Origin of the sequence: Pseudomonas sp. MYb193 (assembly GCF_002966775.1) — a bacterium.
Taxonomy (GTDB): Bacteria; Pseudomonadota; Gammaproteobacteria; order Pseudomonadales; family Pseudomonadaceae; genus Aquipseudomonas; species Aquipseudomonas paracarnis.
Genome location: NZ_CP023269.1, coordinates 6042831 through 6100501, shown reverse-complemented (window position 1 = coordinate 6100501; position 57671 = coordinate 6042831). Strand labels below are relative to the sequence as shown.

The window sequence follows — 57671 nt, the reverse complement described above, 5'->3', positions numbered from 1 at the left end:
CGGCAGCTTGCAGGTCGTCCATGATTTGCCAGATCCAGGCGGCGACTCCCAGGGTGCGGCCCATGAACGGCAGCGCGGCACTGAATATTTGCCAACCTGCATGTCGAAAGGTCGCCCACCGTTTCTGTACGTTGGATACCGACTGGCGTGTTGCCAATTCGACCATGGCATTGGCATTGGCCTTGAACAGCGTCGCTAACGCGTCATTGCCTATTTCTTCGTTGGTCAGCGTCACGGGGCCGCTCATGTACAGCACGGTAAGCGGCTCGACCAGTGCGCGCACCACGGTCCAGGGCGAGGGAAGGGTGTCGGGGAACACATATTGTGCATAGTTGAAGCGTTGCGCGTCGGGCAGCCAGGCCAGCACTGACTCGCGTAAGGTACGGTCATGCTTGATGGCGTACAGCAGGTTTTGCCGCGATGCAAATTGCATCAGCGTCGGTTCGAGCAGGGGCCGATAAAGCACGCAGGGGCCGGCGTCGGAATGCCTCGGGCTGATCACGAACATATTGGCGACCACGTCTTGCTCATGGCCGGGGCGCAAGGTGGGCACAAAGGCCAGGCAGCGAATGACAATGGGCTGCCCATCTACTTTGCGCTCCTGTTCTTCGTTGTGCATCACCGCGGCGATGTAGCGGTAACCGCGTTCATCGATGCCGCCCTGGCCGCGGATTTTCATCTGCAAGGCCAGCAGTGGCAGTTGCACCTGAAGGTGGCGGGTGTAGATCTGCTGTCGATGGCGCGATTGCTGCGGATCATCGAGCAGTTTTTGTTTGACCAGGGCTGGGTAGTTCTGGCCTATATCAATGTCTTCTATGACGTCTTTCAGAAAGCGGTAAGTCAGCCAGGTGGGTACACCGTTGTCCTTGCCGTTGTAGTGCACGGTCGCGTTGCCGGTAGGCAAGCCGGTAAGGTTTTCCAGGGCCAGGTCGATCAGGTCACGACGAGTGATGTCGACGGCACCCGGAATGACAAATGTGCCCCACAGAACCGGGCTTTCAATCACAACCTCGACCTTGTCCAGATTCAGACTCACGCCCTTTTGCGGGACGCGGATATGGCTGTGCAACTGAGTCCGGGCATAGTCACGAATAGACGGAATGCCGTCCTGGAATGTTTCGCCGTGGTAATGGGTGTGCAGTTGGGCCAGGTCGATCATATAGCGGCTGTAGGCGGCGGTATCGGAGTCCGTCGCCGAGGTCAGCCAGTCCGGGAGTTGTTGGTGAATCTGGCGAATATTCGACAACTGGTGATCGCTCATCTCTTCGATGCTCGGCACGATGCGGGCGACAGTTGGGGCGCGCGGCTGATCTTGCAGGCCGGCCCCGCCGAGGCTGCCAATGACCTGGATTTGCAGCGAGATCAGTGTGCAGGCCAGCGCATCGAAGAAGTTGCCATCAGGCTCGTACAAGCGCCATTGCAAGGTAGCGTCCTGCTCTGGTGCATTCAGCCTTGCCGGCAGCGAAGCACCGAACTGGTCCAATGACTCGAACGTCTCATACCCGCTCACAAGCGAGTGCGTCAGCACTATCGGGCGGTTCTCGTGTTCGCCCACCAATACGGAAAGGTCCAGGAAGTAGAGGTGGGTAGATTGGCCATCTTCAAGAATATCCACGTCAACCAGGTAGGCATGGCTTTTATAGGGGTCTTTCAGCGAACGCCTGGCTCGGTCGGGCTCCTGAAAAACCGTGCGGGCCATGGCGCATTCGTGCTCATCCAGACCTTGCTCTTCGGTGATGTTCCACACGTTTCTCAACGCGCTGGAGAAGGCCTGCCAGCGTGGGCCGGCGGCACCGTTGGACGCGTTCCAGAAGTCCAGCTGCTGCTCCTGGAACGCGGCGAACAGCAGGTCGGATAACTCGTTGATCAGACGTGCAATGGCATCGATTTTCACCGCGAGGTGTACAGGAGCCGTAGCGTTGGGTTGTAGCGTGAGGAAGTGTTGACCGTCGAGGTAGGTCACCCTGTCGCTGGACAGTGCCTGATGAGCAAGCACTGAGGTGAGCGATTCCACAGCAGCCGGCGCGCGCTTGACGGCGTTACCGACCACCTCCCATTGAGGGCTGACTACCACGGCCAGATCGGGGTCGATATTCAGGTTGGGATACAACTCTTTGAGTGCAGAGCGCAGGGTGGTGGCGGCAACTTCCCGGGCGGTGGGGCCAGTGGTTAACTGGGTAAGCAGTTCATAGGTACTGGGCGGACGGTGGTTATTAGCGGTGTCATTGGGCATGTGCAGCTCCTCTGCATTCGATGGCCCGGACGGGCTTCGCAAATGAGCAAAGTAGCGAGCTGTGTTGCGTCGAGGGCGGTAGATACGTCGAGGCGCATCTACGCCCGCCAGCGTTTCACGTGCCGGATTTGATCTTGGTCCAGGCTCTGGTCCTGGCGCGCTCCGCATCACGCCCCAGAGGCTTTAACGTATACAGCGTCGCCATCGCCGCTTCGGTCGGGTAAAGGTTGGGGTTGTTGCGAATGGTCAGATCGACCCGTTCGGTCGCATCCTTGTTAGGGTTGGGATAGCCGACAAAATCGCTGATGGGCGCAATGACCTCGGGCTGTAGCAAGTAGTTGATAAACGTATAGGCGTCCTGTGGGTTTTGCGCGCCCTTGGGGATGGCGAGCATGTCGAACCAGATCGGCGCGCCCTCTTTGGGCAGGCGCATGTCCACGGTGATGCCGTTTTTTGCCTCTTTGGCACGGTTGGCGGCCTGGGAGAAACTGCCGGAATAACCCACCGCGACACAGATGTCGCCATTGGCGATGTCCGCCATGTATTTGGAAGAGTGAAAGTAGGTGATGTACGGGCGGATCTTCATCAACAGCGCTTCGGCCTTGTCGTAGTCCTTGGGGTTGCTGCTGTTGGGGTCCAGGCCCAGGTGCTGCAACGCCAGGGGCAGGATCTCCGAGGGCGAGTCCAGCAGTGCGACGCCGCATTGCTTGAGCTTGCTGATGTTCTCTTCCTTGAAGATCAGGTCCCAGCTGTCCACGGGGGCGTTGTCGCCCAGGGCCGCCTTGACCTTGGCTGGGTTGAAGCCGATCAGGATGGTGCCGTACATGTAGGGCACGGCGTATTGATTGCCGGGGTCGTTGGCTTCGATCAGCTTCATCAGTTTGGGGTCAAGATGGTTCCAGTTCGGCAACTGGCTGCGGTCCAGGGGCTGGAACACGCCGGCTTCGATCTGTTTGGCCAGGAACACGTTGGAAGGCACCACCACGTCATAGCCGGAGTTGCCGGTGAGCAGTTTGGCTTCCAGGGCTTCGTTGGTGTCGAAGATGTCGTAGACCAACTTGATCTTCGGATTCTGGGTCTTGAAGTCCTCAAGTGCTTTGGGGGTGATGTAGTCGAACCAGTTGTAGACCTTCAGGGTTTTTTCTTCGGCCTGGGCTGCGCCGCTGACAACCACGGCGCACAGGGCGAGCGACTTGAGCATGTTCATTGGACTGCTTCCTCAAAACCTTCAAGAACGTTTACGGCGTTGATGCCGATTTCTTCCACCGCGTAGCCGCCCTCCATCACGAACAGCGTGGGTTTGCCCAGGCGGGCAATGCGTGCGCCCATGGCCAGGTAGTCCGGGCTGTCGAGTTTGAACTGCGAGATAGGGTCATCCTTGAAGGTGTCGACGCCCAGAGACACTACGACGATGTCGGCAGCGTAGCGCTCGATCTCATCGCAGGCTTGTTCCAACGCTGCGCTCCAATGTTCCCAGCCGGAGCCCGCCGCCAGTGGATAGTTGTAATTGAAGCCTTCACCGGCGCCTTCGCCCCGTTCATCGGCATAGCCGAGGAAGAACGGAAACTCCGCCTCGGGATGCCCATGGATGGAGGTGAACAGCACATCGCTGCGCGCGTAGAAAATCGATTGCGTACCGTTGCCATGGTGATAGTCCACGTCAAGGATCGCGACTTTCTTCTGGCCCTGATCGAGAAATGCCTGCGCCGCGATGGCCGCGTTATTGAGGTAGCAATACCCGCCCATCAAGTCGCTGGCTGCGTGATGCCCAGGCGGGCGACACAGGGCAAAGGCACTGCGTGCGCCGCGCTGGATCGCTTGTTGCGCTGTGAGTGCCACTTGCGCTGCGCTGTAGGCGGCTTGCCAGGTGCCGGCGGTGATCGGCGCGCCACCGTCGAAGCTGTAATAGCCCAACTGACCGTGCAGGCTGGTAGGCAACACACGACGCAGGGTTCGCGCAGGCCAGGTATAAGGCAGCAAGTCGCCGTTCTGGCCGAATTCGGTCCAGCGCTCCCACGCACCTTTGAAGAAGGCCAGGTAGTCAGCGCTGTGGATGCGTTGCACCGGCGCAAGGCCAAAGTCCTCGGGCGCCTGCACCGGGCCCAGCTCGCGTTCCCTGACCCGTTGCAGCACATGATCGGCGCGCGAAGGCATCTCAAAACAGGGCATCAATTGCCCGTCCATCAGTTCACAACGGCCGTGATGCAGATGATGATCGTCCGAATAGATCGTCAGCATGTTGTTGTTCTCCGAGCGCAGGGTGGGAATGCCTTGCAGTGTTGCGGCAGTCATGGGTTTGGAGAACGGCAGAAACGGCCAAAAGGGGATCGATATGGCCAAAGTGTTTGTCCGTTATTCGCCCTTGCTCACGGCCTGAATTGGCTCGGCGCCACACCGCTCCAGCGCACGAAAGCATGTCGGAAGCTCGCGGTCTCGCTGAAACCCAGTTGCTCGGCAATGCGGTAGATCGGCAGTTCATCATTGCCCAGCAGCTGCTTGGCGCGTTCAAAGCGCAGTTCATCGAGCAACTCCTGGTAGCTGCAGCCCAGATCATGCAGATGTCGGCGCAGGGTGCGTGCCGAACAGTTCATCTGCTCGGCGAGCCCCTCCAGACCAGGGGCGGCAGTCAACTGCGCCGCGAGTAATTGCCGTACCCGGTCCAGCCAAACCTGACGGCCGGTGAATTCGGCGTTCTGTTTGCGGCAACGCTCGATCATGGCGCAGTGAGTGACCGCATCGGCCAGGGGCAGTGGTTGATCGAGCCAGCGTCGGTCGAAGGCAAAAGCGTGGCTGCCGGCGTCAAATTGCAGCGCGCAGTCGAAATACTCGACGTAGCGTGCGCGGTATTGCGGCGCGCTATAGGCCAGACGCGCACCGAGCAAGGGCAGGCGCCGGCCGAGCAGGTCGTTGCAAATGACGTTCAGCGAGACCAGGCAAAACTCGACATTGAATGCGGTCAGGGCCAGGTCCTCACGGTAATCGCTGGCCGTGAACCACACGCGTTCCCCGTCTTCTTCAAGGCTCAGCTCAAAAAGTGTTCCCAACAGCGCCGGGTAACGTAGGGCCAAGCGCAAAGCGTCACCGAAGGTGGCACTGGTGAGCAAGGCATAACCGAGCATCCCGTAGGACGACACATGCATGCGCCGGCCCAGCTCCAGCCCGATATCCTGGCGCAACGCCACCGCGTTGGCGCACACACGCAATTCCTGCTGCGTGGTAATACGCGTGTCGGCGCGGCTCAGGTCGGCACTGCCGATACCACTGCCGGCCAGCAGGGTTTCGCTGGGTATGCCGTCAGGCTTGAAGGTGTCGAGTATCAGCGAGACAGCGTTGAGGGTCGTCAGGTGTGAATGCAGCATGATCGATTCCAGCCTGGGGTTGCCAGGCTGGAGCAAGTTATGTGCCGTTGCGCGAGAAGGCGATCAATCGCGCCCTGTGGGGAAAAACACCTGCTGCGCCTGCGTCAGGCTGATGCTACTGCGATAGAAGGCTATTTGTTGTTCGGTGGTGTGCCCGCTTACATCGTCCGACACGCTGCCCTGCTCGCGTTCTTGTGGGGTTTTCAGGCGCGCTGAAATAAATCGCTCCAGCGAGGATTCTGGAGCCTGATAGTGGAAGTGGGCATACCAGAGCACCGCCTTGGTGGACTTGTCGGTGAGGGTGTACTCATCCAGGTAATCCTTGATACTGCTTTTGAGTCGGCGCCGTTTTACGGTTCTTTTGATTTTGATCAGGTCATGATTTTTGAGCCATTCAACACCTTCCATGGTTGGCGGCTGTCGCTTGATCATTTTCTGCAGATGCTGATTGGCCTGTTCATAAAGGGCTGTCGCGGCCTCCTCAAGTTTTTGTCGCAGGGCGACTGCAGGGTGCTCAGTGCTTTCAGTCTCATTGATTTTGGTCAAGGCCTCGTCAATGTCATCGACGGCCTGCTCCATTAATTGCGCATGCTGATGCAGTACATATTCGACGCCGATGGGGGTGCGCGAAGTATCGTCCGAGTGCTCGGTTACACGCGTTTTAAAGGCCGGCAAGGTGTCCAGCAGTGTCTGCGCCTGACGCAGACTGGTATCGATAGTGACTGCGGGTCGTGAGACCTGCGATCTATCCGGGCTTACGTGCTGGACCCAAATGCCCTTTGACTTCTCGTGGAACGTAGCAATGACTTTGCCTGTCAGCGGTGAGCGGATATCCACCAGGTCGGCTTCAAGCCCCACGCTAGTGAGGCGAGGTTCGCCGATCAGGACGCCGTTGAAGCGCGTGCGGATAAACTTCTTCACTGGTCTGGGCGGCATAGGCGGCCCCAGTGGTCGGCCCCGGAGTTTTTCCAGCGCCAAGTGCAGGGGAGCTAATTGCGCGCTGGCGCGTCGGGAGAAATCACGCAGCGATTGACGCAGTTGGGCCAGCGGCTGGGCAATGATCTGCTCGGGGAACTCCTGGGCCACGTCCTCCAGTCGCTCATCGATGAACTTGAATTGCTCAACGAGGCTGCTCATCGTTTGAACACGTTCGTCCAGGCGCGATTCGCCACGCTGCTCCAGCGTATCGCGCAGGGTCTGCACCGCGATGTCGGCGTAGTCGATCGTGTCGACGATCATCTTCCAAGCGCTCGGCTCGGTGGTGAGGGATTGCGGTTCCAGGCACAGGTTGCGCGCCAGCGTCACTTGCAACGCCTTGAGGTCGTCGCTGGTGTAACCCAGTGGCTTGTTCTTACTGTTGGTGCTGCGGATCAATTCGATGCCGGCTTTGCCCAGGCGCTTAGCCTCGGTAAAGCGTGACTGTTTGTAGTCAAGACGTTTAATCATCTGCCGATTCATGTCAGCCAGTTGCTTGAAGTCGTCGATATGGCTCGTCTGGGGCGAAGAGGCATGGGCTTCGAGTTGATCCAGGACTTTTTTGAGTGCTGGCGCGAAGGTGGTTTGTTCTTCGGTGATGCTTGCTTCGTTGAGCTCCAATTGGGCTTTCAAATAGCCGAGGGCTTTTTGCTGAAAGTCAGTGACCTGCGTGAAAACATTCAGGGTCAGCAGATGCTGGCGTGCCTCTTCATAACTTGAACTCTGGCCGCTGAGTTTCTCCAGGTACGCGTGGCGCTTGGCCTGAGCGGATGTGCTTGGCGCTTCGTTCATGTCTACCAGGGCTTGTTGCAGTTCGCGCTGCGCGTCTTTTTTGGTTTTTTCGAACGCTTCCAGTTTTTCACGCAGCTCGCTTGCGCTGGTCTTCGCTTTATCCCTGGCCTGTCGCTCCTCCCGTTCGATCCCGCCACTGTTCAGGCTTATCCGGGAGTCAACGAACCACTCGCCCTTGGCATTGTGAATCAGTGACAAACCCGTGGGATCGGTGTGCTTGGGGTCAATGATGACAACCGTGTTGTCATCCTGCAGCGTCACTTCAAACCAGCGTTCCCCAACCTGTGCGTAGTAATGCTCCTTGTGAAGATACAGGTGTTGGTAAGCACCGGATTCGGTGATGGGATTTTGCAGGCCTGTGGGCTTTTCGATTTTGTAACTGTCCAGCGTCGCGGCCAGGCTGACAGCGGTGCGCTTGATCGCGCCGGTGGTGTTCAATGGTTCCGCGTGGCTGGGAGGCGGCGCGTGTGACTCCAGATCCGGCAACTGTTGCACGGTAAACTGCAAGGTAGTCTCGGCGGGGCCCGGTGGTGGGGCGGGTGTCTGTGTCTCGAGCTTGCCCGCTTCGGCAGGAGCGTGTGCGCGATGGGCCGCGTGCAAGGCAAGCGCCATGCCCAAGTTGAGTAACACATCGGTCAGGGCCGACCATTTTGCCGGCTGGTCATCATGCGCTTGGGCATCGACGAAGGTTTGCAGGTCATCGACGATCTGCCAGATCCATGCCCCGGTGTTGGCTATACGGCCCATGAAGGGCAGAGCCGCATTGAAGATCAGCCAACCGGCCTTCTTGAAGGTGGCCCAACGGCTTTCCGCGTTCGACACGGATTGGCGGTCTGCCAGCTCTATCAGTGCGTTGGCATTGCTATCGAATAATGTGTTGAAGAGGTCGCCATTGAGCACGTCTTCGCCAAGGCTCATCGGGCCGCTGTAGGTCCAGAGTTTGTCAGGCTCCACCAGAGCATCGGCGATGGCCCACGGTGAGGGCAGAGCACCGGGGAATACATATTGGCTGTAGTCATCGCGTATCGAGTCCGGCAGCCAGGCGACCACCGAATCGCGCAGCGTGGCTGACTGGGTGATTGTATACAGCAGGTTAGCTGGCGATGGGAACTGCATCAGCACCGGCTCGAACAGCGGACGATACAACAGGCATGGGCCGGCCTCGACACGCTGCGGACCGATCACATACATATTGCTCACTACATCGTGGGCATTGGTGGTTCGGCGTTGCGGGTTGAAACTCAGGCGTCGTATGACAATGGCTTGCCCATCGACGTTACGGTCGCTGGTCTCTGCCTGCAGCACTGCAGCGACATAGCGGTAGCCGCGCTCATCAATACCGGCCTCGTGGCGAATCTTGTGTTGCAGGGCCAGCATCGGCAACTGCACACGCAGATGCTGGTTGTACAGAGCCTTGCGTTTGCTCGACTCCATTGAGTCATCGACCAGTTTGCTGCGAATCAAGGCCGGGTAGGTGGTGCCGATATTGATGCGCTTGATGAGGGTTTCAATGTAGTCCACGGTCAGCCATGTCGGAATGGATTGCCGTGTGTCGGCCAGCAGGGATTTGTTGCCGACAGGCAGCGCAATCAAGTTTTGCAGGGCAAGTTCGGCAAGGCTGAAGGTGGTGGTTTCGATTTGGCCAGGTACGGTGAACAATCCCCACACCACCTGGCTTTCGACCTGAATGCTCAATTTTTCCAGCGCCAGGTGCTGAAACTCTGGATGGTCGTTTTCAATCTCTGCTTTCAGGCGGTCCAGCGCGTATTGCTCGATGGCAGGTATGTCGTCCTGATAGGTCTTGCCGGCATTGAGGCTGTGCACGGCGGCCAGGTCCTTGAGGTGCCGCGAGTAGAGGGTTTGGTCGGTGACGGAGGCGCTGGTCAGCCAGTCCGGCAATGTCGTCTGGTACCAATCCAGTCCGGGGCCGTTGCGATCAGGCTGCGTCATAGTCTCGGGGAGTACGCTTACCGCTGTAGCAGGTGTGCGGGCCGTGGTTGTGTCACGGTTGCCTTGAAGCTGCAGGGCGATCAGTCGCAAAGCCAAGCGATCGAAATAATTGTCATCCGGTTCATAGAGACGCCATTGCAGGCGATCAAAAGCTTCGCTGCCCTTCAATTGAATCGACAAGGACGCCCCCAGCTGCTCCATGGACTCGAATTTCTCGTAGCCGCTGTCCATTGAATAGCTCAGGATTCGGGTCTGCCCTTGCGACTTCCCCACGAGCACGGCGTTGAATACCAGGTCTGTGTGCTCAGTTGTCGCGCCTCTGACCAGGTCGACATCAATCAGATAGGCGCGGCTCTGGAATCGGTCGTTGACCTGGCGAAGCGCTCGGTCCGGGGCATAGAACAAGCTGCGAGCCAGGGCGCAATCTTCGTCGGTCCAGCCGTCGATGTGCTGGACATTCCAGATATCGCGCAGTGTGCTGGAAAGCGTATGCCAACGAGGGCCGTTGCCGTTGCTTTGATTCCAGAACGCGACTAACTGCTCCTCGTAGGCGCGTGGGATGACCTTGGCCAGGATGTTGATTGTGTTGGCGATTTCTACAATACGCACCGGCAGGTGAACCGCAGGTTCTGCCACTGGCGCCTGGGTCAGAAAATGCTCGCCCTCTATGCACTGGGTTGGAACCCAGGTCACGGACTGCCTGGCGAGGAGGTTGCTGAGGGATTGGTAATGAGTCTGCCCGGCAACCACCTGATCATCGATAAGTTCCCAGGTCGGGGTTCCCATTAACGTGTTGTCGGGGTCCAGATGCAGATCGGGATACTGCTCTTGTAAGGAATGGCGCAGCAGCTCGCGGACAGTCTCGGTGAAAGATGGCGCGACGTTAAGCAGCAGAGCGATCAATTTATCTTGCTGAATGTCTTCCTGAGAAGTGGAGCCTGGAGTGGTCATGATGCAGCCCTGTCTTGTCCATGGATGGAAGTAACCCGCGCGTGTGCTCGGGGGTTCCATGCTAGAAAGGGGCAGGACAGGGCTGGCGGTGGTTATGTAGCGTGGCTGTGCGGGTTCAGCTTGGTTCGGTGCCTAAGTCCAGTTCCACCAGACGCCGTACTTCGTCATTGGCAAGACCTGCACCGAGCAAGGCGTGCAACTTGCCAAACGCCGCTTCGCGCGTCATGCCGCCGCCAGACAATACGCCGACGCTGCGCAAGCGGCTGCCGGCTTCATAGACGTCCAGTTCCACACCGCCCTCATGGCATTGAGTAATGGCGACTACGACCACACCCTGACCCTGCGCACGCTGCAAGCTTGCGAGGAATTGCGGGTTGTCGCTTGGCCCGGTGCCGCTGCCGAAACACTCCAGCACCAGGGCCTGGATGCCGCTGTCGATCATTGCGTCCAACTGCGCTGCGCCGATACCTGGGACCAGCGGCAGCACGCCGACGTTTGCCAAGGCTTTGGGCTGACGATAATCCAGCGCGGCGGGCAGGTACTCGGCACGGGCGAAGTCATTCTGGCGCTGCAAGGCCGCAAACGGATTGCGTCCAAAACTGCGGATCTTTGCGCAATGCGTCGGCGCCATCAATGCACCGTGGAAGTACAGATGCACACCTGGCGCCAAGCCATTATCGAGTGTGGACAACGCGCCGCTGACGTTTTCCCAGGCATCGCTGTCCGGCACGCCGGCCGGCAGCATGGAGCCGGTGAACACCACGGGTGCCGGCAAGCCCAGCAATTGAAAGGTCATCGCCGCCGCGCTGTAGGCCAGGGTGTCAGTGCCGTGCAGGATCAGCACCGCATCGCAGCCGTCGTCCACTGCTTCAACCACGGCGGTACGCAGGCGCTGCCAGTAGGCGGGGTTCATATTGGCACTGTCGATCAGTGGCGACATTTCCTTGAAGCGCCACGCGGGCACGGGCGCGTCGGCAAGCTGTGCGCGCATACGCGCTTCAAAACCTGAAGCGGGCGCCAGGCCATTGGCGCTGGCCTGCATGCCAATGGTGCCGCCGGTATAGAGCACCATCACGTTATTAGCTGGTTGCATCGAAAATCTCCTGAACGAAAAACGCCGCCGGGCCCAGAGCATGCCCAAGGCCGGGCGGCGTGTCATCTAGCCGTGATTAACGTTGCGCTTGAGCGCTCAGTTCCGCTGCCGGGGCCGCTTCGGTTTTCACCGGGTTGGCCGGCCAGGCCTTGCGGTCCAGGTCCAGGTCGGGGAACTGACTGGAATCGAACACCGGGGTCTTGATACCCGCCGCGCGCTGGTTGTCGTAGTCGTTGAGGATGCGCATGGCAATCTTGAACAGGAACGCCAGGGCGAACAGGTTGACGAACGCGAGCATGGTCATGGTGATGTCGGCGAAGGCGAACACCGTGCTCAGGTTCTCGATGGAGCCCCAGAAAATCAGCACCAGCACCAAAGCGCGATAACCCATCAGCACCTTGCGGTTGTTGCCGACCAGGAAGCGCAGGTTGCTCTCGCCCAGGTAGTAGTTGTACATGATCGACGTGAACACGAACAACGCCAGGGCCACCGAGATGAACATGCGGCCCCAGTCACCCACTACCGCCGCCAGGGAGTTCTGGGTCAGGGCAATGCCGTCGCCTTCAAAACCTGGGGTGTAGAAACCGGAAAGCAGGATCAGCAACGCAGTACAGGTGCAGATCACGAAGGTGTCGAGGAACACGCTGAACGCTTGCACCACGCCTTGGGCGATAGGGTGCTCTACCGACGCCACTGCCGCCACGTTAGGCGCACTGCCCAGGCCTGCTTCGTTGGCGAACACGCCGCGCTTTACACCCATGATGATCGCGCTGCCCACCAGGCCGCCGAAGGCTTGGTCGAGGCCGAACGCGCTCTTGACGATGGTCGCCAGCATGGCCGGTACGTGGTCGAATTGCAGCACGATCACGTACAGGGTCACGGCGATGTAGACCAGGGTCTTGACCGGCACCAGCAGGTCGGCGATCGAGGCAATACGCTTGATCCCGCCGATGAACACCAGGCCCAGCAACACCGCCAGCGCGAGGCCGGTGTAAGTGGTGTCGAGGCCGAAGGCGTTGTTCAGCGAGTGGGTGACAGCGTGGGCTTGCAGGCCGTTGAAGGCAAAGCCGAAGGTCACCAGCAGCAGGAACGCCATGACCATCCCCAGCCAGCGCTTGTGCAGGCCGTGCTGGATGTAATACGCCGGGCCGCCACGGTAGGTGCCTTCCGCGTCGGTGCGCTTGTACAACTGGCCGAGGGAGCACTCGATAAAGCTCGAAGACATGCCCACCAGCGCGGTGACCCACATCCAGAACACGGCACCCGGGCCACCCAACGTCACGGCAATGCCGACACCGGCGATATTACCGGCACCCACGCGGCCGGCCAGGCTGAGCATCAGCGCCTGGAACGAGCTGAGTTGGCCGGCGCTGCTCTTGAGGCTGTCTTTAAACACCGAGAACATGTGGAAAAAGTGACGCAATTGAACGAAACGCGAGCGGATCGTGAAATAACCGCCGAGCCCGACTATGAGCACGATCAGTACTTTCCCTGAGAGGAAGTCGTTGATGACTTCGAGCATGGAGTGTTCCTCGCTGATTTTTCTGATGGCAAACGCAGGACGGTCCGACGCATCGCTCGGCACCAGGCAGTGCACGACGCTCGATCCCCATCCTTTTGCGGGTGTTGTTATTCATGCGCTTTCGCGTGGTTCCCGGGCCTCGTTACCGACAGCCGCAGACGCGAAGAGGGGCGGCACTATACCTAGCTGCGCGCCAGCCGTCTGCAAGGGGCGCAATTGGCCGAGGAACGGTCAATCGGAAAAATCGCGCTGGGGCCGATAAATAGCTTACTTGTGGCGAGGGAGCTTGCTCCCGTTGGACTGCGCAGCAGTCCCGTTTTCTGGGGCCGCTTCGCGCCCTAGCGCGAGCAAGCTCGCTCGCCACAACAGCCATTTGCCACCGGTTGCGAGGGCGCGTGCATAGCGTTAATCTCTGCGGCGTCGCTGCTCATCAGCGACCGGGCGTGGAATCCCGAGAAAGAAGACGCTACAGCGTCGTCATACAATCAGTCGGCGTTTTTTTGTGCCCGCTTTTTGTGCTTTATGGCGGCTGTGCGTGGGAGGCCTTGCGCCTGCCGAGTTGCTTCTTCTCGGATTCCAACCTGCGTACAGCTGCCACCCTCATGCTTGGAATCGTGAATGGCAGCTCTTTTTGGTTGTACCAAAGGAGCAAGCTTATGCCGTACGAAATACCCTCAGCCGAAACCATCGGCGCCGCCACTTTCGCAGACTGCGGAGAAAACAAAAGCCACCTGAAACTGTTCCGCGTCAACGCCGGAGTTCCGCTTGTGGAAGCCCTCGAACACGCCTCCCACGTGCTCTACTACGCAAAAATGCTCTCCCTTGAAGCCGCCATGGACCCAAGAGCCGAGAAGTTCGCGTTCGCCTCGCATTACCTGGGCGAAATGGGCAAAGCCATCATCGACGACCTGCTGCTGGCGATGCAGCCAGGCAGCCAAACTCCGCAGTAAGCAGTACGCGCCCGGTGCACGGCATCGGGCGCCACAGTCTCATCAGACTTATACGACGAAACTCACGGAATCGTCCGACTTTACCCTCAGTAAATCCCTCTCCAAAGTTTGGCTTGCCACTGACTCTCCCTTGCTCGTTTACCTCGATTGAACTGCGTCACGCGTTAGTTTTCTTGTCGAGACGAGGAGGAAAGTACGGCCAAAAAAACTTAATGGATAAAGGGAAAAACAATGAGCGTAGGTTATTTCATTGGCCTAGGTGACAAGACCACCTGCGGCGGGGAAGTGCTGGACGGTGATAAAAGAGTCAACATACATGGCCTTTTCCATGCGTGCGAAGGTGACCGAGTCACCTGTGGCAAGGACGGGCAAACTTATAAGATCGTCGGTGGCATTTCCTACATAAACAGCCATGGTCGGCTTATGGCCGGTACGTTGGATAGTTACAGCGACTGTCCCTGCAAAGCCGAGTTGGTGCCATCGGTGTTTTCAGCCAAGTACCACAGCACAGGTGGCTCGGTTGTGAGGGCCAACAGGCAAGCCGCCGAGCCGGTCCGGCCAACTGCTCAGTCGGCAGCGCCGTCTCAAAACGCTTACACTCCGGCAAACCATTCGACACCGCCCGTATTTAACAGTCTCTCGAGCCAGGAGCCAGGTTTTTATATCGTTCCCAAAAGCGTGACTCGCGAAGCGTTGGAGGCCACGCTGTTTCCAATTCGTGATCCGGCTGTGATGCGTAAGTTTCAAGCACTGAATCCCAATACCGGCAACGTCAAAGCCGGCTCGATGATCGTGCTCAGCGATCCGAACAACACCTCCTGCACCTATCAGGAGGCGCAACTGATGCAGGCTGCTCAACACGTCGATGCATCCCTGGCGTCCCTTACGCCGGACGAGGCTGACTTTCTGTATCGCCATGGTGCTGAAATCGCCGGTTTCATCGGCCAGACCTCAACCTGGTTAGGTGTCAGCGCGGTGGTGATGGAAAAGCACCTGAACAACCTGCGCGACACGCTGCAGGCCATGGAGCGCCTGCATCAGGACAGCTATCGGCAGCATGGGCACCTTAGATCACCGCAGTTCTTTGCTGATCGCCAGCGGTTGATGAACCAGTTGGATGCTCATTTGCTCAACTCCACGCGCCTGCGCGGTCAGACAACCTTGGGCGATCACCCCAAGTTGAAAACGGCCTTGGGTATATCCAGTCGCAGCTTGGTGCATCACTGGGACAAGGCGGGTGGGCCGGGTCAGATTCCGGGGTATGCCGCGCATGTGGAAGCGACCAGTCGGGCTGCCAAGTATATGAAGGCGGGTGGTTATATTGGGATTGGGCTGGGCGGCGTGTCTTCGTTGCTGGCTATTCAGCAGGTGTGTAATGGTGACTCTGGGGAGACTTGTGAGAAGGTCAAGTTCACGGAATCGGGAAAATTCGGCTTGTCCACCGCTTTCGGTGCTATAGCCGGGTGGGGGAGCAGACTTGCCAGTGGTCCGATCTGCTTGGCGCTTGGTGCCTCTACTGGCATAGGGGGAGTTGTTTGCGTCGCCGCCGTTGTAGGGACTGGCGCATGGATAGGTACGACGGGCGGTGGAGCTGCGGGGGAAGTTATCGGGGAGAAAATTTACGAAGTGATTCAACGATGACCAATATCGACACGTGGAATCCTTGGATTGTGATCATCGTTATTGGTGCACCTACCCTTATCGGAGTTGCCGGCCTCGCATTCAGTCTGTACCTCACCCACCGTCACTTGGACGCTATAAAGGAAGCTTTGAAAAACAGCCGTTATATCTACCTTTGGGGAGACAGTCTCGGGAAACGAGGTTTGATTTGGTCTCTTTTGGAAATGTCAAAAATCGCTGGGATGGTCTTGTTGCCAAAGTCCTATATCCGCTTGGGCGACTTGGACCCCGTGGACCTTGAAAACTTTCCACCCTATCTAAAGCGTCTTCTTACAATCGTTACGACGATGATCTTTACCGCCCTGATTTGGATGGCTGTTGTAGTCATTGCGCTGGAGTTCAGGTAACCCAAACGGGCCTCACCCGAGGCCCGACATCAGCAAAAACCAAGTGCCATTGCGTCCCCTATGCAACTGCCAGCGCACAACCCCTGTGGGAGCGGGGCTTGCTCGCGAATGCGCCATGCCAGCCAATATATGCGTTGACTGGCCCACCGCATTCGCCAGCAAGCCCGCTCCCGCGTTTTCAAGTAACGCTGGGGGGAAGTGAGGGACGTAGTTGTTTTATATGTGAAACGCAGTAGCAGGGTGCGAGCGCTATATAAAAAGAGGAATGGTGGGCAAAAAAAAGGGCCTGAAGAACGAGCCTTCAGGCCCTCAAAAGGTGAGAGGTGTCTAGTCCCTCAACCTGGTGAGCGGTGCAACAAACGCTTAGGCCTTCAGCGGGACCAAGCGTGGAGCGATCATGTTTTCCGGGCGCAGGATGTCGTCGAGCATGGCGTCGTCGAGCAAGCCTTCTTCACGCACCAGTTCCAGCACGCCGCGCCCGCTTTCAAGCGCGATACGCGCAATGCGGGTGGCGTTTTCATAGCCGATGTACGGGTTCAGCGCGGTGACCAGGCCGATGGAATGCTCCACCAGTTCGCGGCAGCGCGCTTCGTTGGCGGTGATGCCGACGATGCAGTGCTCGCGCAGCATGTCCATGGCGCGTTGCAGCAGGCGGATCGAGTCGAAGATCTTGAAGGCGATCAGCGGCTCCATCACGTTCAACTGCAATTGGCCGCCTTCGGCTGCCATGGTCAGGGCCAGGTCGTTACCGATCACCTGGAACGCTACCTGGTTGACCGCTTCCGGGATCACCGGGTTGACCTTGCCGGGCATGATCGAGCTGCCTGGCTGGCGCGCCGGCAGGTTGATCTCGTTGATGCCGGTGCGTGGGCCGCTGGACAGCAGGCGCAAGTCGTTGCAGATCTTGGACAGCTTCACGGCGGTACGCTTGAGCATGCCGGAGAACAGCACGAAGGCGCCCATGTCTGAGGTGGCTTCGATCAAGTCGGCCGCCGGTACCAGCGGCTGGCCGCTGATGGTGGCCAGGCGTTGTACGGCCAGGGCCTGGTAACGCGGGTCGGCGTTGATGCCGGTGCCGATGGCGGTGCCGCCCAGGTTCACTTCGGTGAGCAGCTCCGGTGCCAGGGTCTTCAGGCGCGCCAGGTCTTCGCCCAGGGTAGTGGCGAAAGCGCGGAATTCCTGGCCGAGGGTCATCGGCACGGCGTCTTGCAACTGGGTGCGGCCCATTTTCAGCACATGGCTGAACTCGGCGCCTTTGGCGGCGAACGCCTGGATCAGGCTGTCGAGGCTGGCCAGCAGCGCGTCATGGCCCAGCAGCAGACCCAGGCGGATCGCGGTCGGGTAGGCATCGTTGGTCGACTGCGCCATGTTCACGTCGTTGTTGGGGTGCAGGTACTGGTATTCGCCCTTCTGGTGACCCATGGCCTCCAGCGCGATGTTGGCGATGACTTCGTTGGCATTCATGTTGGTTGAAGTGCCGGCGCCGCCTTGAATCATGTCCACCACGAACTCTTCGTGGAAATCGCCGCGGATCAGACGAGCACAGGCTTCGCTGATGGCAGCGTGCTTGGCTTCGCTGAGCTGGCCCAACTCGCGGTTGGCGTCAGCGGCCGCTTGCTTGACCATTGCCAGACCGACCACCAATTTCGGGTAATGCGAAATCGGAACGCCCGAGAGGCGGAAGTTATTCACCGCTCGCAGGGTCTGGATGCCGTAATACGCTTGAGCCGGTACTTCGAGTACGCCAAGCAGGTCTTTTTCGGTACGGAATGATGCAGCAGAGGACATGACGGAAATCATCTCAATATGGACCCGGAACTGGCCGGAACGCTGCGAATGCTAGGCTTGTAGAACTTTTTGGGCCAATGCTGTTAAACACTGGCCTATGCACAAACGGCATAATGTGGATGTGACCCGGTTATCTTGGCGGGCGTGTGTGCCAAAATGGTGCATTCCGTGGGAGGCAGTGATGAACCTTGAGAGCAAGTGGTTGGAAGACTTCAGCGCCCTGGCGGCGACGCGTAGTTTTTCCCAGGCGGCTGAGCGGCGCTTTGTCACCCAGCCGGCGTTCAGTCGGCGTATCCGCAGCCTGGAAGCCGCGTTGGGGCTGACGTTGGTCAACCGTTCGCGCACGCCGGTGGAACTGACAGCGGCCGGGCAGTTGTTCCTGGTGACGGCGCGCACCGTGGTCGAACAGCTCGGTGAAGTACTGCGCCATTTGCATCACCTGGAAGGCGGGCAGGGCGAAGTCATGCAAGTGGCGGCCGCCCACTCCCTGGCCTTGGGGTTCTTCCCGCGCTGGATCGCTCAGTTGCGCAACGAGGGCTTGAATATCGCCACGCGGCTGGTCGCCACCAACGTCGGCGACGCCGTGCACGCCCTGCGTGAAGGCGGTTGCGACCTGATGCTGGCGTTCTACGACCCGGACGCGGCGATGCAAATGGACGCCGAGATTTTCCCGTCGCTGCATCTGGGCAACACCGAAATGCTCCCGGTGTGCGCCGCCGATGCCGAGGGCAAGCCGCTGTTCGACCTGGAGGGCGAGGGCAGCGTGCCGCTGCTGGCCTACAGCGCCGGCGCGTTCCTTGGCCGCTCGGTGAATTTGCTGCTGCGCCAGAGGGCTCTGCGCTTTACTACCATCTATGAAACCGCCATGGCCGACAGCCTCAAGAGCATGGCGCTCGAAGGCTTGGGTATCGCCTGGGTACCGCAGTTGAGCGTACGTGCGGAGTTGGCGCGCGGCGAACTGGTGGTGTGCGGCGGGCCGCAATGGCATGTGCCGCTGGAGATTCGCTTGTATCGCTGCGCGTTGGTGCGCAAGGCCAATGTGCGGTTGTTGTGGAGGAAGCTCGAGAGTGGCATTGCAGTGAGTTCCTCCGCCTAAACGGAGGAAAGCCAATGATCGAACCGATGGGAATACAGCAGTATAAAGAGGTGTCGGTATTAATCTTTGTTGGCCAGGTAATTCTTAATATTTTGCCGATTGGCGGGGCTGAAAGTGTAAGTGGTGGAACTGCTACTGTAGGGTGTCATATAGGTATGAGTCTTAATGTCCTCGTACCAGGTTCCGAATAGCCACCAAGCCTCAAGGAGCTTAAGGCCACTGGCCCAGCGGCGCTTGACATGAACTTCAGAGTCGTCATGTTTGGCTCCTAATAAATGACCGATCTCATGCGCGATGACTTCTGGCGAGACCAATGATGCGATGGCGTATGTTCCGCCTTGGGTTTCCCCGTATGTGCTCGCGATGCCTAAAATCGTATCATTTAATTTGTCGTTGGTGACGAGAAGGACTTTGGTCAGCTCATTGGTTTCTAGGCCTTCTTTCGTCATATCTTCTAGAAGTTGAGCGCCGACCGCACTCCAGCGTGTAGCAGCGACCTCAATAACATCGCCTTTGTATTCCATGTTGCTTTGGGGCTCGCCCTGGGCGAAGACGACATTGATTTTTCGCTCTGCGAAGCTTTCCAGTTCTTTTACGATTGCGTGAAAGTAATCAGCGTAAATGGTCTCTCGTTTTGTCTGCGTCACGTCATCATGAATGGCGGCGATAATGGTAATGTCTTTTTTTTGTGTGCGTTCGACTGTCTTAGTCATCCTTTAATCCTTTCAAGAAGTTCTAAGTTATAGAGAGTGAGTCAGGGTGCCTGCGAGTTTATTGATGAAGGTATTCCGCCTGGCGGTAATTAACTCTCTACGGTACGGTGAAGCGGCGCTGTGTTACCCAATCGACGCATCCGCAGCCTGGAGGCTGCGCAGTTGTTCCTGGTGACAGCGCGCACGGTGGTCGAACAGATCGGTGAAGTGCTGCGCCATTTACATCACCTCGAAGGCGGGCAGGGCGAAAGCATGCAAGAGGTGGCGGCGCACTCTCTGGTGCCGGGCTTCTTCCCTTGTTGGATCGCGCAACTGCGCAATGAAGGCCTGAACGTCGCCTGGGTGCCACAATTGAGCGTGCGTGCGGAGCTGGCCCGTGGCGAACTGGTGGTGTGCGGCGGGCCGCAATGGCATGTGCGGTTGGAGATTCGCTTGTATCGCTGCGCGTTGGTGCGCAAGGCCAATGTGCGGTTGTTGTGGCGCAAACTGGAAGGTGGGGCGGCGTAAGGAGATCGAGGTCTCGCTTGAATGAAAATGAGTGGTTTAGTGCTCAATAGATCGCTTTTTGTCATTTTTTGATCATTTTTCTACCCAAAAAATATTGTTCAATACGTGATCACTTGCCGGATGAATATTGGCTAGAATACTGATCAAAGGTTTGTGTAAATCCATCTTTTGATCAGGAAACTGCACAAAATGCGAATGACGACAATGAGTGAGCAAGCTATCGCCCAAGCGATTGGCTCGCGCGTTGAAGCCTTGAGGGTGAAGAAGAACATCAATCAGGAAACGGTTGCCGAGGAGGCGGGTATTTCCCGCACGACGTTACGGCAGTTGATGGCGGGCAAGGGCACCTTGATCAATCTGATTGCAGTGTTGCGGGTGATCGGGGAACTGGATCGGTTGAGTTCTCTAGTCGAGGAGGTGCGTTCAAGCCCCATCCAGATGGCCAAAATGGCTGGGAAAAAACGTCAGCGTGCCTATACCACCCGCAAAGATTCATCCGAAACCACCTCTGTACCGGGCCAGAAAAAACGCCTTGTGCCCGACGCAGTCAAGAAGGACACCCGTTGGTGATTGCACAGATCTATTTATGGGGTTTATACGTCGGAGCGCTCAATTGGGACGAGACAACCCAGGTGGGCGAGTTCGAGTTTTCACCCGAGTTTGTCTCCACGGGGCTTGAGATCTCGCCCATTCACATGCCCGCCCGCGCCGGGTACACCTACGCCTTCACTAACCTCAACCGAGAAACCTATAAGGCGCTTCCGGCGATTTTTGCCGACTCGCTTCCGGATGACTTCGGTAATGCATTGATCAACGCATGGTTGGCGCAGCAGGGGCGCGACAAGCTTTCGTTCACTCCGGTGGATCGACTCCTCTACCAAGGTCATCGCGGTATGGGCGCGCTGGAATATCGGCCGGCCATGAACATTGAGGCCAATGAGGCCGAAACCATCGAGATCGCGGCGCTGACCCAGTTGGCTGGGGAGGTGCTCTCGGGGCGACAAAGCCTGGAGGACCGGCTGACATCCAATGACCCTAGCGTCGACGACGCCGCGTTGCAGCGCTTGATCCAGGTGGGCACAAGTGCCGGTGGCGCTCGCGCAAAGGCGATCATTGCCATCAATCGCGAAGGACATATCCGGTCAGGGCAGGTTCCAGCGCCCAAAGGCTATAGCTACTGGTTGCTCAAGTTCGATGTTGCAAAAAACACCGACGTGCTTGCCGATAGCCAGGGGTTTGGCCGCATTGAATATGCCTACCACCTGATGGCCAGGCAAGCCGGTGTGGTAATGACGGAGTGCCGTCTGCTTGAAGAGGGCGGGCGTGCTCATTTCATGACCAAGCGATTCGACCGCACCGATGAAGGTGAGAAAATTCACACCGCGACCTTGTGCGCACTGGATCATGCCGACTACAAAAAACCGGGTGAATACTCCTACGCCGAGGCCCTGAACGTGTTCAGGGCGCTGAAACTGGGGCGTCGGGAAGCGGAGCAGTTTTTCAGGCGCATGGTATTCAACGTGATCGCCCGAAATCAGGACGACCACACCAAGAACATCAGCTTTTTGCTGGACACTGATGGTACCTGGTATTTGTCGCCTGCCTATGACGTTACCTGGTCCTATATGCCTGGCAACTTCTGGGTCGACAGCCATCAGATGAGTATCAACGGTAAGCGCGACCATTTTGTGGTGGATGACTTGCTCAGTGTGGGCAGCCAGATCAAAGGGCTGAAGGCCAAGCAGGTCATCCGCGAGGTGCATGAGGCGGTGATGCAATGGCCTGTGATCGCTGCAAAAGTGGGGGTCTCGTCGGTCATGATCGATGCGATTGCCAAGACCCATCGACTGGACCTCGCGCCTGACTCTTAAGTCAATAAAACCGCCACTTTGCGCCGCTAGACAGATGGTCATCCCAGGGGCTGTTTATCTGGATTATTACGGTATACTGCGCGGCCTTCGGCCGGTCCAACCGGCCTTAATTCGCACACCAAGCCACGCCGGTCTCCTGCGTGGCTTGTTGTTTTTTGACGCGCCTGCGGGCGCCCAGAGAGAAGAGGCACGACGATGAGTGCATTGGTTGGCGTGATCATGGGCTCCAAGTCCGATTGGTCCACCCTTAGCCACACCGCCGATATGCTGGAAAAACTCGGCATTCCGTACGAAGTGAAGGTGGTCTCCGCCCACCGCACCCCGGATTTGCTGTTCCAGTATGCCGATGAAGCAGAATCCCGTGGCATCGAGGTGATCATCGCCGGTGCCGGCGGCGCGGCGCACTTGCCTGGCATGTGTGCGGCCAAGACTCACCTGCCCGTGCTTGGCGTGCCGGTGCAGTCGTCGATGCTCTCGGGCGTGGATTCGCTGTTGTCCATCGTGCAGATGCCAGCCGGCATTCCGGTGGCAACCCTGGCGATCGGCAAGGCCGGTGCGATCAACGCAGCCTTGCTGTCGGCCAGCATCCTGGGCGCCAAGCACCCGCAGTTTCATGCGGTGCTGAAAAAATTCCGTGCTGAGCAGACAGACAGCGTGCTGGACAATCCAGACCCACGTATCGCCTGAGGTTCTTATTGATGAAAATCGGTGTAATCGGTGGCGGCCAATTGGGCCGTATGCTGGCCCTGGCGGGTACGCCGCTGGGCATGAACTTCGCCTTCCTCGACCCAGCGCCGGATGCCTGCGCTGCAGCTCTGGGCGAACACCTGCGCGCTGACTACAGCGACCCGGACCACCTGCGCCAACTGGCCGATGAAGTCGACCTGGTGACCTTCGAATTCGAAAGCGTCCCGGCCGAAACCGTGGCCTTCCTGTCGCAGTTCGTGCCGGTGTACCCGAGCGCCGAAGCCTTGCGCATCGCTCGCGACCGCTGGTTCGAAAAGAGCATGTTCAAGGACCTGGGCATTCCGACCCCGGCCTTCGCCGATATCCAGTCCCAGGCGGATCTGGACGCTGCGGTCGCCAGCATCGGCCTGCCGGCGGTGTTGAAAACCCGCACCCTGGGCTACGACGGCAAGGGCCAGAAAGTCCTGCGCACCGCCGACGATGTAGTCGGTACCTTTGCCGAGCTGGGCAGCGTCGCCTGCCTGCTGGAAGGCTTCGTGCCGTTCACCGGTGAAGTCTCGCTGATCGCCGTGCGTGCCCGTGACGGTGAAACCCGCTTCTACCCGTTGGTGCACAACACCCACGACAGCGGCATCCTCAAGCTCTCCGTGGCTAGCACCGACCACCCGTTGCAGGCCCTGGCCGAAGATTATTCCAGCCGCGTCCTCAAGCAACTGGATTATGTCGGCGTGATGGCGTTCGAGTTCTTTGAAGTCGACGGTGGCCTCAAGGCCAACGAAATCGCCCCGCGCGTGCACAACTCCGGGCACTGGACCACCGAAGGCGCCGAGTGCAGCCAGTTCGAAAACCACCTGCGGGCGGTGGCGGGCTTGCCGTTGGGCTCCACGGCCAAGGTCGGCGAGAGCGCCATGCTCAACTTCATCGGCTCTGTACCGCCGGTGGAGCGTGTGATGGCGATCGACGATTGCCACGTGCATCACTATGGCAAGGCCTTCAAGGCCGGGCGAAAGGTCGGCCACGCCAACCTGCGTTGCAAGGACCGTGCGACGCTGCAGGCGCAGATTCTCAAGGTTGAAGCACTGATCGCCGAACAATAAGCCAGGCCACGGCGGGAACCATTAGGGCTCGCCGTCTCTCTGATTGCAGGATGCCAAAGCCTGACTAGGCTTTGGCATGACTCATACCAATCAGAGGGAAATGCCATGGGTATCATCGGAACCATCTTTATCGGCTTGATCGTCGGCCTGCTGGCGCGCTTCCTCAAGCCTGGCGACGACAGCATGGGCTGGATCATGACCATCCTGCTGGGTATCGCCGGTTCCCTGGCCGCGACCTACGGCGGTCAGGCCCTGGGAATCTACCAGGCAGGCCAGGGCGCAGGTTTCATCGGCGCGCTGGTGGGTGCCATCGTGTTGCTGGTGATCTACGGCCTGATCAAAAAGAAGTAATCAGCCGACAAAGTCCTCTGCGCTGCGCAGGCGCAGAGGGCTAGAATGCTCGGCACTTGTATTTGCCGAGCCTCTCCATGCGCCGTCTTCTGTTAACGCTTCTTCTGCTGGGCTCTGGCCTGGCGCACGCTGGCGAACTGCCGGAAACCGACTGGCTCGACCTGATGCCGCTGTCGGATCAGAAAGCTCTCGAAGCCATGCCCGAGATCGACCATAACTCCCCCGAAGCTCAAGGCACGTTCACCGAAAAGGGTGGCTTGAAGCAGAGCAAGGGCCTGCCTGCGGTGATGTATTCCACCAAGACCGTGGCGGCCATGAACGGCAAGAATATCCGCATTGGCGGCTATCCGGTGCCGCTTGAAACGGACGCCAAGGGCCGCAGCACGTTGTTCTTCCTGGTGCCTTACCCGGGCGCCTGCATACATGTGCCGCCACCGCCGCCTAATCAACTGGTGCTGGTGCGCTATCCCAAGGGGTTGAAGCTGGATGATATCTACACGCCGCTGTGGGTCACGGGCACGTTGAAGGTGGAGAAGGTCAACAATGACTTGGCCGATGCAGCGTATGCGCTGGAGGCCGGGAAGGTGCGGGTGGTGAAGGAGTCTGACCTCTAAAGCTCAGAGCATAACCCTGTGGGAGCTGGCTTGCCTGCGATAGCAACGTCTCGGTGTTCCTGATACACCCAGTTGCCTGCATCGCAGGCAAGCCAGCTCCCACATTTGATTGGGTTTACAAGGCCAGTGCCGTGATGCTCACGCCTAGAGTGTGGCTTTCGCCGGGCGCCAGGCTCACCACATCGTCCAGCACGTTGGCCGTCTCGATGCACAACATACCCTGCCAGCCGTCATCGGCCATATCGTCGAAAGCCTTGGCGCGTTCGGTCCAGGGGTTCCAGACCACGGTGGATTTCGAGCCTTCGCTGGTGAGCTGGATACAGCGCTGCCAATCGTTATCGACGATGTTCAACTGGGCGGGCGTATTCAGGTAAATGCGGTCTGTTTCGGCGCTGAAGTGCAGCAGCCCGGCTTGCTGTTTCTCGGCCCACCCGTCGGCGGTGTCGATGTAGGCCACGCCATCCAGGCCCTCGACCTGCACCTTGCGCACATCGCTCACGGCGAAGTAGGTGTGCAATGCCTGGCTGAGGGTCACGGTGTCGGCGCCGCGGTTGTGGCTGGTCAGGCGGATGTGCAGTTGGTCGTCCAACAGCAGGCTCAGCGTCAGGTCTACCTGATGGGGCCAGCCTGGAAAGCCGCCAGCCGGCACCGGCAATACCAGGTCCACTCGCAGCGTCTGGCCGTCGAGTTCGGTGGTGGCCAGTTCCCAGCGTGCGGTGCGCACAAAACCGTGGGCGCCGGCAGGCTGATCACTCTGGCGCATGGCTTTGACGCTTTGCGGGTTGCGGTCGAACACGCCGAACCACGGCCAGCACACCGGTACGCCAGTACGAATGCCTTTGCCCTGCTTGAACACTGCCTCAGGGTTCGGCCAGATCAGTGGCTGTTCGCCCTCGCGCTGGTAACTGAAGATATGCGCACCCTGTTGGGCCACCATCAGCTCGGCGCCGTTGTGGCTGATGCGCCAGCAGTCCAGCTCGTCGATTTTTACCGTCTCAACGTGGGGCGTAGGCATAACAAAGCTCTCTTAGTGGCAGGCAATGGGGCAATTGACCGTTAAAACCCGGCGAGGTTTAACGCGCCCGTGACGGTACCGAGCGCGTGCGGCCGCTGCCATCGATGGCGACGAACACGAATACGGCTTCGGTCACCTTGCGCCATTCGCTGGACAACGGATCGTCGCTCCACACTTCGACCATCATCTGGATCGAGCTGCGGCCGATTTCCAGGGCCTGGGTATAGAAGGAAAGCTGCGCACCCACGGCCACCGGCACCAGGAACGCCATGCGATCAATGGCCACGGTGGCCACGCGCCCACCGGCGACCTTGCTGGCCATTGCCGTGCCGGCGAGGTCCATCTGCGCGACCAGCCAGCCGCCGAAGATATCGCCAAAACCGTTGGTTTCACGCGGGAGCGCGGTGATTTGCAGGGCGAGATCGCCTTGCGGGATAGGATCTTCTTGTTCGAGTTCGATCATGCCGAGGGTGCCTCTGACCCGTGACGCTTCATGGGTATTTCAAGTGGATAGCCGTCTTCTTAGAAAAACGTTTCAGCACCAACATACACCGCTCGATGCGTTTCTCGTAAGGCGAACTAAAGGGAAACTCTGCCAAACCGGCTGGATGGCACCCAACAACGTTTTGGCACAGCAGCCCCTCAAGACAGCGGGTCTGGCGCTTGCACCGGCGAGTATATCGAGACCCTGGCGCCACGACGACCTCCCGACGCTCATTTGGTCGGTAAATAGACGCTGTATCGGGGCTTTTGCGCGCAACTGTGCTCCTGGCGCTGTGCTTTTTCAGGCGATTTGCTATCTTGCCAAACCCGCCGCAAGCCATGGGCGTGCAGTCCTTTACGATGATTACTATAAGAGAAGCCTTGCCATGTCCTCCGTGCCCGCAAGCAGTGCGCAACCCTCGCGCCCGCTGACCCGCAACGACTACAAAACCCTGTCGCTGTCTGCCCTGGGTGGAGCGCTGGAGTTCTACGACTTCATCATCTTTGTGTTTTTCGCCACCGTGGTCGGGAAACTGTTCTTCCCTGTGGACATGCCCGAATGGCTGCGCATGATGCAGACCTTCGGCATCTTCGCCGCCGGCTACCTGGCGCGCCCCTTGGGCGGCATCATCATGGCGCACTTTGGTGACCTGCTGGGCCGCAAGAAGATGTTCACCCTGAGCATCTTCATGATGGCCGTACCCACCCTGATCATGGGGCTGCTGCCCACCTACGCGCAGATCGGCCTGTGGGCGCCGGTCCTGTTGCTACTGATGCGCATCATCCAGGGCGCGGCGATTGGCGGCGAAGTACCGGGCGCCTGGGTGTTCGTCTCCGAGCACGTCCCGCCGCGCCACATCGGCTACGCCTGCGGCACCCTGACCAGCGGCCTCACCGCCGGTATTCTGCTGGGCTCGTTGGTGGCTACCGCCATCAATAGCGCCTATACACCGGAACAGGTCTCTGATTACGCCTGGCGGATTCCTTTCCTGCTCGGCGGCGTATTCGGCCTGCTGTCGGTGTACCTGCGTCGTTGGCTGCATGAAACCCCGATCTTCGCCGAGATGCAGCAACGCAAGAGCCTGGCCGCTGAACTGCCCTTGCGCGCCGTGTTGCGCGATCACCGTGGCGCCATTGTGCTGTCGATGCTGCTGACCTGGCTATTGTCGGCCGGCGTGGTGGTAGTCATCCTGATGACCCCGACCGTGCTGCAAACTATCTATCACTTCAGCCCCACGGTGGCACTGCAGGCCAATAGCCTGGCCATCGTGACCCTGAGCCTGGGTTGCATCGCCTCGGGTGCGCTGGCCGACCGTTTTGGCGCCGGTCGCGTGCTGGTCACAGGTTGCGCACTGCTGCTGGCGACTTCCTGGACGCTGTATCACAGCCTGATGGCCCACCCGGACTGGCTGTTCCCGTTGTATGCCTTGACGGGTCTGTTTGTCGGCACCATCGGCGTGGTGCCCTACGTGATGGTCAAAGCCTTCCCGCCGGTGGTGCGCTTCAGCGGTCTGTCGTTCTCCTACAACGTTGCTTATGCCGTGTTCGGCGGGTTGACGCCCTTGGCGGTGTCGCTGCTGATGAAGGAGAGCCCGATGGGCCCGGCTTACTATGTGGCCGTCCTGTGTGTGATGGGGATGTTGGTGGGTGGGTATCTGTGGAAACACAGGCGGTAATCTGTTCAGGAGTAGGCTATGTACACGGAAGTACTCATTAAAATTCAGAAAGAGTGGTCCGAAAAAGCGGTTTTGTTAATGAGGGAGTTGCTGCCACTAATGGCTCCAGTGTCAGCTTTTTCTGAATTCAATAAGCGAGAACGGCAGGTCCTCGGTGAGCTTTTATCGGCGACAGCGCGATCTACCGAAAGTGCATTTTTATTGTCTGCTTACGGTCAACTCTGGGATGCGGATGTAATCATGCGCTCTGTGTGCGAGGGTACGCTGAAGGTACTGTATATACTCCAGTCGCGTGAGAGTTTTAGACGGCGAGTTGAAGAGTTTGATACTGACCTCTTTGAAATTTCATTATTGAAAAACGATAGTAAGGCTCAAGAACTTTTGAGCGCTGTGACGAATCCTGATGACCGAGAGTGGAAACCCATCAAGGATCTTTTGATATCGCCAGAAAAAAGAGCTGAAGTTAATCAGCGATATGATAGAAAAAACCGTCAAGAGCTTGAACGCAGATGGGGATTCACTGGCTTGATTGCCGGTCTAACGAATAGCGGAGATCCATTATTTAAAGGTTTTACAGCATTGCTACATGAGTACTCGAACGCTAGTCATATACATCATGCTGACTGCATTGGGATTGGAATGCCGATGGAACGTGACTTGCGAAATGCTGATGAAAGGGATTCAATTCATCTGGCTCATCTTAGTCGGATAATTTCCGATGGATTCGGGTATTTCAAATTTAGGGTAATGACGGGGTATCGCTTTATAAGTTACCCGTCAGCTGACGCAATCAAAGCCATGAAACTTTTTGAAAATAATTTCTCTGCTTTGGAAGATGAGTATGGTGATGTTTACAAGCGCTGGATGGATATTCAGTATCCGAGTTGAGCTTTATATAGTTCTCCAGCCTAAGAGTCTTATTTGACATTCTGATGCTGGTAAGCGGGCGCCATCAGTTAGCATATGCTCCAACGCCGTTGCTGCGTCAATAGCGTTGAGGACTTGATGCTCGACCATTAGGTCGAGCAGCCAAAGTGCACCGTGTACCTGCAGTCCGTCCCGAATTGCCTGACGACGTAGTTTCCCATCGCCAGTGAGTAACGGTCTTCCGGTTGTTTGTGCTAGTAGGTAGCAAGAAACATCGGCTAATGAACTATTGTTGTGTTCGACCTTAAGTCCTAAGAGTTTTTGCACGCCTCCCTCGTCAAATGATTCGACAACCAACCCTTGGGCGAGTAGTTCATCATGGGGGAAATCCTCAAGCTCGTGCATGACAAAGTCGGTGCAGCAGAAAGTGAGTGGCAGCCTGAACATATGCTCTAACAATCCCGCATTCCTGAAATCAATCCAGATGTTGGTGTCGCTGATATAGATGAGGCTCATGCACTCTCCAATGAGCCTAGAAAATTGGGATCTAGAGCTCTCACCGGGCGACGCAGCAACTCGGCCGCTCGTGATTTGGTGATAAGGCCTTCCGCTAACCCCCAGAAAACGAGTGACTCAAAACGCTGAGGTGGCTTGCAAGGTAATGGTTCAGGTTCTGCTTTGCGCCAGCCATTGCTACTGAACTGAATAGTCAGGGACTTGAAGCCGCCTTCGCCTAACAGTTTAAGGTCCTTCAATCGACGGAGCGCTGCATGCATTGAGAGCCCATATTGGCGCTTAGCAATTAATAGTTCTCTAGGGTGGACACGGGAGCGCTGATGATTCCCAAAATCTCCGGTTACGCTTTTAGCTGGATAAAGGAAAGCTCCTGCGAAGCGGTGACAGCAGTTTTCTTTATCGCGCTCGGGCATATCATCAGGCAATTTCATCACCCAGTGACCCAGTTCGTGAGCAGCGGTGAAGCGAATTCGTTCACCTGCTCTCTGAGCATTTAGAGCGATCAGCACATGTTCGCCGTCATTGGTGGCTGCGCAAGCGCCATCAAAATCATCAGGACCATCCAGCATCACCACTTTGATGCCGTGTTCTTCCAACTGCTCAGTCAGGTGAGCAATAGGGTCTTCGCCTATATCCCAATACTTACGGAGCTCATCCGCCGCTCGTTCCGCTTCTTCTAAGGAGGATACAGGGAGTATTTGCGCCGGGGTTTCGGCAGTCTTGATATCTTCTGGGTCGAAACACTCTTCAAGAGATATATAGCGTTCCAGATGCTCTCGAATCTGTTCCTCGACTTGGACCTGACGGTACTGAGGCATCTTCGCAAGCTTACGGAACTCCAGCGGCGCGAGTGGCAGTGCCTGAGTACGGAAAAAATACTCTGGACTCACCTCGAGTGCCTTTGCTAATTGCAAAAGGCGCTGAGAGTTTGGGGTAATCAGCCCTTTTTCATATTTGCTCAAGCCTTGCTTGGTTATGTCACCGAGACGCAGTGCCAGTGCTTCTAGCGACATGCCGCGCAACAACCTTGCGCGGCGAATTCGGTCATTGATCATGTGAGGTCTCCTTAGGTTGACAAGGCTATGCTTTGTTTTTGTTTTGTCAACCTAAGGTTCACCGTGAATCGCTCAAACTTTAACCAGGTTTTGGACCGGAGAGAATTTCAAAATTTTGCCATCGGGTTTTGAGTTTCAAATTGATCCAGCGTCCGGTCTACAAGTAACTGAATTCCCTCAAGCATCCGGCATATTCCCAGGGTCACGTCTCGCGCGGCACCGTCGACCTCGAACGCCAAATTTGCAGCCAAGACTTGAACCGAAGCGAGATCCTGGGACGCGTTTGCCAGCAGGGTCTCGGCATCCAGATCTGTACGCACGGTAAAAAGCCTATCAGCAGATAGGGCGCATTCGGCAGAACGTTTCGGATTGGGATTGATGGCTCTGCGAGCGTCTGCGTGCAGTGGAGCCGAATTGAGCGGGGGATTGGGGCTATCTTTGATCATCGTAAAAGCTCCTAACGAAATGGGAGCGGCCAGCATCACTTGCAGATGATGGGTGGCAGCTGTGCGCGGGTCTGCAAGACCGAGGTTAGGAGCATCCCGGCAGACCCGAAGGTCTCCCGCACACAGCCGCCATAAAGCGACGGCCATAAAAAGCGCTCTGATTATAGAGGCGCTTATGAACTCCCAACATAGTTTCGGCGGGCTTGCAGTCCCGGTCGCTGAATTTGCAGCGGCAGGAGGAGGTTATTAAGGCCCGTTCCGAGCGACAACCCTAAAAAGCTGTGGGAAATCTCCGATCAGCAAGTGCAGCATCGTTTCAAGCCAGAGCCATATCACGTTTATCTTCCCGCTCAAGCCTGTATTTCTGAAAGTTCTTCGTAAATGCCAACCTCACCCGATAGTGGCCTTTCATCTAACTGTCACATTCCAGACATAGAGTGTTCACACGGCCTCCTGATACTTGGCCCCGATCCAACTATCCCTATCTGCTAGGAGCAAGGCATGAAACTGAAACGTTTGATGGCGGCAATGACTTTTGTCGCTGCTGGCGTTGCGACCGCCAACGCGGTGGCCGCTGGTGTTGATCCGGCAATCCCGGCTTACGTCAAGACCACTGGTGTGTCGGGCAACCTGTCCAGCGTCGGTTCCGATACCCTGGCTAACCTGATGACCCTGTGGGCCGAGGGTTACAAAAAGGAATACCCGAACGTCAACATCCAGATTCAAGCTGCCGGCTCTGCCACTGCGCCACCTGCGTTGACTGAAGGCACCTCCAACCTGGGCCCGATGAGCCGCAAGATGAAGGACACCGAACTGGCGGCCTTCGAGCAGAAGTACGGCTACAAGCCAACGGCAATCCCGGTTGCGGTGGATGCCCTGGCGGTATTTGTGCACAAGGACAACCCGATCCAGCACCTGACCATGGAACAGGTCGATGCGATCTTCTCGTCGACGCGTCTGTGCGGCGCCAAAGCCGATGTGAAAACCTGGGGTGACCTGGGCGTGACCGGCGACCTGGCCAACAAGCCAGTGCAACTGTTCGGGCGTAACTCGGTATCTGGCACCTACGGCTACTTCAAGGAAGAAGCCCTGTGCAAAGGCGACTACAAGCCAAACGTGAACGAGCAACCGGGCTCGGCTTCGGTCGTGCAGTCGATCAGCTCCTCGCTGAACGGCATCGGTTACTCGGGCATCGGCTACAAGACCGCCAGCGTGAAGACCGTGCCATTGGCCAAGAAAGGCAGCACTGACTACATCGAAGACTCCGAAGAAAACGCCCTGAACGGCAAGTATCCGCTGTCGCGTTTCCTCTACGTGTATGTCAACAAAGCCCCGAACAAGCCGCTGGCGCCGCTGGAAGCTGAGTTCGTGAAACTGGTGCTGTCCAAGCAGGGCCAGGAAGTAGTGGTCAAAGACGGCTACATCCCGCTGCCAGCCAAAGTCGCCGCCAAGGCCCTGGCTGACCTGGGTTTGAAAGAAGGCAACTAAGCCTGCGATACCTGGTGTAGACGCATGCTTTTCTGTGGGAGCGGGCTTGCCCGCGATGCTGGCGACGCGGTTTAGCGTTGAAATCGTGTTGATGCCATCGCGGGCAAGCCCGCTCCCACATAAGCAGTCTGCATCCCTAATTTTTTATCCGCTGCCAGCCCTGCTTCGCGGCGGATTTGTTGCGTCACTGCACTGTCATCTTTCTGTCATACAGGATCGCTAGGGTGTGCGCATGAATGATCTGGCCAATTCCACCATGACGACGACTTCCCCTCCCAAGCGCATTGATTTCAATACGCCTGAGCTGCAACGCAAGCGCCGCATCCGCGCGCTCAAGGATCGCTTCACCCGTTGGTATGTGCTGGTCGGCGGCCTCGCCGTGCTGGCCGCCATTACCCTGATCTTCTTCTTCCTCGCCTATGTGGTTGCGCCATTGTTCCAGGGCGCCTCGTTGAGCAAGGAAGACGCGTTGACGCCCGCTTGGATGCAGGACGCCGGCAAGCCGTTGATGATCTCCCTCGAAGAACAGAACCAGGTCGCCATGCGGGTTTCCGACAAGGGCCAGGCGCTGTTCTTTGCCGTGGACACCGGTGCCGAGCTCAAGCGTGTCGACCTGCCGATTCCGGCCGGTACCAGCGTTGCTTCCATTGGTGAAGATCAGCCGGGCAGCCCGCTGGTGATTCTCGGTTTGTCCAATGGCCAGTCTTTGGTGTTCCGCCACACTTATAAGGTGTCGTACCCGGACGGCAACAAAACCATCACCCCAGCTATCGAGTACCCCTACGGCGAAACGCCGATCGTACTGGATGACGCCGGTCGCCCGCTGGAACACGTTGCGCTCAACGCCACCGACACCTCCCTGGTGGTGGCAGGTTCCGCCGGTTCGCACTTGAACGTGCTGACCCTGAGCCGCGAAGAAAACATGATGACCGGTGAAGTCACCAGCGAGCAGAAGCGCGTCGAGCTGCCGCAGATGACCGAGCCGGTGAAGGCGATCTTCATCGACCCACGCCAGCAGTGGCTGTATGTGATCAACGGTCGTGCCCTGGCCGACGTGTTCAGCCTGCGCGACAAGAGCCTCAACGGTCGCTACAAACTGCTGGAAGACGCCGACACGGAAATCACCGCCAGCACCCAGTTGGTCGGCGGTATCTCACTGATACTGGGTAACTCCAAAGGCGGCCTGGCCCAGTGGTTCATGGCCCGCGACCCCGATGGCGAACAGCGCCTGAAGCAGATCCGCACCTTCCAGATGGGCACCGCGCCCATCGTCGAAATCAGCGCTGAAGAGCGCCGCAAAGGCTTCACCGCCCTGGATGCTGCTGGCCAGTTCGGCGTGTTCCACAGCACCGCCCATCGCACCTTGCTGGTGGACCCGGTGGTCGATGGCCAGGGCCTGTTCGGCATGTCGCCACGGGCCAACCGCGTGATTGTCGAGGCGGGTGGCAAGCTGCAACCGTTGTTGCTCGACAACCCGCACCCGGAAGTGTCGTGGAGCGCGTTGTGGAGCAAGGTCTGGTACGAGAACTACGACGAACCTAAATACGTCTGGCAATCCACGGCCGCCAACACTGACTTCGAACCCAAGATGAGCCTGGCCCCGCTGACCTTCGGTACCTTGAAGGCCGCGTTCTACGCCATGTTGCTGGCGGCGCCACTGGCGGTTGCTGCAGCGATCTACACCGCTTACTTCATGGCGCCGAGCCTGCGCCGCAAGGTCAAGCCGGTGATCGAGCTGATGGAAGCCATGCCGACGGTGATCCTCGGATTCTTCGCCGGCCTGTTCCTGGCGCCGTATGTGGAAGGGCACCTGCCGGGCATTTTCAGCCTGTTGATGCTGTTGCCGATTGGCATCCTGGTCGCCGGCTTTGTCTTCAGCCGCTTGCCTGAGTCGATCCGCCTGCGCGTTCCCGATGGTTGGGAAAGCGCGATCCTGATTCCGGTGATCCTGTTGGTGGGCTGGCTCTCGCTATACATGAGCCCGTACCTGGAAACCTGGTTCTTCGGCGGTGACATGCGCATGTGGATCTCCCACGATCTGGGCATTACCTACGACCAGCGCAACGCGTTGGTGGTCGGCCTGGCCATGGGTTTTGCGGTGATCCCGAACATCTACTCCATCGCCGAAGATGCCGTGTTCAGCGTGCCACGCGGCCTGACTCTGGGTTCCCTGGCCCTGGGCGCCACGCCGTGGCAGACCATGACCCGCGTGGTCATCCTCACCGCCAGCCCGGGCATCTTCTCGGCGCTGATGATCGGCATGGGCCGCGCCGTGGGCGAGACCATGATCGTACTGATGGCCACCGGTAACACCCCGGTGATGGAGATGAACCTGTTCGAGGGCCTGCGCACCCTGGCGGCCAACGTTGCGGTGGAGATGCCCGAGTCGGAAGTGGGCGGCAGTCATTACCGCGTGCTGTTCCTCTCGGCGCTGGTGCTGCTGTTGTTCACCTTCATCATGAACACCCTCGCCGAGCTGATTCGTCAGCGTCTGCGCAAGAAATACTCGTCGCTTTAAGAAAGGTAGAAGTCTGTGAAACAGAACTCCCTGAATGGATGGTTCAAGAGCGGCGCCCCCGGCGTCTGGATCAGCGGTGGCGCGGTGTCCATCGCGGTCATCATGACCATTGGTTTGCTGGCTGTGATTGCGGTGCGGGGCCTGGGCCATTTCTGGCCGGCCGACCTGATCCAGGCCAACTACAACGTGCCAGGCCAGGCCAACCACATCGTGATCGGCGAAGTGGTGCAGAAAGAAGAAGTGCCGCGTGAGCGCCTGAAAAGCGCGGGCCTGCCGGTGCCGGACCAAGGCCCGGAATTCATGACTCGTGAGCTGATCAAGGTCGGCAACCGCGACCTGAACGGCAACGACTTCACCTGGATTGTCGGTGAGTGGCTGAAGGACCAGACCAAGCCTGCGAACCTGATGGCCATCGAGCGTCGTGAGTGGGGCAACTTCTACGGCACCCTGGTCAACGTCAAGCAGGACGGCAAGGTGATTGCCGAAGGCGAGGCCGCGTGGCCTGAGCTGCAAGCCCGCGTGGACCGCGTGAACAAGCTGGCTGCTCAGCTCAAGACCTTGGAAAAATCCGATATCGGCGCGATCAACGCCGGGCTGGAGCGCATCCGCCTGCACGGTCGCAAACTGGAACTGGAAGGCAAGCTCGACGCTGCCGCCCAGGCCGACATGGACGCCGACCGCGCCGAGCTGAACGCCCGCTACCAGGACATCGAAGCGCGCCTGGCCGACCTGCATGCACAGTTCAACCGCGACGCCCTGACGGCGCGTGACGGCAACGGCAAGGAAGTGGAAATCGGCATCGGCAAAGTGGTGCACGCCTACCAGCCGAACGCCATGGGCACGATGACCAAAATCGGCTTCTACTTCAGCAAGGTCTGGGAATTCCTCAGCGATGACCCACGGGAGGCCAACACCGAAGGCGGGATCTTCCCGGCCATCTTCGGCACCGTGATGATGACCCTGATCATGGCAATGATCGTGACCCCGTTTGGCGTACTGGCCGCGGTGTACCTGCGTGAATACGCCAAGCAGAACACCTTGACCCGCATCATCCGTATCGCCGTGAACAACCTGGCCGGCGTACCGGCCATCGTCTACGGCGTGTTCGGCCTGGGCTTCTTCGTGTATGTACTGGGGGGCTCGGTCGACCGTCTGTTCTTCGCTGAAGCGCTGCCTGCGCCGACCTTCGGTACGCCGGGGTTGCTCTGGGCTTCGCTGACCCTGGCGCTGCTGGCGGTGCCTGTGGTGATCGTGGCCACCGAAGAAGGCTTGGCGCGGATTCCTCGCACCGTGCGTGAAGGCTCCCTGGCACTCGGCGCGACCAAGGCGGAAACGTTGTGGAAGATCGTACTGCCAATGGCCAGCCCGGCGATGATGACCGGCATGATCCTCGCCGTGGCCCGTGCCGCGGGTGAGGTGGCACCGCTGATGCTGGTGGGTGTAGTGAAGCTGGCGCCGTCGCTACCGCTGGATGGCAACTACCCGTACCTGCACCTGGACCAGAAGATCATGCACCTGGGCTTCCATATTTATGACGTCGGCTTCCAGAGCCCCAACGTCGAAGCCGCACGGCCGTTGGTGTACGCCACCGCCTTGCTGCTGGTACTGGTGATCGCCACGCTCAACCTGTCGGCAGTGTGGATTCGTAACCACCTGCGCGAAAAATACAAAGCGCTGGACAGCTAATGCGATCCAATGTGGGAGCTGGCTTGCCTGCGATGGCATCACCGCGGTGTTACTGCAATACCGCGCCGCCCGCATCGCAGGCAAGCCAGCTCCCACAGGGCTCGGCGTCAGGCACAGAATTTGAGTAAGCCGCCCCGGCGGTTCAACGAAATGAATTGGTAGCACAGGGAGCATCCCATGCAACACGAAACCCAATCCCACGGCATCAACATGTCTGCCCTGGGTCGCGACAAGCAGAGCCTGAGCCTGGCCCAGGAAACCGTGGCCATCGAAGTCCCCGGCCTGAGCCTGTACTACGGCGACAAGCAGGCACTGTTCGATGTCAGCATGAACATCCCCAAGCAACGCGTGACCGCCTTCATCGGCCCGTCGGGCTGCGGCAAGTCCACGTTGTTGCGTACCTTCAACCGCATGAATGACCTGGTGGACGGTTGCCGTGTAGAAGGTGCAATTAACCTCTACGGCACCAATATCTACCGCAAGGGCGAAGACGTGGCCGAGCTGCGTCGCCGCGTGGGCATGGTGTTCCAGAAGCCCAACCCGTTCCCCAAGACCATCTACGAAAACGTGGTCTACGGCCTGCGTATCCAGGGTATCAACAAGAAACGCATCCTCGACGAAGCGGTTGAGTGGGCGCTCAAGGGCGCGGCATTGTGGGACGAGGTCAAGGACCGCCTGCACGAATCGGCACTCGGCTTGTCCGGCGGCCAGCAGCAGCGCCTGGTGATCGCCCGTACCATCGCCGTAGAGCCGGAAGTGTTGCTGCTCGACGAACCGTGCTCGGCGCTCGACCCGATTTCCACCTTGAAAGTCGAAGAGCTGATCTACGAGCTCAAGTCCAAGTTCACCATCGTCATCGTGACCCACAACATGCAACAGGCGGCGCGGGTTTCCGACTACACCGCGTTCATGTACATGGGCAAGCTGGTGGAGTTCGGCGACACCGATACCCTGTTCACCAATCCGGCGAAGAAGCAGACCGAAGACTACATCACCGGTCGCTACGGCTAGGAAGCTGTGGTTCTGATTGCACTGACGCTGCGGTTCTCCGCACCTTACCGGACGCTCCAAGGACGCCAACATGATTAGCAAAGAAGGCCTTACCCACCACATCTCCGCGCAGTTCAATGCCGAGCTTGAGGAAGTGCGCAGCCACCTCCTGGCGATGGGCGGGCTGGTGGAGAAGCAAGTCAATGATGCGGTCACCGCGCTGATCGAGGCCGACTCGGGCCTGGCCCAGCAGGTGCGCGAGATTGATGAGCAGATCAATCAGATGGAACGCAATATCGACGAAGAGTGCCTGCGCATTCTTGCCCGCCGCCAGCCAGCGGCCTCGGATCTGCGTTTGATCATCAGCATTTCCAAGTCGGTGATCGACCTGGAGCGCATTGGCGATGAAGCCACCAAGATTGCCCGCCGCGCCATCCAGCTGTGCGAAGAGGGTGAAGCCCCCCGTGGCTACGTGGAGGTGCGCCATATCGGCGATCAGGTGCGCAACATGGTGCGCGATGCCCTCGACGCCTTCGCCCGCTTTGACGCCGAACTGGCGTTGTCGGTGGCACAGTACGACAAGATCATCGACCGCGAATACAAGACTGCGCTGCGCGAATTGGCCACCTACATGATGGAAGATCCGCGTTCGATCTCGCGGGTCTTGAACATTATCTGGGTGCTGCGCTCCCTGGAGCGTATCGGCGACCACGCGCGCAATATCTCGGAATTGGTGATTTATCTGGTGCGCGGCACCGACGTCCGGCACATGGGCCTAAAGCGCATGAAGGCCGAAGTTGAAGGCACTGCTGATCTAATCCCTAATGTTCCGGGCGAATCTGACGATAAGTAAGGTTGCCCGAGAAATTAACGCCCGGCCTCTGGCCGGGCGTTTTTGTTTGCGGCATCTGAATTTTTTGCACAGCAGGCGCCATAAAGTCCTTCTGTGACCCGCGAGTTTTGGCAAAATGCCATCAGTCAGGCGTTTTGCAGACGTTTTTATAGGATGAAGGGTCGATGAGTAAAGTCAGTGTGTTGGTGGTGGATGACGCCTCGTTTATTCGCGACCTGGTGAAGAAGTGCCTGCGTAATTACTTCCCCGGGATCAAGATCGAAGATGCGGTGAACGGCAAAAAGGCGCAATCCATCCTCATGCGCGAAACCTTCGACCTGGTGCTGTGTGACTGGGAAATGCCGGAAATGTCTGGCATTGAGCTGTTGACCTGGTGCCGCGAGCAAGCGCACCTGAAGGCCATGCCGTTCGTCATGGTGACCAGCCGTGGCGACAAGGAAAACGTGGTGCAGGCGATTCAGGCGGGGGTTTCCGGCTATGTCAGCAAGCCGTTCACCAACGAGCAGTTGCTCAACAAGGTCAAGCAGGCCCTGCACAAGATCGGTCGCCTCGATGCGCTGATTGCCAGCGCGCCGACCAAGATGAACTCAGCCTTTGGCAACGACTCCCTGAGCGCCCTGACCGGCGGCAAACCCGAAGCGGTCAAGCCGGCCCCGGTGGCAGCGCCCAGCAAAGGTTTGCTCAATACACCGCCAGCCAAGGCCCCCGCAGCAGCGGCGCCGGCAGGCAGTCGCGGTCAGGGCCAGTTGCGCCTCGCAAGCGGCACCCAGCAATGCGTGATCAAGGCCCTGAGCATCAAGGAAGCGTTGCTGGTGGTAAAGCGTGGCGAGGTCCTGCCACAAGTACTGGAAAGCGCCGTGCTCGACCTTGAACAGGGCGACAACGCCGAAGTCGCACGGCTCAACGGCTACCTGCACGCCATCGTCGCCTACGAGCCCAAGCCCGACAGCGACTGGTTGCAACTGACTTTCCGCTTTATCGACCAGGATGCGCAGAAGCTGGACTACATATCCCGCCTGATCGCCCGTGGCACGGCGCAGAAGCATTTCGTGCCGGGTGCGTGACCCTTCAAGGCGACGCTTAGTCCATGTGGGAGCGGGCTTGCCCGCGATAGCAATCTATCAGTCAACAATGCGCTGGCTGACCCACCGCTATCGCGGGCAAGCCCGCTCCCACACACAGCACTGCGCTTGCAGTCAGTCCAGCAACAACACCTTGGCCAACACGATCTTCGGCCCTTTCATCTTCTTGATGATGATCCGCAAGCCTTCAACTTCCAGCACTTCTTCTTCTTCCGGCACGCGCTTGAGCGTGTCGTAGATCAGGCCGGCCAAGGTTTCGGCTTCGATATGGTCCAGGTCGACGCCCAACAGGCGCTCCACCTTGAACAACGGCGTGTCACCACGCACCAGCAGTTTGCCGGGCTGGTAGGCGAGGATGCCGCGCTCGGCCTTGCGGTGTTCGTCCTGGATATCGCCCACCAGCACTTCCAGCACGTCTTCCATGGTCAGGTAGCCGATGATCTTGCCGTCAGCTTCCTCCACCAGGGCGAAGTGCGCGCCGCCTTTGCGGAACTGCTCCAGCAGTTGCGACAACGGCATATGCCGCGATACGCGTTCCAGCGGGCGGGTCAATTCGGCCAGGTTGAACGATTCGGGGATATGGTCCAGGGCAGCCAGTTCCAGCAGCAAATCCTTGATGTGCAGCAAGCCGACAAACTCGTTGCGCACCGCGTCATACACCGGGTAACGGCTGAATTTATGGCGACGGAACAGCGCGAGGATTTCCTTGAGCGGGGCGTTGAAGTCCAGGGTCACCAGGTCTTCCCGGGAGTTGGCCCAGTCCACCACTTCCAGCTCGCCCATTTCCACGGCGGAGGCCAGTACGCGCATGCCTTGGTCGCTGGGGTCCTGGCCACGGCTGGAGTGCAGGATCAGCTTGAGTTCTTCGCGGCTGTAATGGTGCTCATGGTGCGGGCCAGGCTCGCCTTGGCCAGCGATACGCAGGATGGCGTTGGCACTGGCGTTGAGCAGGTAAATGGCCGGGTACATCGCCCAGTAGAACAGGTACAGCGGCACGGCCGTCCACAGCGACAGCAACTCGGGTTTGCGAATCGCCCAGGATTTTGGGGCCAACTCACCGACCACGATGTGCAGGTAGGAAATCACGAAGAAGGCGGCAAAGAACGACACGCCCTTGATCACTTCAGGCGACTGCACGCCGACCGCGCCCAGCATCGGCTCGAGGATGTGCGCAAAGGCCGGTTCACCGACCCAGCCCAGACCCAGGGACGCCAGTGTGATGCCCAGCTGACAAGCCGACAGGTAGGCGTCGAGCTGGCTGTGCACGGTACGCAGGATCTGCCCGCGCCAGCCGTTCTTATGGGCGATGGCCTCGACGCGGGTGGCGCGCAGTTTGACCATGGCAAATTCCGCCGCAACGAAGAAACCGTTGAGCAGTACCAGGATCAGTGCAAAAAGAATCATGCCGAAATCGGCGAAGAGTGTAGCGAGGGTAATGCCAGGGGAAGGGTCCATGATGGGGTTTTGCAGGTTCCGTGTGTTCAATAGGGGTGACAGGTGGGCCTGAAAGGCAGGCGCAAGTCGGCCAATGTAGCGGCTGACGGGGCGCTTGCCTAGTGCCCGCTGCCGGGCGGGGCTGCAAAGTCGTGTCGCAGAACCCGTGTGGGAGCTGGCTTGCCTGCGATGGCGGTCTGCCTGCTACCGATAATTTGGCTGACCCGCCGTCATCGCAGGCAAGCCAGCTCCCACAGTGGGCCGTGCGCACTTCCGCTTAATCATCGGCCTCGGCCGCTCGCGAACGGTTTACCTGCGCCGGCGGAAAATGACAGGTAAAGGTACTGCCATGCCCCAGCACGCTGCTGATTTCCAGGCGGGCCCGATGGCGCAGCAGCACATGCTTGACGATGGCCAGGCCCAGCCCGGTGCCGCCGGTGTTGGAGTTGCGGCTGGAGTCGACACGGTAGAAGCGTTCGGTCAGGCGCGGCAGGTGCTTGGCGTCGATACCGATACCCGAGTCCTGCACACTCAGGTGCGCGCCGTGCTCGTCGGCCCACCAGCGAATGCGGATATTGCCCTTGTCCTGGGTGTACTTCACCGCGTTGAACACCAGGTTGGAGAATGCACTGCGCAATTCGCCTTCACTGCCCTTGAGCAATACGGTTGGGTCGGCCTCCAGCGTGATCTGCTGCCCGCGTTCGCCCGAGAGGGCCTGGGCATCGTTCTTGATCGTCTGCAACAGGCTCTGCACCGCCACGGGGTGGTTGTCCGAGGGGTAGTCCGTGGCTTCAAGCTTGGCCAGCAACAGCAGGTCGTTAAGCAGGGTTTGCATGCGCGAGCCTTGCACCTGCATCTGCTGCAGGGCGCGGCTCCAACGCGGGTTGATCTCATCGACATTGTCCAGCAACGTCTCCAGGTAGCCGCAGATCACCGTCAACGGCGTGCGCAGCTCATGGGAAACGTTGGCGACGAAGTCTTTGCGCATCTGTTCCAGCTGGTGGATACGGGTCACATCACGTACCAGCATCAAGTGCTCGTTGTTGCCGTAGCGAGTCAGGTACAGCTGGATGCGCACGCGGTCGTTGGTGGGCGAGGGGATTTCCAGGGCTTCTTCGTAGTTGTCCTGCTCGAAGTATTCCTTGAAGCGTGGGTGACGCACCAGGTTGGTCACCGGCTGGCCGCTGTCCTGGGGCGTCTTGAGGCCCAGCAGGGTCTCGGCGGCACGGTTCCACCATTCCAGGTTGCCGTCGCTGTCGAGCATGATCACCGCGTCCTTGAGCGCTGCGGTGGACTCCTGCACCCGGTCGATCACCGCTTGCAGGCGCCCGCGTACCCGTTGGTCGCGGCGTTGCAGGTGGTAGATGCTGTCGAACACCTCGCCCCACAGGCCATAGCCATCGGGGGGGGCCTCATCGGGTTTGTGCTGGCGCAGCCATTCATGCAGGCGCAGCAATTGTTTGAGGGTCCAGCCCAGGTACAACGCGATGCCGGCGGCCAGGCTCCAGCCGTAGTAGCCGCTGACCAGCCCCACCAACAGGCAGCCGGTGACCAGCAAGAGCATGTGGCGGATGAGGGTGCCATGCCAGTTTTGGTTCAAGGTGCGTCCTTCGGAGCAGTTTCAAGTTTCAAGCTGCAAGCTCCAAGCTTAAGCAGTCCCGCTTTTAACTTGCGGCTTGTGGCTGATTGCTCAACCTTTGGTAGAAAACCGATAGCCGGTACCGCGCACGGTTTGTACCAGATTCTCGTACGCATCGCCCAAGGCTTTGCGCAGGCGGCGGATATGCACGTCCACAGTGCGCTCTTCCACATAGACGTTGCCGCCCCATACCTGGTCGAGCAGTTGGCCGCGGGTGTAGGCGCGCTCCTGGTGAGTCATGAAGAATTGCAGCAAGCGGTATTCGGTCGGCCCCATCTCCGCAGGCTTGCCGTCGATGGTCACGCGGTGGCTGATCGGGTCCAGGATCAAGCCGTCGACTTCGATAGGCGCTTCGCCATCGGTCGGGCCGGCGCGGCGCAGCACGGCTTTGAGGCGCGCCACCAGTTCCCGTGGGGAAAACGGCTTGGTGATGTAGTCATCGGCACCGACTTCCAGGCCCTGGATCTTGTTGTCCTCTTCGCCCTTGGCGGTGAGCATGATGATCGGGATATCCCCGGTCAGCTCGTCACGCTTGAGACGGCGGGCCAATTCGATGCCCGAGGTGCCGGGCAGCATCCAGTCGAGCAGGATCAGGTCCGGCTTGCGGTCGACGATAATGGCGTGGGCCTGCTGGGAGTTCTCCGCCTCCAGGCAGTCATAGCCGGCCATTTCCAACGCGACGGCGATCATTTCGCGAATGGGCGCTTCGTCGTCAACGATCAGAATGCTCCTGCCAACCATGCTCAATCCTCTTGTCATTTAACTGTCTTGCGCCGCATTAGATAACGGAATTATTGCAGTCGTGTGACAGTAATTTAGTCGCTTGGGCAATTAACGGCACTCTGGACTACCCTTTGGGTCCGAATCCTGACAACCACAAAAGGAAGGTTCCGATGACTTACAGCACTGTTTCCTGGAAAGCCCTGCTGGTATCTGCGGTGTTGGCGCTGCCTGGACTGGCGTTTGCGGCAGAGCCGGCGATGACCAAAGACGGGATGTTGGTGGATCACAAGGGAATGACGCTCTACACCTTCGACAAGGACGCTGATGGCAAATCAGTGTGCAAGGACCAGTGCGCGACCAACTGGCCACCGCTGAAGGCAGAGTCCACCGACACCAAGACCGGTGATTGGACGGTGATCACCCGCGACGACCAGACCAGCCAGTGGGCCTATAAAGGCAAGCCTGTCTACACCTACAAGGAAGACACGAAAGCCGGTGACAAGACCGGTGATGGCAAGGGTAGCGTCTGGCACATCATCAAGCCTTAAGTCTGCGGCGCTGCTGAGTCCATCGAGGGCAAGCCCCTCCCACATTTTTTTGATGTGTGAATACAATCAAAATGTGGGAGCTGGCTTGCCTGCGATGGCGCCCCAACAATCACCACAGAATCCTCAGCGAACAGCGTAATCCACCACGATCCCGACAAAAATCGCCAACCCCGCCCAGTGATTATGCAAGAACGCCTTGAAGCACTTCATGCGGTCCCTGTCTCGTGTGTACCAGAACTCCCAGACAAAACAGCCCGCTGCCGCCAGCAACCCCAGGTGGAACCACCCGCCTAGCTCGAACCGTGCGCCGGCCAGCAACAGGCACGCCAGCGCCAGGCCTTGCAGGGTGAGGATGATCACGCGGTCAGCGTCACCGAACAGAATGGCGGTGGATTTCACCCCGATCTTCAAGTCGTCATCGCGGTCGGTCATGGCGTAATAGGTGTCGTAGCCCACCGTCCACAACAGGTTGGCGATGTACAGCAGCCACGCGGTGGCAGGCAAATGGCCGGTCTCGGCGGTAAACGCCATCGGCATGCCCCAGGAAAACGCTGCGCCCAGCACCACTTGGGGGTAATAGGTGTAGCGCTTCATGAACGGGTAGCTTGCCGCCAGTGCGAGGCCGCCCAGGGACAGCAGGATGGTGCTGGCGTTGGTCAGCAGCACCAGCAGGAAACTGATGCCCATCAGCACGGCAAAAAACACCAGCGCTTCCTTCGAACTGATCTTGCCGCTCACCAGCGGTCGTTGCTCGGTGCGTTTCACATGGCCATCGACCTTGCGGTCGGCCCAGTCATTGATCACGCAGCCGCCGGCCCGGGTGAGTACCACGCCCAGCACGAAAATCACGATATTGATCAGCGACGGCGAACCCTTGCCGGCGATCCACAGGGCCCACAGTGTCGGCCACAGCAGCAGGTAGATGCCGATGGGCTTGTCCATGCGCGTCAGCTGAATGAAATCCCAGGCCCTGGGGTTCAGGCGGTTCAAGGACTTGAGCAGACGTTGGTACATCAGCAGTTCTCCGGATGATCATGTAGCGCGTGCCAGAAACTCGGCAGGAAGACTTCCGCCACCAGCACGCTCAGCGCCCCGCGGTCGAAGCGCGAGCGGCGCGCCCAAAGATTATCGGCCTGGTCCGCTGTCGGCAGCCAGGCACGGGGGTAGTGACACACTTCAATGGCCTGGCGGGTAAAGGCGCGGTCGCAGAACAGCAACTCGCCCAGCGAGCGGCTGCCCAGCTCGTCCATGTGCAGCCCGTCGCCCTGCAAGGCACTGCGGGCCGCCACGCTGCGGGCGAACACCCAAGGCTGGTCGTGCCCGCGCAAATACACCTCGCGTACCCAACCGATACTGGCCGGCGGCAGGTCCAGGGCGGCGCATTCGTCGTCGCGCAACGGTTGCCAGCCTTCGAACAGCGGCGTCACGCTGAAACCCTCGTTGGACAGCCACGTCAGCCGTCGCGTCAGCGAGCCTTCGTCAAACAGCCAGTTGAGGATCAAGGGCGTGGGCAAGGGGCTCAGAAGGCTCTGGGTCAGCCATTGGCAAGCATCGGGAAGGGCGATTGAGTGCGGCACGGTGAGTCAGTATTGGCAGCAAAAGAGGCGGCGAGCTTACCATGGCACCCTGGGCTTTTGCCGTGCCAAACCCGTCGTTTGCGTCGAACATGCTTGCATCTGCCGGCCCCGATCAGTACAAAACGCCCTGAGCCGCGCGGCAACGCTGGATCCAACGACCGCCGGCCAACACGCCTGAACCTGAGGAAGCATGTAATGAAGAAGTGGCAATGTATCGTCTGTGGCCTTATCTATAACGAAGCGGACGGCTGGCCGGATGACGGTATTGCACCAGGCACTCTGTGGCAGGACGTCCCGGAAGACTGGCTGTGCCCGGACTGCGGCGTGGGTAAGTCGGACTTCGAAATGATCGAAATCGCGTAATCCCGAATTTAAGAAACGTACTACAAGGAGAAAGGAATGAACGCACCTGTCGTGATCATCGGCACAGGATTGGCCGGTTACAACGTCGCCCGGGAGTTTCGCAAGCTCGACAGCGAGACCCCGTTGCTGCTGATCACTGCCGATGACGGACGCTCCTACTCCAAGCCCATGCTCTCCACCGGCTTTGGCAAGAACAAGGAAGCCGATGGCCTGAGCATGGCCGAACCCGGCGCCATGGCCGAGCAACTCAAGGCCCAGGTGCGCACCCATACGCGCATCAGCGGCATCGACCCAGGCCACAAACGCCTGTGGATCGGCGAGGAAGCGGTGACCTACCGCGACCTGGTCCTGGCCTGGGGCGCAGAAACCGTGCGCGTACCGGTCGAAGGCGATGCGGCTGAGCTGATTTTCCCGATCAACGACCTGGAAGACTACGCGCGCTTTCGCGCTGCCGCTGCCGGCAAACGGCGCGTGCTGCTGCTTGGCGCTGGCCTGATCGGCTGTGAGTTTGCCAATGATCTGATCCTGGGCGGCTATGAAATCGACCTGGTCGCGCCGTGTGAGCAAGTCATGCCGACCCTGCTGCACCCGGCGGCAGCCGCAGCGGTGCAAGCCGGGCTGGAAGGCATCGGCGCGCGTTTCCACCTGGGCCCGGTGCTCAATCGCCTGCAACGCACGGCTGGTGGCCTTGAAGCGCACCTGTCGGACGGTGAAGTGATCCACTGTGACCTGGTGGTGTCTGCCATTGGCCTGCGCCCGCGTGTAGACCTGGCCGCAGCGGCCGGCCTGCAAATCAACCGCGGGATCATGGTGGACCGCCACCTCAAGACCTCCCACGCCAATATCTATGCCCTGGGCGACTGCGCCGAGGTGGATGGCCTGAACCTGTTGTACGTGATGCCGCTGATGAGCTGCGCCCGTGCCCTGGCGCAAACCCTGGCCGGCAATGCCACGGCGGTGAGCTATGGACCGATGCCCATCACCGTGAAAACCCCGGTGTGCCCGCTGGTGGTCTCACCTGCACCACGAGGCACTGAAGGCGTCTGGAGTGTCGAAGGGCAGGGTGCCGACATCAAGGCCCTGTGCCGCGATGCCAGCGGCCGCCTGCTGGGTTACGCACTGACTGGCAGCGCTGTCATGGAAAAACTGGCGCTGAACAAAGACCTTCCGCCGTTACTGGCGTAAATACCACCCGTTCTGTCGCAAACATCACGTTCATACCCCGAGAAAGGCCGCCGCGAGACTGGCGCGGCGCCCGAGGGCATGCCATCCTCACTCCCGTCTGCCGCAGAGTAGAGCCTGCGGCGCCTTGGCGCTGCTCCACCAGAGAGCAGCACGGACATAACAACAAAAAACCGTCAAAGAGGCTTCACATATGCGTAAACCAGATCTCGCAGCCGCCATCGCTGAAAAAGCCGATCTCACCAAAGAACAGGCCAACCGCGTCCTCAACGCCGTCCTCGAAGAAATCACCGGCGCCCTGCACCGCAAGGACAGCGTCACCCTGGTCGGCTTCGGCACTTTCCTGCAACGTCACCGCGGCGCCCGCACCGGCAAAAACCCGCAAACCGGTGAGCCAGTGAAAATCAAGGCGAGTAACACCGTAGCGTTCAAGCCGGGCAAGTCGCTCAAAGACAGCGTCAACCCGTAAGTTAAGCGGTACCGTCTCGAAGGGAGGCGGGGCGGTAAAGAAGATGGGCACGCCGACTGGGTCGGGTGCCCATTTTTTGTTGGGTGCTGATGCGTATGCCAGATTAAGCCAGCTCGCCTAATCGCATTTTCAGAGCGTCGATTTGTTCCTCCACTGCGTTGATAACATCGGCGCTGTCGCCCCACCTATCAAGAAACCCCCATTCGTCATTGGGCGGATCAATCAGTTGGGTCAGTATTGAAATAGCCTGCTCGATCAGGGGTTTGAGTTGTGCCAGATATTCAGCTGGCCATATATAGGGGTTGCCTAGGGTTTGTAATAGATAACAGGCAGCCCTAAAGGCGTCATAACGTTCTTCAGCGGGATCAAACTGGCTGATTTCGTTGATCAAGACCGCGAAATTTTGTTGTTTTCAGAACTCCTGAAACCAGTCCGCGGCTTCATCGTTTTCCCAAGGGTTGTAATTCCAGGCGCCCATTTTTGACTCCTTAGCCACATTTTCCGAAACGTGATGGTTTAGATTTTTCTGTTGCGACCCAGTTGGAATGGTTAAAGGTGACGGATTTATTTGATCGATTTAAATTAAATAATCTGCCCACCTTTTGCAGTTTTTAATAAACTGGGGTCCCGATCATCAGGAATTTTTAATTCAGAGCTGCCCTAACGTTTCTTAAGTTGCCTGAAGAAGCGCAATAAACTGTTTGGTGAACTCAGGCCCTTCGTACTCTTCAAGATTCTTGATATTGAAGAGCGCGCCTCGTTGCGTTGTGAGTTTTTGAAGGCGGCGTTTCAATAGCTTATTGATCTGATTGTCTGGCTCAGAGGTAATTGATGCAAGCGCTTTACGGGCGCGATCTGACACGTCTTTGAAAAAAACGTGCTGGATATCTGCGGGGGGAATAATCTGCGCAAGGTCACAGTTTTGAAATGTTACCCAATCCAATTTGCATAATTCAAAATCAACAAGAAGGGGGGTGTTGGGCGGTTCGGATATAAAACTCACCTCTTGTAATTTTCCCGAAAACTTGAGGTTGTTGATTTTGTTGGCATTGAACGAGTTGTCAATGATCTTGCACTGGGTAAATAGGCAGTTGCTGAATTCGCAATCTTTCAAAGACGCTTCTCGAAAGTTGCACCTTATGAAAGTGCAGTTCTCGAATTTGCTGTTGCTGAAGCCTGAAGCCTGAAAGTCAACCGTCTTGAAGTGACAATGGGCTAATAAGGTCTTATTGAAAAATCTTGAACCGGAAAAATCACTTTTCTCAAAGCTGCAGCTCTCCAATATACATTGATCGAAAATCGGATCGGAGAGATTCGCATCTTTTAATTTACAATCGATGATCCGTTCTTTTTCAAAACGCGTTTTTTTAGGTAACACGAGCCCGTCCTGGTGTATGCCGGACAGCACGAATGATGGTATTTTGTCATTCACCATAATATTCCTTCATAACCATTGCCCCAGTCCCCATAACGCCGCTGATGCGTGCCTCTTTTCCAATCAGCCTTAGTCGTGAGGTCCCACCAGGTTTTAGTTTTAGTTTCATACACATCGGGAAGACGTTGTCCTGATTTCGATACCTCCAGGTGTCCCAATGATGGATCATTTTTTACTCTGGTTTTGAAGTTTGCATCAATTCTCTGTCCTACGTAACGGCGATAGCGAGAGCGTGCTTGTCCTAGATCGCCTCGATCATAGGCTCGTTTCACCGCTGCTCTTTGTCTCGGGGTCAACGACCTTTGGGGGTTACTGTAGACAGCCTTCTTCGCCGCATTGGCGTGGGCTTGAAGCTTAGCAGTAGTTGAGCCACAAGGTGCCCATCCCAACGGATCGATCCATCCCGAGGGGTTCGGAGAATACTGATAGAGGTTAAAACCTCCTGCTAGCCCGACAGGGTCCGGCGTTGTAAAGCGCCCCACGTCGGGATCATAAAACCGGAATGTATTAAAATGCAGCCCCGTCTCTCGATCCAGATACTGCCCTTGGAATCGTAGATTTTGCTCTTCAATGTAATGTGGCTCCCGCACCTCTTCCAAGGTATTGCCCCACACCTGATAAGTCGCACGCCAGGTAATTTGCCCATCGGCCTCGGTCAGTCGCTCCGGCAGTCCGTTAAGATCATTGTGGTAGTAGCGGGTTTTTTGCAGGGGGCCGATGCCGTCGATCCGGGCCAGGGGCACGTAGCTTTCACCTTCGTATAGATACAGACTGGTCTGGCTGTGTTTGAACTCCTGCAACAGACGTAAACCATCCCAGGTGAAACTCGTCTGGCCCAACGGGCGGCCATTGTAATCATGCTCGGTTTTTTCGATCCGCCGCCCTAGGGGGTCATAGGTCATTCTGACCACGTGGCCGCTCTCATTTCGCACTTCAACCAGCCGGCTTTCCGCATCGTAGGCAAAGCGCTGCAAGCCACGAGCAGAGCTGCGCTTTTCGATCATTCGTCCTAAAGCATCATAGGCATACCGTTTGTCTTGATAGACGAGCAGGCGATTATGTCGTATGAGACCACCTTGATTTGGGCGGTCCAGCAGATTGGCGGCAGCGTCATAGGCATATGTTTCGGTCCGGCCAACCTGGTGGCTTAAAAGGATTCGGTCGGTGCTGTCGTAACCCAGATGTTCTTGATGATCATGTTGGTGGTTTATACGACGTCGCCCGATCAGGTTGTCACTGGGGTCGAAGCTATAGTCCGTCTCGACCAGGGGAGGCAACTGCCAAGGCTGGTCAATGCTGCGACGCTGTCGTGAGCGAACCCTGCCACTTCGGTCGTATGCGGTACTCGTTTTGATTTGGCCCTGGGTACGCTGTACTTCGCGATGCAAGCGATCACGATCAAAGTCGCTGATGACTTTTCCATCGATGTTCAACTGATGCAGGTGGCCGCTACCGTAGTACAGCCTGTTCAACCATCGACCGTCGGGCAAGCCGGTTTGGACCAGGTTTCCCAGCTCGTCGTAACGATGCTGCACAGACCCTGCCGAGCTTTGCTCCTCAAGCAGTTGCCCTAGCGCGTCATAGCTGAAACCGAGTAGCTGCTGACGGCCATCAAGGGCGGTGAAGGTGACACCGACCAACTGGTCGTTCAGGTCATGTTCATAGACCGTGGTGCCGTCGGCGGTGGTTTTACTGACCAGGCGGCCAACAGGATCGCGCTGAAACTGGTGCGACAACGGCGCTACCGGCTCGCCCTCTGTTCCCGGTAGATAGTCCACGGCAACTATATCGTCCAGTGAATCGTAGGTGTAGCAGCGCCGGCTTTGATCCAGATCCTGCTGCTGCACCATGCGGTCGGCTGCGTCCCACTCAAAGCGATAGCTCTCGCCATTCTCGTTGGTCAGCTTGCGTAGTCGTCCGTAGGCATCATGATCGAACATCACCGAACGGTTATGCGCATCCCAACGTTGTTTGACCAAGCCGCGAACGTCATAGTCATAGCGTGTGGTGCTGCCGGCAGGGTCAACGTGGGCAGTCAGATAACCATTTGCGCTACGCTGGAACAGTTCGACGCGGCCATCTGGAAGCTGGCATTCCATTAGTAGCCCCTGAGGACCGTACCGGTAGCGTACCGATTCACCTTCGGCATTGGTCTGCACCACCAGATTTCCAAACTCGTCGTATTGATAACGGGTCGGATAACCCGAGCAATCTACTTCTTCGACCAGTTGGCTCCACACGTTCCAATGCAACGTTCTGGTTTTTCCGGTTGCATCGATGACTTCTACGGGCTGACCAAAACCGTCATAGACGTAACAAGTACGGTTACCCAGTGGGTCGACTTCCTCGATACAGTTGCCACGCTGGTCGTAGCGGTAATGCCAGCTATTGCCCGCCGGGTCGGTTTCCACCTGCGGCAACGCCCAGTGCTCAAGCCATTGTGTGTTGCGGCTCCGAGCCAGTGGATCGGTCACGTTACTCAGGTTTCCGGACTCGTCATAACTAAAGCACCACTGACCCTCGTGAGGATCAATGGCGCCGAACAGTTGGCGATCTTGATTCCAGTCGAATTGCCAGGCATGGCCTAAGTTATCGACGTAACGAGTGATTTGATATTGCGGGTTCCAATGCCGTGTACTGACTCGCATCAGACCATCGGTCACACGGGTAATGCCAGCATCCAGATCGTAGTCAAAGCTGTATTCATCACCACCATCTGTCCAGTGGCGGCTCACACGCCACTCCTCACCGTATGGCCCAGACACAGCGGCCCATTGGTAGAAGCAGCGCAGGCCACTCGGCAATTGGTGTTCGACCATTCGCCGAGCATTGTCATAAACAAAGCGCCGAGCGGTTATACCTTGCCTGTCTAAAACTTCAATGAGGTCGCCGTTACTGTCGTAGCGGTAACTGACGAGTACATCACTGCGGGCCTCGAAATGCTCTGGGCGCAGGTAACGCCGCTCGATGTAGGCTACACGCCGAGGGTGTTCGGCCGAGTAGTTCAGTTCTACGTGCATCAAATCATGGGTGTCGCGCAGGCGATGCAGCCGTCCCTGATTGTCGTAATCGAGGAAGATCCGCCCTTCATTGCGATCCCCCAGCAGTTGCAGACGCATTCGAGAGCGGTTCTGCGGGTCGAATTCGAAGAGCCGATACAGGCCGTCGGTACTCTCGATCAAGACCGCTGCGTCACCACTGCGCCTGACCGCAAGACCTTCGACTGGGTCGAATGCTCCGCCGGACGCAGGGATGTAGCCGATCTCCAGGCGCCGTCCCTGTTCATCGATATAAAACAAGTTTTCGTCTTTATCGATCTCGACCGATACCTCATAGGCAACGCTCCAGCCCGCCCCAAATAGACCGTCGATCCGTGTGTCGAGACTGCTGTAGAACCGCTGCCAATCGATGGGAAACAGGCCCGGAAGCACGAAATCCAGTTCATCCTCATCACCTAGAATTTTGGCGCCGGTCGCACTGTGTACGGGGTTGGGGGAGCCGTTCATGGCGCTCTTAAGCGCAGAGGTTATCTTGCTGGTGCCATAGGAAACTCCAGCCCCTACCACCACACTGCCGAACAGGCAGGGCAGTTTGCTCCAAAAGCACTTCACATTGCCGCGTAGCATCAACAAGGCAGTAATCGCCAGCCCCACCCCCGGCGTTTTCCCGCTACGAATCTCCTGCACCACAATGGTCTCACCACCAATGCGCACATCCGGCGAAATCAGGCCCTGGGCGGTGCCGATCTTGGCGTCACAGGTACTACGATCCCCGCTGCGCGCGGCAGGCTGCCCGTTGATGAACACCGAGCTGGAACCTTCGGCAATAAACTGCAGGGGCATGGGCGGATGCTTGTTGCATGCCACGGTGTCCAGCGGGCACGGCTCGGTGCCGGGGGCGGGCGAGGCGACGGTCGGGCGCCACATCTGCGAGAAAAACTCTCCGGCCATATCCAGGAAGCTTGGTGCTGCCGGCTCGCTGGGCGCGACCGGTACAGCGGTCATCTTACCGGCTGCGCGGGCGGCCTTTTTGCCATTGATAAACACATTGTGCGAGCCGCTGGTGATGAACGCATCGATTACTGGCGGGAACACCCAGTTGGCGGCGGACTCGCACCAACTGGATATTTTCAAGTCAGCCCCCGTGAGCCCAGCGGTGATGCCGACGACCGCGCCCACCACCAACACCAGTGCCACACCGCCGGTGGCAATGGTCGCACCGGTCGCGAGGAACACCGCCCCGGCTACGGCCAGGCAGCCCACGGTAGTGATCGCCGCATAGGCGGCCACTTCCAGCACACCGCCGAGAATGTCGGCCATCACCGAGGTGTGCAGCAGTGCGTCGCCTTCGCGGGCGGCCCAAAGGTCCTCACTCATTGCTCAGGCTCGACTCAAGGCGTGGCAAGGAAGTTGAGTGTGCTTTTCAGCGTTGCCCAGTGCGCCGCCTCGGCCGGGCCCAGGGGCTGGGCCTTGACGTAACTGAGGGCGATCAAGCGACGTGTGCCCGGTATCTGCATGGCCAGCTGATATTGGTAAATGTTGTCGCTGCCTTTGCTGAAGTGGTTCTGCACTTCAAACGCGTCGATGTCCTGCGCTGGACCGACCTTGACCGCTTGCGCCGGGGAATAGCGAAGGTCCTGGACCTGCTGTTCGAGTTTTTTCAACTGGCCTTCGAAATTGGTTTGCAGGCTCTCGCCATCGGCCAAGGGGCTGCGGCTCACCACCAGGGTAGTGCTCAGCTTGGCGAACTTGAGGATATTGATCGAGGTGTCCTGTACCTCGGCGTCGGGCAGGGTGAATTGGGCTTCGTTGATCAGGTAGTTCATGGTGGCGAAATCTCGTTATTGACCAGCACCGGGCTTACCGGGAAATTTTGATTCGACGGCGGACTTGATCGTGCTTTGCACGCCCTGGGCACCCGGCGAAGTGCCCTTGTCACTGCCCAGGTTGATGTCCAATTTGCCCTTTGTCTGGATCTTGCTGCTGCCGGTGGAAAACAGGTTGAACGAGCCGCAGGTCAGGTTGATATCCCCACCTGCCTTGAGCTCGATCACGCTGTCGCCGCACACCAGGCGAAGACTCTCGCCGGCCTCGATGGTGTAGTGCGTGGCGGCGCTGTCGGACTTGGCACCGCCCACGATCACCGTGTCGTTGTTGCGTACAACCCGCAGGCGATTGCTGCCGATGGTCACCGTCTCGTTATGCCCAATGCTTTTATTGCGGTCATGCCCCACCGAGTGGCTTTCATCCACCTCCACCACGATGTCCTGGTTACGCTCGGCATGGATATACAACTGCTCCAACCCCTTCTTGTCCTCCATGCGGATTTCATTGAAGTTGGCCGGCGTGCCGCCTTTGCTGGAGCGGCTTTTCATGCCGCTTTGGGTGGCGTTCTCCGGCAAGTCGTAGGGCACCGTCTGCTCAGCGTTGTACACCCGCCCGGTGATGATCGGTCGGTCGGGGTCGCCTTCGAGGAAGCTGACGATCACCTCTTGGCCGATGCGTGGAATCTGCATCGAGCCCCAGTTCTTGCCAGCCCAGGATTGCGACACACGAATCCAGCACGAGCTGTTTTCGTTGGATTGGTCGTGGCGGTCCCAGTAGAAATGCACCTTTACGCGGCCGTACTGGTCGGTCCAGATTTCCTCGCCCTTGGGGCCTACCACCAACGCGGTCTGCGGGCCTTTGACGATGGGGCGGTGAGTATTGGCCAGCGGGCGGAAACTCTGTTGGGCGTCGATGCAGGTCAGGCTGCTTTCGAACTGCGCCGAGCCTGAACCGCCACCGCTTTCCAGGCTTTCCTGCACGACGAAGTAACGGCAACCGACGATCAGGTACTCGCGGTTCTGGTCCTGGCGGCTGAAGCCGGTGAGGCTGAACAGATGGCCCGAGCCCAGGCCGCGCGCATTGCCGCTGAACTCGATCTGTTCATGCAGGGTTTGCAGGGCCTCGATGCGGGTGCGCGCATAGTGTTCGCCGTCGGCGCTTTGCACGTAGGTGCCGGGGTAGTCGTACAGTGGGTAGTCGCCGGCGGTGTGCGGGCGCGGCATGGCCGAGCGCACGTCGATGCTCGCGCTGGGGCGCTGGAAGTCGTAGTCGTTGAGCTCCAGCGAGCCCGGCTGCACCTCCTGCGCCAAGTGCCAATTGTGCATATGGTCGCGTTCGCGCTGCTGCTCGTCCTTGGGGTAGTAGGGGATCGACGCGTAGCCGGGCACGCTGGTGTGGGCGCCATAGGCGTCGGCCAGCACCAGCACATGGCGCTCCTGTTCATGGCGGAAGAAGTAGTAGATGCCTTCCTGTTCCATCAACCGGCTGACGAAATCGAAGCTGGTCTCGCGGTACTGCACGCAGTACTCCCACTCGCGATACGGCCGGCTGAGCGCGTCTTCGAAGTCGGAAAAACCCAGGTCACGGAACACCTGCTTGATGATCTGCGGGATGCTCAGGTTCTGGAAGATACGGCAGTCGGAGGTACGGCTGAGCAACCACAGCCAAGGGCGCAGGGTGACTTGGTAACTGGCGAACTGGCCTTTGTCGATGTTCTGGCTGCACCGCGCAACGATCCCGTGGAAATGCCGCTCGCCGCCGTCCGCCAGTTGCAGGCCGACGCTCATCGGTTTACCCAGCAATTGGTTAAGGTCGATGTTGGCGTCCAGGGACGTCAGTTGCAGCTCATAGTTGAACAGCCGGCCCAGCTCTTCACCGCCGCCCATTTCGTTGAGCAGCAGCACATCCGGCCCGAGGGGGCTGTTGATCTTGGCCAGGCGTGAGGCTTGGTTGAATAGCATCGGTTAACCCGTGAGTGTCGTAATAACTGAAGAAACCGAATTCAGTGTGGGAGCTGGCTTGCCTGCGATGGCAGTGGATCAGTCAACATGGATGTTGAATGTCAGACCGCTATCGCAGGCAAGCCAGCTCCCACAGTTTTGATCGTGTTTCTTCAGGTCAATCGTTGAACTGGTAGTGCAATTCATTATCCCGACTGCTGATCCGCACTCCCGCCAACGCCTTGCCTTCCAACATGCGCGTCAGAAATTCCCGGCTCATGTCCGGCAGCAGGCTGTTGGTGAGGATGGTATCGATCATGCGCCCGCCGCTTTCAGTCTCGGTGCAGCGCGAGACGATCAGGTCGACCACCGCGTCGTCATACTCGAACGCGACTTTATGGGTGTTCTCCACACGCTTCTTGATGCGGTTCAGTTGCAGGCGTGTGATCGCCTTGAGCATTTCGTCGCTCAGCGGGTAGTACGGGATGGTCACCAGGCGACCGAGCAAGGCCGGTGGGAAAATCTCCAGCAACGGCTGGCGCAGGGCCTTGGCGATTTCCTCGGGCTCGGGGGCGTTCGCCGGGTCCTTGCAGACGTGGGAAATCAGTTCGGTACCGGCATTTGTGGTCAGCAGGATCAGGGTGTTCTTGAAGTCGATCACCCGGCCTTCGCCGTCTTCCATCACGCCCTTGTCGAACACTTGGAAGAAAATCTCGTGCACATCCGGGTGAGCTTTCTCCACCTCATCCAGCAGCACCACGCTGTAGGGTTTGCGCCGTACCGCTTCGGTCAGCACGCCGCCTTCGCCGTAGCCGATATAGCCCGGTGGCGCGCCCTTGAGTGTGGACACGGTGTGGGCTTCCTGGAACTCGCTCATGTTGATGGTGATGACGTTCTGCTCGCCGCCGTACATGGCTTCGGCCAGAGCCAGGGCGGTTTCGGTCTTGCCCACACCCGAGGTGCCGGCCAGCATGAACACGCCAATCGGCTTGCTCGGGTTGTCGAGGCCGGCGCGGGAGGTCTGGATGCGCTTGGCGATCATTTGCAGGGCATGGTCCTGGCCGATGATGCGTTTCTTCAGGTGCTGGTCGAGGTTGAGCACGGTTTCCAGTTCGTTGCGGGCCATGCGGCCCACCGGGATGCCGGTCCAGTCGGCGACCACCGAGGCCACGGCCTGGTAATCCACGGTCGGTAGGATCAAAGGGGTTTCGCCTTGCAGAGCGGTGAGGCGCTGTTGCAGATCGACCAGTTTTGCACGCAGTTCATCGTTGCCGCTGTCCACAACCCCGGCCTTCTCGCGCAGGGTTGCGCGGGTGGCGAGCAGCTCATCCACCAGGGTTTTCTCTTCGGCCCAACGGCTTTCCAGCGTGGCCAGACGCTCACGTTCGGCGGTCAGCAGCGCTTCGCTATGGGTTTGACGCGCTCCAATGGCAATGCCGATCGCATGCTCACGGGCGATGATTTGCAGCTCGGTTTCCAGGGCTTCGATACGGCGACGGCTGTCGTCCACTTCCGCGGGGACCGCGTGCAGGCTGATGGCGACGCGCGCGCAGGCGGTGTCCAGCAGGCTCACGGACTTGTCCGGCAACTGGCGCGCCGGAATGTAGCGGTGGGAGAGCTTCACCGAGGCTTCCAGAGCTTCGTCGAGGATTTGCACCTGGTGGTGTTTTTCCATGGTGGACGCCACGCCGCGCATCATCAGCAGGGCCTTGTCTTCCGACGGTTCGGCAACCTGCACCACTTGGAAGCGGCGGGTCAGGGCCGGGTCTTTCTCGATGTGCTTTTTGTACTCGGCCCACGTGGTGGCAGCCACGGTACGCAAGGTGCCACGGGCCAGGGCAGGCTTGAGCAGGTTGGCCGCGTCACCGGTGCCGGCAGCGCCACCGGCACCCACCAGGGTATGGGCTTCGTCGATGAACAGGATGATCGGCTTGGGTGAAGCCTGCACGTCTTCGATGACCTGGCGCAGGCGCTGTTCGAACTCGCCTTTCATGCTGGCGCCGGCTTGCAACAGGCCCACGTCGAGGCTGCGCAGCTCCACGTCCTTGAGCGCAGGCGGTACGTCACCGGCGACGATACGCAGGGCGAAACCTTCGACCACGGCGGTCTTGCCCACCCCGGCCTCACCAGTGAGGATCGGGTTGTTCTGGCGCCGACGCATGAGGATATCCACCAGTTGGCGAATCTCCTCGTCACGGCCCACGATTGGGTCGAGCTTGCCGCTGCGGGCCTGTTCGGTCAGGTCCACAGTGAAGCGCTTGAGCGCTTCCTGCTTGCCCATCGC

The 57671-nt window shown here is 58.6% G+C and carries 47 protein-coding genes and 1 pseudogene (2 of these 48 cut by a window edge); 23 read left to right on the top strand and 25 right to left on the bottom strand.

Features of this window, described 5'->3' with window-relative positions; all coding sequences use genetic code 11:
• The 7 genes from CLM72_RS28110 to CLM72_RS28080 all read right to left on the bottom strand — a co-directional run.
• Positions 1-2233, bottom strand: partial view of a dermonecrotic toxin domain-containing protein gene (locus CLM72_RS28110; protein WP_105229004.1) — the 5' end (the start) only. Its footprint begins 2378 nt before the window's first position; 2233 of the gene's 4611 nt are visible here — the first part of the coding sequence; the start codon lies at positions 2231-2233; its stop codon lies off the left edge, out of view.
• 115 nt (positions 2234-2348) lie between these two features.
• On the bottom strand, positions 2349-3440 hold the full coding sequence (locus CLM72_RS28105; protein WP_105229003.1) for a polyamine ABC transporter substrate-binding protein: 1092 nt from the start codon (positions 3438-3440) through the stop codon (positions 2349-2351).
• Positions 3437-4471, bottom strand: coding sequence for a histone deacetylase family protein (locus CLM72_RS28100; RefSeq protein WP_105229002.1), 1035 nt, complete (start codon positions 4469-4471; stop codon positions 3437-3439). Before CLM72_RS28100 ends, CLM72_RS28105 begins: the two co-directional genes overlap by 4 nt.
• Positions 4472-4599: 128 nt before the next feature.
• On the bottom strand, positions 4600-5592 hold the full coding sequence (locus CLM72_RS28095; protein WP_105229001.1) for an AraC family transcriptional regulator: 993 nt from the start codon (positions 5590-5592) through the stop codon (positions 4600-4602).
• Between the two features lie 63 nt (positions 5593-5655).
• Positions 5656-10260 (bottom strand): hypothetical protein, encoded by a 4605-nt coding sequence (locus tag CLM72_RS28090; protein WP_105229000.1) that lies wholly within the window; start codon positions 10258-10260, stop codon positions 5656-5658.
• Between the two features lie 115 nt (positions 10261-10375).
• Positions 10376-11353: an asparaginase gene (locus CLM72_RS28085; protein WP_105228999.1), complete on the bottom strand. Its 978-nt coding sequence runs from the start codon at positions 11351-11353 to the stop codon at positions 10376-10378.
• A 76-nt stretch (positions 11354-11429) separates the two neighbouring features.
• Entirely contained in the window at positions 11430-12875 is a 1446-nt protein-coding gene (locus CLM72_RS28080; protein ID WP_034129133.1) for a sodium:alanine symporter family protein, read from the bottom strand.
• Positions 12876-13531: 656 nt separating this feature from the next.
• Between CLM72_RS28080 and CLM72_RS28075 the strand changes: the two genes are divergently transcribed.
• From CLM72_RS28075 to CLM72_RS28065, 3 genes are all read left to right on the top strand, one after another.
• Complete coding sequence (locus tag CLM72_RS28075) at positions 13532-13825, top strand: DUF3077 domain-containing protein (RefSeq protein WP_105228998.1); 294 nt, start codon at positions 13532-13534, stop codon at positions 13823-13825.
• Positions 13826-14056: 231 nt separating this feature from the next.
• On the top strand, positions 14057-15466 hold the full coding sequence (locus CLM72_RS28070) for a PAAR domain-containing protein (protein WP_105228997.1): 1410 nt from the start codon (positions 14057-14059) through the stop codon (positions 15464-15466).
• Entirely contained in the window at positions 15463-15852 is a 390-nt protein-coding gene (locus CLM72_RS28065) for a hypothetical protein (RefSeq protein WP_105228996.1), read from the top strand. The genes CLM72_RS28070 and CLM72_RS28065 overlap by 4 nt, the downstream gene beginning before the upstream one ends.
• A gap of 363 nt (positions 15853-16215) precedes the next feature.
• Here the strand turns inward: CLM72_RS28065 and aspA are convergent, their stop codons facing one another.
• Complete coding sequence (gene aspA / locus CLM72_RS28060; protein ID WP_003195657.1) at positions 16216-17640, bottom strand: aspartate ammonia-lyase; 1425 nt, start codon at positions 17638-17640, stop codon at positions 16216-16218.
• 181 nt (positions 17641-17821) lie between these two features.
• Here aspA and CLM72_RS28055 point away from each other — a divergent pair, with 181 nt between their 5' ends.
• The gene (locus tag CLM72_RS28055) at positions 17822-18736 is read left to right on the top strand and encodes a LysR substrate-binding domain-containing protein (RefSeq protein WP_034129132.1); all 915 of its coding nucleotides are present in this window, start codon (positions 17822-17824) and stop codon (positions 18734-18736) included.
• 59 nt (positions 18737-18795) lie between these two features.
• Here the strand turns inward: CLM72_RS28055 and CLM72_RS28050 are convergent, their stop codons facing one another.
• Entirely contained in the window at positions 18796-19449 is a 654-nt protein-coding gene (locus tag CLM72_RS28050) for a reprolysin-like metallopeptidase (protein WP_105228995.1), read from the bottom strand.
• Between the two features lie 129 nt (positions 19450-19578).
• Here CLM72_RS28050 and CLM72_RS28045 point away from each other — a divergent pair.
• The 7 genes and pseudogenes from CLM72_RS28045 to CLM72_RS28015 form a co-directional block, all read left to right on the top strand.
• Positions 19579-19956: pseudogene (locus CLM72_RS28045) on the top strand (hypothetical protein); the annotation flags it as partial.
• A gap of 204 nt (positions 19957-20160) precedes the next feature.
• Complete coding sequence (locus CLM72_RS28040) at positions 20161-20526, top strand: helix-turn-helix domain-containing protein (RefSeq protein ID WP_233475042.1); 366 nt, start codon at positions 20161-20163, stop codon at positions 20524-20526.
• Positions 20523-21827 (top strand): type II toxin-antitoxin system HipA family toxin, encoded by a 1305-nt coding sequence (locus CLM72_RS28035; RefSeq protein WP_105229196.1) that lies wholly within the window; start codon positions 20523-20525, stop codon positions 21825-21827. The genes CLM72_RS28040 and CLM72_RS28035 overlap by 4 nt, the downstream gene beginning before the upstream one ends.
• A gap of 195 nt (positions 21828-22022) precedes the next feature.
• On the top strand, positions 22023-22514 hold the full coding sequence (purE, locus tag CLM72_RS28030) for a 5-(carboxyamino)imidazole ribonucleotide mutase (RefSeq protein WP_003195648.1): 492 nt from the start codon (positions 22023-22025) through the stop codon (positions 22512-22514).
• A gap of 11 nt (positions 22515-22525) precedes the next feature.
• Positions 22526-23611: a 5-(carboxyamino)imidazole ribonucleotide synthase gene (locus CLM72_RS28025; RefSeq protein WP_105228993.1), complete on the top strand. Its 1086-nt coding sequence runs from the start codon at positions 22526-22528 to the stop codon at positions 23609-23611.
• 105 nt (positions 23612-23716) lie between these two features.
• Positions 23717-23962: a GlsB/YeaQ/YmgE family stress response membrane protein gene (locus CLM72_RS28020; RefSeq protein WP_005792540.1), complete on the top strand. Its 246-nt coding sequence runs from the start codon at positions 23717-23719 to the stop codon at positions 23960-23962.
• 77 nt (positions 23963-24039) lie between these two features.
• The gene (locus CLM72_RS28015) at positions 24040-24576 is read left to right on the top strand and encodes a DUF3299 domain-containing protein (protein ID WP_003195640.1); all 537 of its coding nucleotides are present in this window, start codon (positions 24040-24042) and stop codon (positions 24574-24576) included.
• Positions 24577-24691: 115 nt separating this feature from the next.
• Here CLM72_RS28015 and CLM72_RS28005 read toward each other — a convergent pair whose 3' ends face one another.
• A complete protein-coding gene (locus CLM72_RS28005) occupies positions 24692-25591 on the bottom strand; it encodes a D-hexose-6-phosphate mutarotase (RefSeq protein WP_105228992.1) in 900 nt (299 codons plus the stop codon).
• Positions 25592-25649: 58 nt separating this feature from the next.
• Complete coding sequence (locus tag CLM72_RS28000; RefSeq protein WP_003176975.1) at positions 25650-26054, bottom strand: acyl-CoA thioesterase; 405 nt, start codon at positions 26052-26054, stop codon at positions 25650-25652.
• Between the two features lie 406 nt (positions 26055-26460).
• Between CLM72_RS28000 and CLM72_RS27995 the strand changes: the two genes are divergently transcribed.
• Together CLM72_RS27995 and CLM72_RS27990 are read left to right on the top strand one after the other, a co-directional pair.
• A complete protein-coding gene (locus CLM72_RS27995) occupies positions 26461-27750 on the top strand; it encodes an MFS transporter (protein WP_105228991.1) in 1290 nt (429 codons plus the stop codon).
• Positions 27751-27768: 18 nt separating this feature from the next.
• Positions 27769-28638 (top strand): DUF5677 domain-containing protein, encoded by an 870-nt coding sequence (locus CLM72_RS27990; protein ID WP_105228990.1) that lies wholly within the window; start codon positions 27769-27771, stop codon positions 28636-28638.
• 3 nt (positions 28639-28641) lie between these two features.
• Here the strand turns inward: CLM72_RS27990 and CLM72_RS27985 are convergent, their stop codons facing one another.
• From CLM72_RS27985 to CLM72_RS27975, 3 genes are all read right to left on the bottom strand, one after another.
• Positions 28642-29133, bottom strand: a complete 492-nt coding sequence (locus CLM72_RS27985; protein WP_105228989.1) for a nucleotide-binding protein — start codon at positions 29131-29133, stop codon at positions 28642-28644.
• Entirely contained in the window at positions 29130-30188 is a 1059-nt protein-coding gene (locus CLM72_RS27980; RefSeq protein ID WP_105228988.1) for a helix-turn-helix domain-containing protein, read from the bottom strand. The genes CLM72_RS27985 and CLM72_RS27980 overlap by 4 nt, the downstream gene beginning before the upstream one ends.
• 107 nt (positions 30189-30295) lie before the next feature.
• Positions 30296-30634 (bottom strand): DUF6124 family protein, encoded by a 339-nt coding sequence (locus CLM72_RS27975; RefSeq protein WP_105228987.1) that lies wholly within the window; start codon positions 30632-30634, stop codon positions 30296-30298.
• Positions 30635-31135: 501 nt separating this feature from the next.
• On the opposite strand from CLM72_RS27975, the gene CLM72_RS27970 reads away from it, so the two are divergent.
• From CLM72_RS27970 to CLM72_RS27945, 6 genes are all read left to right on the top strand, one after another.
• Complete coding sequence (locus tag CLM72_RS27970) at positions 31136-32122, top strand: phosphate ABC transporter substrate-binding protein PstS (RefSeq protein ID WP_003195633.1); 987 nt, start codon at positions 31136-31138, stop codon at positions 32120-32122.
• A gap of 484 nt (positions 32123-32606) precedes the next feature.
• Positions 32607-34640, top strand: coding sequence for an ABC transporter permease subunit (locus CLM72_RS27965; RefSeq protein ID WP_177430957.1), 2034 nt, complete (start codon positions 32607-32609; stop codon positions 34638-34640).
• Positions 34641-34655: 15 nt separating this feature from the next.
• A complete protein-coding gene (pstA, locus tag CLM72_RS27960; RefSeq protein ID WP_078466300.1) occupies positions 34656-36326 on the top strand; it encodes a phosphate ABC transporter permease PstA in 1671 nt (556 codons plus the stop codon).
• 177 nt (positions 36327-36503) lie between these two features.
• A complete protein-coding gene (gene pstB / locus CLM72_RS27955) occupies positions 36504-37337 on the top strand; it encodes a phosphate ABC transporter ATP-binding protein PstB (RefSeq protein WP_003195626.1) in 834 nt (277 codons plus the stop codon).
• A 70-nt stretch (positions 37338-37407) separates the two neighbouring features.
• The gene (phoU, locus tag CLM72_RS27950; protein ID WP_034129125.1) at positions 37408-38169 is read left to right on the top strand and encodes a phosphate signaling complex protein PhoU; all 762 of its coding nucleotides are present in this window, start codon (positions 37408-37410) and stop codon (positions 38167-38169) included.
• A gap of 164 nt (positions 38170-38333) precedes the next feature.
• Positions 38334-39233 carry a response regulator gene (locus CLM72_RS27945; protein WP_105228985.1) on the top strand — a complete coding sequence of 300 codons (900 nt, stop codon included), beginning with the start codon at positions 38334-38336 and terminating at the stop codon, positions 39231-39233.
• 132 nt (positions 39234-39365) lie between these two features.
• On the opposite strand, the gene CLM72_RS27940 is transcribed toward CLM72_RS27945, so the two are convergent.
• From CLM72_RS27940 to phoB, 3 genes are all read right to left on the bottom strand, one after another.
• Positions 39366-40706: a hemolysin family protein gene (locus CLM72_RS27940; protein WP_003195620.1), complete on the bottom strand. Its 1341-nt coding sequence runs from the start codon at positions 40704-40706 to the stop codon at positions 39366-39368.
• A gap of 256 nt (positions 40707-40962) precedes the next feature.
• Complete coding sequence (gene phoR / locus CLM72_RS27935; RefSeq protein WP_256595426.1) at positions 40963-42249, bottom strand: phosphate regulon sensor histidine kinase PhoR; 1287 nt, start codon at positions 42247-42249, stop codon at positions 40963-40965.
• Between the two features lie 126 nt (positions 42250-42375).
• The gene (gene phoB, locus CLM72_RS27930; protein ID WP_003195617.1) at positions 42376-43065 is read right to left on the bottom strand and encodes a phosphate regulon transcriptional regulator PhoB; all 690 of its coding nucleotides are present in this window, start codon (positions 43063-43065) and stop codon (positions 42376-42378) included.
• Positions 43066-43217: 152 nt separating this feature from the next.
• Between phoB and CLM72_RS27925 the strand changes: the two genes are divergently transcribed.
• Positions 43218-43595 (top strand): hypothetical protein, encoded by a 378-nt coding sequence (locus CLM72_RS27925; protein WP_105228983.1) that lies wholly within the window; start codon positions 43218-43220, stop codon positions 43593-43595.
• A gap of 123 nt (positions 43596-43718) precedes the next feature.
• Here CLM72_RS27925 and ubiA read toward each other — a convergent pair whose 3' ends face one another.
• Positions 43719-44609, bottom strand: a complete 891-nt coding sequence (ubiA, locus tag CLM72_RS27920; RefSeq protein ID WP_014720511.1) for a 4-hydroxybenzoate octaprenyltransferase — start codon at positions 44607-44609, stop codon at positions 43719-43721.
• The gene (locus CLM72_RS27915) at positions 44609-45172 is read right to left on the bottom strand and encodes a chorismate lyase (RefSeq protein WP_105228982.1); all 564 of its coding nucleotides are present in this window, start codon (positions 45170-45172) and stop codon (positions 44609-44611) included. Before CLM72_RS27915 ends, ubiA begins: the two co-directional genes overlap by 1 nt.
• 195 nt (positions 45173-45367) lie before the next feature.
• On the opposite strand from CLM72_RS27915, the gene CLM72_RS27910 reads away from it, so the two are divergent.
• The 3 genes from CLM72_RS27910 to CLM72_RS27900 all read left to right on the top strand — a co-directional run bounded on the left by CLM72_RS27910 (position 45368) and on the right by CLM72_RS27900 (position 47186).
• Positions 45368-45535 (top strand): rubredoxin, encoded by a 168-nt coding sequence (locus CLM72_RS27910; protein WP_014720509.1) that lies wholly within the window; start codon positions 45368-45370, stop codon positions 45533-45535.
• 36 nt (positions 45536-45571) lie between these two features.
• Positions 45572-46720 (top strand): NAD(P)/FAD-dependent oxidoreductase, encoded by a 1149-nt coding sequence (locus tag CLM72_RS27905; protein ID WP_105228981.1) that lies wholly within the window; start codon positions 45572-45574, stop codon positions 46718-46720.
• A 190-nt stretch (positions 46721-46910) separates the two neighbouring features.
• A complete protein-coding gene (locus CLM72_RS27900) occupies positions 46911-47186 on the top strand; it encodes an HU family DNA-binding protein (RefSeq protein WP_003195589.1) in 276 nt (91 codons plus the stop codon).
• Between the two features lie 103 nt (positions 47187-47289).
• Here CLM72_RS27900 and CLM72_RS27895 read toward each other — a convergent pair whose 3' ends face one another.
• From CLM72_RS27895 to tssH, 6 genes are all read right to left on the bottom strand, one after another.
• Complete coding sequence (locus CLM72_RS27895) at positions 47290-47577, bottom strand: hypothetical protein (protein ID WP_213153144.1); 288 nt, start codon at positions 47575-47577, stop codon at positions 47290-47292.
• 279 nt (positions 47578-47856) lie between these two features.
• Complete coding sequence (locus CLM72_RS27890) at positions 47857-48618, bottom strand: pentapeptide repeat-containing protein (RefSeq protein WP_177430946.1); 762 nt, start codon at positions 48616-48618, stop codon at positions 47857-47859.
• The gene (locus CLM72_RS27885) at positions 48615-52997 is read right to left on the bottom strand and encodes an RHS repeat-associated core domain-containing protein (protein ID WP_105228979.1); all 4383 of its coding nucleotides are present in this window, start codon (positions 52995-52997) and stop codon (positions 48615-48617) included. The genes CLM72_RS27890 and CLM72_RS27885 overlap by 4 nt, the downstream gene beginning before the upstream one ends.
• A 14-nt stretch (positions 52998-53011) precedes the next feature.
• Positions 53012-53446, bottom strand: a complete 435-nt coding sequence (locus CLM72_RS27880) for a DcrB-related protein (protein ID WP_105228978.1) — start codon at positions 53444-53446, stop codon at positions 53012-53014.
• A 15-nt stretch (positions 53447-53461) separates the two neighbouring features.
• Positions 53462-55408 carry a type VI secretion system Vgr family protein gene (locus CLM72_RS27875; protein ID WP_105228977.1) on the bottom strand — a complete coding sequence of 649 codons (1947 nt, stop codon included), beginning with the start codon at positions 55406-55408 and terminating at the stop codon, positions 53462-53464.
• A gap of 157 nt (positions 55409-55565) precedes the next feature.
• Positions 55566-57671 carry the 3' portion of a type VI secretion system ATPase TssH gene (gene tssH / locus CLM72_RS27870; protein ID WP_105228976.1) on the bottom strand. It continues 549 nt past the right edge of the window, so only the last 2106 of its 2655 coding nucleotides appear in the window; the start codon falls outside the window, past its right edge — the gene reads right to left on this strand; its stop codon occupies positions 55566-55568.

What these genes read in the sequence shown, in the direction of transcription:
- CLM72_RS28105 (WP_105229003.1), bottom strand. Translation starts at nt 3,440, where the DNA reads ATGAACATGCTCAAGTCGCTCGCCCTGTGCGCCGTGGTTGTCAGCGGC.
- CLM72_RS28100 (WP_105229002.1), bottom strand. Translation starts at nt 4,471, where the DNA reads ATGCTGACGATCTATTCGGACGATCATCATCTGCATCACGGCCGTTGT.
- CLM72_RS28095 (WP_105229001.1), bottom strand. Translation starts at nt 5,592, where the DNA reads ATGCTGCATTCACACCTGACGACCCTCAACGCTGTCTCGCTGATACTC.
- CLM72_RS28090 (WP_105229000.1), bottom strand. Translation starts at nt 10,260, where the DNA reads ATGACCACTCCAGGCTCCACTTCTCAGGAAGACATTCAGCAAGATAAA.
- CLM72_RS28085 (WP_105228999.1), bottom strand. Translation starts at nt 11,353, where the DNA reads ATGCAACCAGCTAATAACGTGATGGTGCTCTATACCGGCGGCACCATT.
- CLM72_RS28080 (WP_034129133.1), bottom strand. Translation starts at nt 12,875, where the DNA reads ATGCTCGAAGTCATCAACGACTTCCTCTCAGGGAAAGTACTGATCGTG.
- CLM72_RS28075 (WP_105228998.1), top strand. Translation starts at nt 13,532, where the DNA reads ATGCCGTACGAAATACCCTCAGCCGAAACCATCGGCGCCGCCACTTTC.
- CLM72_RS28070 (WP_105228997.1), top strand. Translation starts at nt 14,057, where the DNA reads ATGAGCGTAGGTTATTTCATTGGCCTAGGTGACAAGACCACCTGCGGC.
- CLM72_RS28065 (WP_105228996.1), top strand. Translation starts at nt 15,463, where the DNA reads ATGACCAATATCGACACGTGGAATCCTTGGATTGTGATCATCGTTATT.
- aspA (WP_003195657.1), bottom strand. Translation starts at nt 17,640, where the DNA reads ATGTCCTCTGCTGCATCATTCCGTACCGAAAAAGACCTGCTTGGCGTA.
- CLM72_RS28055 (WP_034129132.1), top strand. Translation starts at nt 17,822, where the DNA reads ATGAACCTTGAGAGCAAGTGGTTGGAAGACTTCAGCGCCCTGGCGGCG.
- CLM72_RS28050 (WP_105228995.1), bottom strand. Translation starts at nt 19,449, where the DNA reads ATGACTAAGACAGTCGAACGCACACAAAAAAAAGACATTACCATTATC.
- CLM72_RS28040 (WP_233475042.1), top strand. Translation starts at nt 20,161, where the DNA reads ATGAGTGAGCAAGCTATCGCCCAAGCGATTGGCTCGCGCGTTGAAGCC.
- purE (WP_003195648.1), top strand. Translation starts at nt 22,023, where the DNA reads ATGAGTGCATTGGTTGGCGTGATCATGGGCTCCAAGTCCGATTGGTCC.
- CLM72_RS28025 (WP_105228993.1), top strand. Translation starts at nt 22,526, where the DNA reads ATGAAAATCGGTGTAATCGGTGGCGGCCAATTGGGCCGTATGCTGGCC.
- CLM72_RS28020 (WP_005792540.1), top strand. Translation starts at nt 23,717, where the DNA reads ATGGGTATCATCGGAACCATCTTTATCGGCTTGATCGTCGGCCTGCTG.
- CLM72_RS28015 (WP_003195640.1), top strand. Translation starts at nt 24,040, where the DNA reads ATGCGCCGTCTTCTGTTAACGCTTCTTCTGCTGGGCTCTGGCCTGGCG.
- CLM72_RS28005 (WP_105228992.1), bottom strand. Translation starts at nt 25,591, where the DNA reads ATGCCTACGCCCCACGTTGAGACGGTAAAAATCGACGAGCTGGACTGC.
- CLM72_RS28000 (WP_003176975.1), bottom strand. Translation starts at nt 26,054, where the DNA reads ATGATCGAACTCGAACAAGAAGATCCTATCCCGCAAGGCGATCTCGCC.
- CLM72_RS27995 (WP_105228991.1), top strand. Translation starts at nt 26,461, where the DNA reads ATGTCCTCCGTGCCCGCAAGCAGTGCGCAACCCTCGCGCCCGCTGACC.
- CLM72_RS27990 (WP_105228990.1), top strand. Translation starts at nt 27,769, where the DNA reads ATGTACACGGAAGTACTCATTAAAATTCAGAAAGAGTGGTCCGAAAAA.
- CLM72_RS27985 (WP_105228989.1), bottom strand. Translation starts at nt 29,133, where the DNA reads ATGAGCCTCATCTATATCAGCGACACCAACATCTGGATTGATTTCAGG.
- CLM72_RS27980 (WP_105228988.1), bottom strand. Translation starts at nt 30,188, where the DNA reads ATGATCAATGACCGAATTCGCCGCGCAAGGTTGTTGCGCGGCATGTCG.
- CLM72_RS27975 (WP_105228987.1), bottom strand. Translation starts at nt 30,634, where the DNA reads ATGATCAAAGATAGCCCCAATCCCCCGCTCAATTCGGCTCCACTGCAC.
- CLM72_RS27970 (WP_003195633.1), top strand. Translation starts at nt 31,136, where the DNA reads ATGAAACTGAAACGTTTGATGGCGGCAATGACTTTTGTCGCTGCTGGC.
- CLM72_RS27965 (WP_177430957.1), top strand. Translation starts at nt 32,607, where the DNA reads ATGCAGGACGCCGGCAAGCCGTTGATGATCTCCCTCGAAGAACAGAAC.
- pstB (WP_003195626.1), top strand. Translation starts at nt 36,504, where the DNA reads ATGCAACACGAAACCCAATCCCACGGCATCAACATGTCTGCCCTGGGT.
- phoU (WP_034129125.1), top strand. Translation starts at nt 37,408, where the DNA reads ATGATTAGCAAAGAAGGCCTTACCCACCACATCTCCGCGCAGTTCAAT.
- CLM72_RS27945 (WP_105228985.1), top strand. Translation starts at nt 38,334, where the DNA reads ATGAGTAAAGTCAGTGTGTTGGTGGTGGATGACGCCTCGTTTATTCGC.
- CLM72_RS27940 (WP_003195620.1), bottom strand. Translation starts at nt 40,706, where the DNA reads ATGGACCCTTCCCCTGGCATTACCCTCGCTACACTCTTCGCCGATTTC.
- phoR (WP_256595426.1), bottom strand. Translation starts at nt 42,249, where the DNA reads ATGCTCTTGCTGGTCACCGGCTGCCTGTTGGTGGGGCTGGTCAGCGGC.
- phoB (WP_003195617.1), bottom strand. Translation starts at nt 43,065, where the DNA reads ATGGTTGGCAGGAGCATTCTGATCGTTGACGACGAAGCGCCCATTCGC.
- CLM72_RS27925 (WP_105228983.1), top strand. Translation starts at nt 43,218, where the DNA reads ATGACTTACAGCACTGTTTCCTGGAAAGCCCTGCTGGTATCTGCGGTG.
- ubiA (WP_014720511.1), bottom strand. Translation starts at nt 44,609, where the DNA reads ATGTACCAACGTCTGCTCAAGTCCTTGAACCGCCTGAACCCCAGGGCC.
- CLM72_RS27910 (WP_014720509.1), top strand. Translation starts at nt 45,368, where the DNA reads ATGAAGAAGTGGCAATGTATCGTCTGTGGCCTTATCTATAACGAAGCG.
- CLM72_RS27905 (WP_105228981.1), top strand. Translation starts at nt 45,572, where the DNA reads ATGAACGCACCTGTCGTGATCATCGGCACAGGATTGGCCGGTTACAAC.
- CLM72_RS27900 (WP_003195589.1), top strand. Translation starts at nt 46,911, where the DNA reads ATGCGTAAACCAGATCTCGCAGCCGCCATCGCTGAAAAAGCCGATCTC.
- CLM72_RS27885 (WP_105228979.1), bottom strand. Translation starts at nt 52,997, where the DNA reads ATGAGTGAGGACCTTTGGGCCGCCCGCGAAGGCGACGCACTGCTGCAC.
- CLM72_RS27880 (WP_105228978.1), bottom strand. Translation starts at nt 53,446, where the DNA reads ATGAACTACCTGATCAACGAAGCCCAATTCACCCTGCCCGACGCCGAG.
- CLM72_RS27875 (WP_105228977.1), bottom strand. Translation starts at nt 55,408, where the DNA reads ATGCTATTCAACCAAGCCTCACGCCTGGCCAAGATCAACAGCCCCCTC.